Origin of the sequence: Taibaiella helva, assembly GCF_003545695.1 — a bacterium.
GTDB lineage: Bacteria > Bacteroidota > Bacteroidia > Chitinophagales > Chitinophagaceae > Taibaiella > Taibaiella helva.
This window is the reverse complement of record NZ_QUZZ01000007.1, coordinates 115,344-172,271: the sequence shown is the minus strand read 5'-3', so window position 1 is coordinate 172,271 and position 56,928 is coordinate 115,344. Positions and strand designations below refer to the sequence as shown.

Genomic DNA, 56,928 nt, shown 5'->3' with positions numbered 1-56,928 from the left:
AGGCACGCCGCAGCTGATCCTGATCGCCACCGGCTCGGAAATAACGCTGGCGTTGGGTGTACAGGAGCGCCTGCAACAGGAAGGCATTGCTGCAAGCGTAGTCAGCATGCCCTGCTGGGAGCTGTTTGAGCAACAGGATAAAGCCTATAAAGAAAAGGTGCTTCCCCCTGGCATTAAAAAGAGGCTGGCTATCGAAGCTGGCTCGCCGTTGGGCTGGCACCGTTATGTTACAGATGAAGGTGCGGTGCATGGTATGACGACCTTCGGTGAATCGGCCCCGGCAGCAGATCTGTTCAAAGAATTCGGTTTTACTGTAGATAACCTTTACGCCAAAGCCAGGGCTTTATTATAAGCTTATACCAATCATATGAAAATAGGGATCGCTGCCGATCATGGCGGCTATGCTTTAAAAGAGATCATCCGCAACCGGCTCGAAGCGCAGGGACACGAGCTCACCGACTTCGGCGCGCATGCGCTGGACCGGGACGATGACTACCCCGATTTTGTATTTCCCCTGGCTGACGCGGTCGCAGAAGCATCCGTTGAAAGGGGTATCGCCATCTGCGGCAGCGGTGTCGGCGCGGCGATAGCTGCCAATAAAATTGCCGGTGTGCGCGCAGCTTTGGTTGCAGAACACTTTTCGGCGCACCAGGGCGTGGAGGACGATGACCTTAACCTCCTTTGCCTCGGTGGCCGTGTTACCGGTGAAAGCGCGGCGCTCGAGCTGGTCGACACCTTTATCAAAGCACAGTTCAGCGGGGCGGAAAGACACCAGCGGCGGCTCGGAAAAATACGGCGCATCGAAAACAGCAATCCTGGTCTATGAACAAAGCAAAGGTAAAAACAGTATTCCTCGATATCGGCGGTGTATTACTCACCAATGGCTGGGGAAGCGATGCCAGGAAGGAAGCAGCGATGCGGTTCGGACTCGACTACGACGAGCTCAATATGTTGCACAATTTCGTGTTCAATGTTTTTGAGATCGGCAGCATTACGCTGGATCAATACCTCGACACCATTGTTTTTCATACCAGCAGGCCTTTTACAAAAGAAGCATTCAAAGATTTCTTATTTAAATGCTCGCAGCCTTTGCCGGAAATGCTATCCTGGCTGAAAGCATGGAAGAAGCATTGCGGCCTCCGTATTATTGCGGTCAATAACGAAGGCAAAGAGCTCAACGACTATCGTGTGGCTACTTTCGGGCTGCACGATTGCTTCGACGCCTTCGTCTCTTCCTGTGAAGTGCAGCTGCGCAAGCCCGACCCGAGAATATTTCAGCTGGCTATGGGTATCGCGATGACCACACCCGAACAATGTATTTATTTCGATGATCGCCCTATGCTGGTCAGGGCCGCGCAGCAGCTGCATATACGGGCTTATCATCATACCGACTTTGCTACAACCAGGGATATCCTGGAACAATTCAAACAAGAAAACAACGCATAATCATGTCTGCAGATCAATATGATTTTGGAATGATAGGCCTGGGCACCATGGGCCGCAACCTGCTCCTGAACATGGCCGACCATAGCGTAAAAGGCGCCGGCTATGACAAAGACGGCGATAAAGCCCGGTTGCTGGAGCAGGAAGCGAAAGGCGCTACAGTAAAGGGCTTTACCGACCTTCCTGCTTTTATCCATGGGCTCAGACAGCCCAGGGCCATAATGATGCTGGTACCGGCAGGGCGCATCGTCGACGAGGTGATCGCTGAGCTGCAGCCCCTGCTGTCCAAAGGCGATATCCTGATCGATGGCGGCAACTCCTACTTTAAAGATACCGAGCGCCGTGTGGCCGCGCTTGAAACGCAGGGCCTGCACTTCTTCGGCATGGGTATCTCAGGCGGCGAAGAAGGCGCACGCAGAGGCCCCAGCATGATGCCCGGCGGTGATAAGGAAGCCTACCGCGTAATGCAGCCTATACTGGAAGCCATTGCCGCAAAGGTCGATGGCAAGCCCTGTGTTACCTACATCGGTCCGGGCGCCGCAGGTCATTTTGTCAAAATGGTGCACAATGGTATTGAATACGGGCTGATGCAGCTGATTGCCGAAACCTATGCCTTTATGAAGCAGGGCCTGGGTATGGATAACGAGGCTATCGGCGCAGTATTCACCAGTTGGAACCGCGGACGGCTGCAATCCTTCCTGCTGGAGATCACGGCCGACATTTTCCGGTACAAGGAGAAAGACGCCACACACCTGTTGCTCGACGACATCAAAGACGAGGCAAAGGCCAAAGGCACCGGCAAGTGGACCTCTCAGATCGCGATGGACCTTGAAACGCCCATCCCAACCATCGACGCTGCCGTATCTATGAGAGACCTGAGCAAATACAAGGCCCTCAGGATCGAGCTATCCGAAACCTACCCCCATGATGCTGCACCCATTTCCGGCAACAAAGAGACGCTGCTCACGCAGCTGGAACAGGCTTTTTACGGTAGCATGGTGACGGCTTATACCCAAGGCCTGCACCTGCTGGCCAAAGGTTCCGCTGCTTTTCAATACGAGCTGGACCTGGCCGCTATTGCCCGCATATGGCGTGGCGGCTGTATTATCCGCTCGGCATTTCTAAACGATATCTACCAGGCCTTCACCATCAATAAAGAGCTGCCTATATTGCTGGCAGATGCTGCTATTGCCAGGCAGCTAACAGAAGTCCTTCCGGGATGGAGGGAGATATTGAGCCGGGCCATTGCCGCCGGTCTGCCTATGCCCGCTTATGCCGCATCCCTCAGCTATTTTGATAGTATCGGCAGCAGGAATATGCCTACCAACCTGATCCAGGCGCAGCGCGACTATTTCGGGGCCCATACTTATGAAAAGACCGGCAAAGAAGGCGTTTTTCATACCCAGTGGACCCAGGTATAGCCAAAGCCTTTTTCTCATGAGTTATCATCCCATGCTTTAATCAAATATCATTTCTATGAATGCCAGCCTGAAATGTGAGCCGGTTATTTTTATCATCTTCGGCGCCACCGGCGACCTGAACCAGCGCAAGCTCGCACCTGCGCTCTACAACCTGTACCTTGACGGCTGGCTGCCCGAACACTTTGCCATCATCGGCACCGGCCGTACGGAATTCAGCGATGAAGATTTTACAGCAAAGCTGCAGGAGGGCATCGACCAGTTTTCCCGCAGCGGCAAGACTAAAAAGGCTCAGTGGGAAGCCTTCAGCAAGCATCTTTCGTACCAGGTGGCCGACGCAAAAGACACCGGTAGCTATAAGCTATTCGGCGAGCGGATCGCGCAGCTGAATGCGGAATGGCAGGTAGAGGCCAATGTGATCTGCTACCTCGCCGTATCACCTTCTTTTTTCGAAACCATCGCCACCAATATACACAAAGCAGGCCTGGCCGATAACCGGGAGCGGACAAGGATCGTACTGGAAAAGCCTTTCGGTCATGACCTCGAAACCGCACAATCGCTGAACGGGCTGCTGCGCGGCATGTTCAGCGAACAGCAGATCTATCGCATCGACCATTACCTCGGTAAAGAAACGGTGCAGAACATTATGGCCTTCCGCTTCGCCAACAATATACTGGAACCTATATGGAACCGCAATTACATCGATCACGTTCAGATATCGGTCACGGAGCAATTGGGTGTGGAAGAGCGCGGCGACTATTACGATCATTCCGGCGCGCTGCGCGATATGATCCAGAACCACCTGCTGCAGCTGCTGTGCCTTGTCGCCATGGAGCCGCCGATCAGCTTCAACGCCGATGAAGTGCGCGACCGGAAAGTAGATGTCCTGCGCGCTATGCGGCCTTTTTCACCGGAGGATGTAAGGATGAACACCGTGCGCGGGCAGTATTCCGGCGGATGGATGCAGGGCACTGAAGTAGCGGGCTATCGCGAAGAGCCCAAAGTAGCGCCCGACTCCAATACCGAGACCTTTGCCGCCATTAAATGCTTTATCGACAACTGGCGCTGGCAGGATGTGCCTTTTTACGTGCGTTCGGGCAAACGAATGCACCAGACAGCCTCGGTAATTTCGATCCAGTTCAAAGATGTACCGCATAAGGTATTCCCTTCCGAAACGATAGAAAGCTGGCAGCAGAACCGGCTGGTGATCAATATCCAGCCGGAAATGAGCATCCGTTTGCAGCTGCAGGCCAAGCGCCCCGGCCTCGATATGCTGCTCAATACTGTGGATATGGTATTTGATTATGATGGCACCTATGCATCGCCTTCGCCCGAAGCCTATGAGACCTTATTGCTGGATACCATGCTGGGCGACCAGACCTTATTTATGCGGGGCGACCAGGTAGAGGCAGCCTGGGAGCTCATCATGCCCATCCTCAGCAGCTGGCAGGGACGCAAAAGCATCAACTTTCCCAATTATGCTGCCGATTCCTGGGGGCCGGAGGCAGCGGAAGCCCTTATCGCCCGCGACGGCTTTCACTGGTTTTCTTTACCCACGAAGGCTAAGCAGAAATAAGTACCTTTAGGAGAATTTAGCCCTGCCATGACCCTCAACATATTCGACACGCAACAGGAGGCGCTGGAAATGCTGGCCCGGTATTTTGTACAGCTGGCCAATGAGGCCATTGAAGACCGGGACCGCTTTACGGTAGCGCTTTCCGGCGGGCATACACCGGAGGCCCTGTATATTTTGCTCGCCGGTGATTACCGGCAGAAGGTGAGCGCCTGGAATAAAGTTTATTTCTTTTTCGGCGATGAACGTTATGTTCCGCATACCGATGCGGCCAGCAATTACCGCATGGCCAAAGCTACTTTGCTGGATCCGCTGAATATCCCTGCAGATCATATCTTCCCTGTCGATACGACCTTAACGCCGGAAGCCGCTGCCCTGGCCTACCAGCAGCAGATCGATGATTTCTTCCTCAGCCACGAGATCAGGATGGATCTGATCCTGCTTGGCCTGGGCGACAATGCCCATACGGCTTCCCTGTTCCCGTATACCGACGTATTGAACGAGACTGATGCCGGTGTCAGCGCTGTATGGACAGGCGACAGCGGCTGGCGCATTACCCTGAATGCCCCGCTCATCAACCAGGCCCGGAACATCGCCTTCCTCGTGTTCGGTGAAGAAAAAGCAGAAGCCATGCAGCATACCTTCAGCAAAGAAATCAACACGGCGCATTATCCTGCACAGCTGATCCGTAAGGAACGCATCGCCTGGTTTACTGATAAATCCGCTGCCGCACGCGTACAGCAAGGCTGACCGCTGCTCCTTGGCTACCTCCGCTACAATCGCTATCTTGCCGCCTTTCCTCTTATCGATACATGAGCACGCCGCTACTACAAGTGAACGGTATCAGCAAAAACATTGCCGGCACTTTCAGTTTACAGGATATTCATTTTACCCAGCAGCAAGGACAGGCCATCGGCATTGCCGGTGCCACCGGCTCGGGTAAGAGTACCCTGCTGAAAATCATCGGCGGATTGGAAGACGCTGATGAAGGCGAAGCCTTTTTTGAGGAAGCAAAAATAAAAGGGCCCTTATACCGGCTCATTCCCGGCCAGCCCGGCATCGGCTATCTTTCCCAGCACTATGAGCTGCGCAACCATTACCGGATGGAAGAGTTGCTGACCTACGCCGACAATTTACCGGAAGGCGAAGGCCGGCGCCTGCTGGAGCTCTGCCGGGTAAGCCACTTGCTCCGGAGAAAGACCAGCCAGCTTTCCGGCGGAGAGCGGCAACGCATCGCGCTCGCCAGGCTGCTGCTTACTGGTCCGCGCTTGCTTCTGCTCGACGAGCCCTTCTCCAATCTCGACCTCATTCACAAGCAGGTGCTCAAAGAAGTGCTGGAAAACCTGGGCAGAGAAAAGGGCCTGAGCTATATCATCGCTTCTCACGACCCCTCCGACCTGCTGCCCTGGGCTCACCGGCTCATCATCATGAAAGGAGGAAAGATCATACAGCAGGGCCCACCGGAAACAATATACAACCAGCCGGAAGAAGTGTACACGGCTGCACTGCTCGGCCCTTTCAACCTGCTGCCTGCAGCGATGGCACAAACGCTATCCGTGAATACGGTACCCGAAGGACGGCAGCTTTTCCTGCGGCCGGAGCAGCTGCAGCTGGCCGGGCCCAAAGCCAAAGGATTAAAGGCTATCGTACAGGCTAGCCGGTTCAAAGGCGCCTGGCATGAAATAACGGTGAAAGCAATGGAACAGGAAGTAAAAGTGTTTTCAAAGAACCCCATGACGCCGGGAGATGCCTGCACCTTGCAGCTGGCAGTAACGGAGTATTGGTATCTCTGATCAGAACAGCTTCAGCTGCTGTACCGCATCGGCAGGTGGCTTCGCTTTACCATGCACGGTACGGCCACCATATTTCCAGCTTTCCCGCCGTTCTTCCGCTATCCAGTCGTCAAAGCGGTCGTTGGGTGCAAAATGCTGTTCCAGCGCAGCGGTCGTTTTGCTCAGGCTCTTTAAAGCCTCCTGTCGTTCCGGCTCCCCGATCTTCGCTTTGCGGATACCCGTTTCCAGCAGGGCGATCGTTTCATCGTACACTTTTTCCGGTACAGGAAAAGGGTGACCATCTTTACCGCCGTGGGCAAAGGAGAATCGCGCCGGATCCCGGAAACGCACCGGCGCCCCATGGATCACTTCGCTCACCAGGGCCAGCGATTGTAGTGTACGTGGCCCCACACCCTGCAGCAGGAGCAGCGATTCAAAATCGGCAATGCCCTGCTCATGCGCCAGGGCCAGCACTGTACCCAGTCGTTTTGTATCTACATCTTTGCTGCGCACATCATGGTGCGCCGGCATTACGAGATGGGATAATTCTTTTAATGCTTTTTCGGGCGGCTCCTGTACAAAGGCCACCATAGCAGCTTTCGCATCGGCAGCCTCCTTGTCCGTCAGGTTGAGAATGGTACCCTGGTTCAGGCCGTAAATACCTTCATGCGGCGCTTCAGTGAAAGATTGTATGGAAGGCGAATGCCAGTGATAGCGTCGGGCCAGCCGGTTGCCGGTATTCATGCCTTGCTGCACAACAGCCCATTCGCCTTCACAGGTAAGCATGAAAGAATGCAGGTAAAGCTGGAAGCCGTCCTGCACGGCTGTATTGTCGACCTTGGCCGAAAGCTTGCTGGCCTGTACCAGTCCGGCAGTATCGAGGCCGGTCTTTTCGCCAATAGCGGTCAGCTCGGCCGGTGTTTGCAGGGAATATTTGCCGCGTCCGCCGCAGACATAAATGCCCAGCTCGGCGGAACGCTTGTTGAGCGCACCTTTCAGAGCGCCCATCACAGAAGTGGTAATGCCCGAAGAATGCCAGTCCATACCCAGCACACAACCCAGCGACTGGAACCAGAACGGATCGCTCAGCCGGCCCAGCAATGCGCTGCGGCCATATTCCATCACGATCGCTTCCGATATTGCCCCGCCCAGCCTGCTCATCCTCACGGCCAGCCACTGCGGCACCCGGCCGTAATGCAGCGGCATATCTGCATATCCACTCTTCGACATCCTGCAAATTACGGATTTTGCCGGTTACCTTTGCGCATGGATTATTTCAAAAGGCTTCGCGCCTTGCTGCAGCTGGAACAGGAAGAAGACCGCCAATCATACCTGAAGCTGACCGCCACGGCCTCTGCGGCCGAACGCCGCAACAACGGCATTACCTGGTACCCCATCGCCATACGCGATACCGAGCTGGGCCGCGGCGATTACCTCACCGTCGAAGTGGAACGAACCAGCCACCAGGAGATCGGCCACCAATTGCGCAGCGGCATGCCTGCCGTGCTCTTCTCCAACCACGATCCGCAGCAAGACCGGGAGGAAGGCATCATTACCTTTCTCAACGGCAACCGCCTGAAAATAGCCCTGCGCACCGATGAGCTGCCCGACTGGAGCCGTAGCGGCAAGCTGGGCATCGACCTGCTCTTCGACGACAACAGCTACGAGGAAATGGAGCAGGCGCTGAAGCAAGCCGAAGCCCTAGCAGATAATCCTAAGGAAGGTAAGCTGGTCCAGGTATTGACCGGGAAAAGACGGCCTGTATGGCCGGAGGGAATAACCATTCCTGCCAGCGACCAGCTGAATCCTTCGCAACAGGAGGCCCTTCAGAAGATCCTCACCGCCCAGGACCTGGCCATTGTACACGGGCCGCCGGGTACCGGCAAAACGACCACGCTGGTACAGGCGATCAAAGCCTTGTATGCCCGGGAACAGAAGCAAATACTTGTCGTAGCGCCCAGCAATGCCGCTGTGGACCTGCTGAGCGAGAAGCTGGCCGACGAGGGCCTGAAAGTATTGCGGGCCGGCAATCCTGCCCGTATCTTACCCCGGCTGCTCAGCCTAACGCTCGATAGCCAGGCCGCGGAAGACAGCCGCATGAAAGATATTAAGAAGCTGAAGAAGCAAGCCAATGCCTTCCGCGACATGGCACATAAATACAAGCGACAGTTTGGCAAGGCAGAGCGCGAGCAGCGCAGAGCCTTGTTTGATGAGGCCCGTAAGATCATGAAAGACGTAGAGCAGACCGAGCAATATATCTACGATAGCCTGATCGCCCGCGCACAGGTGATCACCGCGACGCTCGTAGGCGCCAATCATTACTCGATCCGCAACCTGCGCTACCATACTGTGGTGATCGACGAAGCCGGGCAAGCCCTGGAGCCCGCCTGCTGGATACCCATACTGAAAGCAGAAAAGCTCGTGATGGCCGGCGATCATTTCCAGCTGCCGCCCACGATCAAATCCATCGAAGCCGGGCGTCAGGGCCTTAACGAAACCCTGATGGAACGCTGTGTACAGCGCTATCCCGAATCGGTGACCATGCTTGACGAGCAGTACCGCATGCATGCCAGCATTATGGGCTACTCGGCGCAGGTCTTTTACAGCGACCGGCTCAAGGCGCATGCCTCGGTTGCCGGGCACTTGCTTGATGGCGATGCACTACCCCTGGCCTTTGTCGATACTGCTGGTTGCGGCTTTGAAGAGAAAGCAGAAGGCAGCAGTCTGTCTAACCCCGAGGAAGCCGCCTTCACGCTCAAGCACCTGTCTTTGCTCGTGGAGCAGCTGCATGCTTATTACACCATCGACCGGTTCCCCGCCATTGCTGTGATCGCACCGTACCGGCAGCAGATAGCGCAATTGCGGGAGCTGCTGCCGCATCATCCGGTGCTGGCAGCACTTGGCGATAAGCTCTCCATCAATACGGTAGACAGCTTCCAGGGGCAGGAGCGCGACATTGTATACATCAGCATGACCCGCAGCAATACCGACAACCTGATCGGCTTCCTGTCCGATACGCGGCGTATGAACGTAGCCATGACCCGCGCCCGCAAGAAGCTGGTGATGATCGGCGATAGCGCCACCCTGTCCGCCCTGCCCTTCTACAGCGATCTCATTGCCTATGCCGAGCAGAACGACGCCTACCAGAGTGCCTGGGAGTTTTCGGATCTGTAATAGTCTCGGCAAAGAAGATCGGGAGTCCTCACGCCACATACTGGGCAGTTTCGTTCAGGATGACAGTGTGTTGTTTACAGGTGAAGCAGCGCCAAAGCATAAAAACGCCATTATCATGCTAAGGTCTGCGCAACAACTAAAGTATCTCTTTTACCGCTGGCGTTCCGACCGGCCCCTTGCATATCTATGGCATATCAGCGCCACCCGGGTAACCGATAAAAATACAGGCGCAAAAATCCCGCAATGAGATAATCACTCACTGCGGGTGTGCATCAAATCTAAACAGGCTTAAAATTTCGGACAGGCAAAATTGTATTTCTTCCGGGTAATTTTATTGATAATACCGTTGTAGATCACAGAGATCTCATAAGCGCCCTGGCCGCTGGTCATATTCTGTGCGCTGGAAAGCGTTACATCATAGCTGAACCCGATCTTCATCCGCGACCACTCAAACCCGATATAAGGCGCAACGGCGTCGCCATACCGGTACCAGCCACCCAGGTAAAAGATAGTATTGCGGATATACTCGCTGTGCCCGGGATTCATCACAAAACCCACAGCGCCGCCCAGCACAAGCTCTGAAGCCGGACCCTGCTTCTGGTACATGGCACTGAGGTACATAACCGTATTTTCATTCATATCAAAAGAGCCGCCCAGGTGCGCTGAATAGCGGGAGTTGACCTTCAGGGAGGTGCCGCTGTTCAGGAAGCGTTCTTCGGGACGAGTGAAATGGTAATAGGCAAAACCGCCGTATAGGGTTGCTTTCTCTGCAACACGGCCGGAGTACATGAGACCGGCATTAAAATCGGGATAGGTAAGATCGGCGTTACCGAAATTCTCGGCGGATATGGCCGCCAGAGGGGCGCCCGGCATATTGGGATTGACCTGATCACCGAAGACCAGCTTATCGAACTGGATGCTCTTCTGCACCAAGTAGCCCTGGACACCCAATGAAAGCGTATGCTGCTTATCCGCACCGAAAGCCTTATGGTAAGCGACCGACAAACCGACGGTGGTATTCTGATAGCCACCTGTGCCTGATCTGTCGTACAGACCCAGCACGCCGATGCCCAGGGCATCACCTTCGGGCAGCTTTCCCCTGAGCACAGGCAAATCGAAAGCAATGGTGCCGCTCATATAAGGTTTATCGGAAACGGTGTACCATTGCGTGCGGAAGTTGGCGGAAGCACGCCAGTCATTCTGCGTCAGTCCTGTTTGTGCAGGATTGAGCGTTAAGGGCGAAGTAAAGTATTGGGTAAAGTGAACGTCCTGGGCCCAGGATCCTAAGGAAACAGCTGCAACGGCTGCAGCGGTAAGTAATGCTTTCTTCATGGCCTTCAGTTTTAGGATTAAGAATTCCGGATATAATTGCGCATCCATTGCACACAACAAAAGAGACAGTCTAAAAAAAATATATGTTGGGTAGTTTCTAATTGACAAAAAGCCCTCCGTACGGTGCCAAGGAAAGCACCGGATAAAATGGGCATTACCTTTAGCCGTTCAGATCGCTATCGCGTTCCGACCGGCAATGAGCATTCGATAAAGAAATTCAATCGTTAAGCTGATCGGGGGTGAAGTAGACCGTTTGGCTGCGGTTGAGATCGAGCCGCTCCAGGAGCTCCTTGTCGTTGTTGGGACTAAACTGGATGTAATATTTATAGACCACACCGTAGCTGTCCGTCAGATCGCGCAGACCGCTGTGGCTGAGGCGGGAAAACTCTTCTTCGGAAATACCCAGCAACGAAGCCATTCTGCGCTCGGTGTACCTGGGAGTGTAGGAGGAATTGGCGTGCATGGTCGGTTAAATTTTGGTTGGGTCTGTAAAAATACAACCCTCAAACAGGAAATCATAGTGCCTACCCGATTTTGTCGGAATTTTAGACCTTTCTTAAGTATGCCTTTTGCACTAGGCAGCAAAGCTCCTGATCTCCGTTAACAGGACGGCAATATCGAAAGGCTTGGCGACAAAGCCGTCAGGCGCCATTCCCATCCAGCTCATCGGCTGGTCCAGGGCTGACATCATCATTACGGGCACATGACAGGTGCGCGGATCCTCCTTGATCGAGCGGCAGATATCGGCGCCGTTCTCACGACCCAACAAAATATCCAGCAGCACCAGGTCGGGCCGCTCATCGATCACCGCGTCCAGCACAGCGCTGCCGGCAGACAGCAGCTGCACGGAAAAGCCTTTCAGCTCCAGCAATTCTTTCAGCATGGCGAGAAGCGCTTCGTTATCGTCTACAACCAGTATCTTTTTCATAGCAGTGGTTATCAGTACATTTATAATACAGAATGGGCCTGTCAACGATTCATAAGCTTCTGTTATAAATGGATTGCCTTTTTACAAAAGGAAACAGCTGCCCCGTGGCCATCCGGGGCAGCTGTAAACCAAAATAAATAACCTTGCTATCAGGAATGCATTCCGTTCTTCACCGATTGGTATTGGTCTTTCACATGATCCGTCATATGATCTGCATGTTGCTGCAGCCTGTCTTTGGCAGAACGGAATCGACCTTTTACGCCATCGGCAAGTCCTTTGGTCTTATCAGCGATGAGATGACGCGTCTCTTCACCAGACTGCGGCGCAAACAACAGGCTGATTATGGCGCCCACAGCAATGCCGCCCACAAGGGCCAATGCCACCGCTGCTGTTGAAGAATGAGCGGTTTTACCTCCTAATCTGCTCGAAATGGCTTTTCTGTAGTTCATGTTGCGTTGTTTTGGATATCAACAGGGCAGCCGGGACTTTAGTTGGTCCGCTAATGTTAAAATGTGGTCATTAACCCCGTTTTTCCGCTCCCACTGTCCGTTTTAAGAGGTTACAGGTTTTCGAAATGCTGCTTGAAATTCAGGATGTCTTTTTCGATCAGCTGCTCTACTTTGCGGTTGAACAGCTGCATGACGGCATTACCGGCCATACCCATCGGCGCTATATACGAAATGACCACCTGCACTTCGGTTGCTTTTTTGCCGGCATCGGTGAATGTTACCTTTCCTGCATTCTGTATGCTGCTGTCGGCAAGAGATTGCCAGGCAATAAGCTCCCCCGGCTCTTCTTTGACGATACGGGCATCCCATTCCAGGCTGAGCAGGTTGCCGGGAACCTTTACCTTCCAGCGGGAGTTCCACTCGTCTTTTGCCGTTACTGCCTCCAGGTGGGTCATAAAGGCCGGGAGGTTTTCCAGGTTGCGCCAGTAGGCATACACTTCCTTTCGGGGACGGTTGATGAGCATGTTGACACGAATGTTCAGGTTCTTGACCGGGTTGTCGATACGGGGCTTGTCCAGCGCTTCATATACAGGACAGTTGCCGGTATAGCCGCGGTACAGCAGGTAGCCTGCCCCCAGGGCACTCAGAATGCCCACATTTTTACCCGGGCGAAAGGCTCTCGCCAGCAACAGGCCACCGGAAAACAGCGACAGCAGGCGTTCGGCAAGGGGGACATTCAACTCAAGATTTCTTTTCATACGATTTACGGGCATGATCTCTTTCGGATTTAGATTCTGAAAGGATAAACAGTAAAAATGCCGGAATGTTCTTTAAAATAAGCGCTAAGCTTTGGAAGATAGCAAGCGGGCATTATCTTTGTCGCCGCAGCAAACCACGAGATGGAAGGACAATACAGAAAAGATATTTATCCCGGACTGGAAGTCGGTATCATACTGAAGAAAGACCAGCGCAGCGGTAAGATCACCTACGGTACGGTAAAGGATCTTCTTACTTCTTCGGCCTTTCATTCGCGTGGGATTAAAGTGAGGCTTACCGATGGCCAGATCGGCCGCGTGGCCGAAATACCGGAGCAGGAACATTAAATTTATTCAAACATAGCAGCCACTCAAATTTTTCCATGGCACTTTTAGCAAAACACCTGTACGTAAAGGATTCTACGATCCCCGGCGCAGGGCAAGGACTGTTTACAGATACCTTCATTCCCAAAGGCACACGCATTATCGAATACACCGGAAAGATCACCACCTGGGAAGAAGCCGATCACCAGGAGGGGCTCAATGTGTACATCTACTTCGTAAACGATGATCATGTGATTGATGCCGCCCGCCGCAAAAAGTCACTGGCGCGCTATGCCAACGATGCCCGCGGCATGAAGAAGATCAAGGGCATCAACAACAATTCGGAATATGTGGAAGAAGAGAACCGGGTATTCATCGATGCGACACGCAATATTGAAGCAGGCGCTGAGATCCTTGTCAGCTATGGTAAGGAGTACTGGGATGTGCTGAAGAAGAATTATGCCGATGCTGCCGCCGGCCGCTAGGCTACTGCTGCCCGAATTTTTTCACCTCAATCTTACGCTGCTTTACTTTTAGCCGGAAGCTCAGCCCGTCCACGATCTGCCCCGGCTTTACGCTGATGGGCTGCGCGGCAGCAATGCCTTCCGGCAATACTTCTATCTGCGCAGGCAGGTTGCTTATGGTCAGCGTGTAAGTCCCGGCGGGTACATAGAGCCTATAGCGGCCGGCATCGTCGGTGCGGGTTTCGAATGTTTTGCCCTCGCTGTTGGCTGCCGTTACCGTTTGCCCGGCCAGCTCGCGCTGTGTCGCATAGCTGAGCAGCTCGTCAAACTCGAAGCGGATGCTGCCCGATAAGGTCCCGGTCTGCTGTAACGGAATGTCGAGACGAGCCGTCTCTTTATCTTGCAGCACAATCAGCTGATCGACGCCATACCATCCCTTCTGTGTAGGAAAATAAACCTTGTAAGTACCCGGCGGCAGCTTGCTGTAGCTGATCCGGCCCTCTCCTGAGGTAGCCAGCAGCACCTTCCCGAATGAAGTCAGGTAGCCTGTAGCTGCCGTATCGCCGGCATCGTAGCGGCCGTTGGCATTGTTGTCGTGGAAGACAAACAGTTCTATTGAACCTCTGCGGTTAATGGTTTCTTTGTCCGATTGCGGCAACAGCTGGGTAAGGCCGAACTGCACATTACGATAGGAGGAGGAGGAAGCAAAAGTATTGTACTGCAGCATCGCGAACAGCCGCGTGCTGCGCAGCCCGAAATCGATACCGGCCGTATACAGTACGCTGCTCACGTAAAAATCCTTATAATAAGTAAGTCCTGCGTCGACCCTCAGCTTACGATCGAAGAAGCTGTAGCTGAGTGAAGGCGACAGGTTCAGGCGCAGGTCGTTCTGTCCTCCGTTCTGCTCCTGGAAGGCTTCAGCCAGGTAAAAGCTTCCTTTCTGGATATTGCCGGTAAACCGGAAAAAACGATAGCTATAGGAAAGATTGCCCCGGAATTGCCAGCGCTCGCCGGGCATGAAATTGAGCTTGTATTGCCCGGCATCGATGCGGAACATCAGGTGCTGCTTCGATCGCGTACCGGCATAGCTGCCGCCCAGGCTAAGCCTGCCGGCTTTCATTTCACCCCCGATCGGGTTAGGGCCCAGGTACCAGTTGCCTTGCTCCTGGTAATATTGCGCTGCCAGCGACAGGTTGAAGTTACCCAAAGAATGTGCCACATTAAATTCGGCGGTTGTGCCGCTGTTGCTGTTGCGGAACCCGATGCCGCTACTTTGAAAATAACGGGGGTTCAGATCGTTGTACATGAAACCCGCACCCAGCGTATAATCGCCGAGCCTCAGGCTCAGCCGTTCGTTGAAGGACAGGTTGCCCCGGCGCGTTCCGGGATAATAGCCGGAGGCATAGAGGTTGTCGCTGCTTACCGAAAGATTTTTGGTGAGGTTACCATTCAGGCTGACGCCGACCGACAACGATTGCTTGCTTTCGCGGTCTTCTCCGGAAGTCGTGCTGTTGGCTATGCCCGCTTTAGCTGCGGCAAATAGGAGATCGCTCAATTGCCAGGTAGCATCGTTGACCAGGAGCACGCTTTTGGCCTTTGTGTACTTATCCTCGTCATAAGTGACCATGGTATTGTTGCGCACGGCGCCCCGCTCGCGCTGAAAGCCGGCCCAGGCGGCCCTGCCGAAGCTGGAAGAGCCGTTGTTGTTATCGATGAGGTTGAAGGATTTATCCAGGTAGCCGGCATACAATTTATCCCGGCGCAGGGAGTCGGTATAATAATAGGCTTCGGCGCCACGACCGTTGTAGCTCATTTCTCCATTCTGGATCACGTTCCCTACCCTCACACCGAGCCGCCGGTATGCAAAGCCCAGCCAGGTATCGTTGAGCAGAAAAGGCATCGCCGGGTTTTTCCACTTGTACAGGTTGAGGCTGAAGGCCACATTACCCTCACTGATCGCATAATCGCCCCGCGCCTGCAGGAAGTAGGATTCATTCTCGGTAAAGGTGTTCTGTGTGCCCAGCGTTACAAAGTTGGCGCCGCGATCGCCGTAGCTGCTCAGCCGTTTGCTGCCGAAGGTCTTTTTGCTTTTAATGCTTTGTACGGAAGCCGATGAAATGCTGAAATAATCGCCGCCGGGATAAACACCATAAAGCGAAAGGTCCATGTATTCCAGGTTGACCATATCCCGGCTCACCTTACGGGAAAAGTAGAGGATGGTATCGTGAAAAGGCGGCACGATCACCTTTACCGATTTGTTCGTCTCATCATGCAGCTCGGGCGGATAGGCCAGCACTACATTGACTTCCTGGGCGATATTGCCACGGTTGCTCAGCAGCACCGGCACCTGCAGCACCCGACCTGCAGCAGGCAGCTGCAGGTCGGTCTGTGGCAGCGAGGCCCGCATCAGGCGGCTGCCTGCCAAACGCAGTTGTGCAGTAGCCTCACCCAGCTTGGTACGCCTTTCGTCGAACAGCTGCGCGCTGTAAGGTATATTACCGGCCAGGGTGGTAGCGCCGATGTATACTTTAGCGGATACATAAAGACTCTTTCCGGCCTCGACGACGATGGGCACATCCTGGCGGGTAGCGATACGCGCACCTTTGCCGCAGTAAAGATGCAGCATGCCTCTAAAGGGCGAGGCGCCCTTATTGTCGATGGCGATGGTCACATCTTTCAGCTCTTCGTTGCGTACCTCCTGTGCGCTGTCGGCAAGCCGCAGGCTTACGTTCAGCCCGTTCTGCGCATATCCCCGCACGGCAAAGCCGCCGAGCAATACGAGCACGAGCAGCACAGGCAGCCGGTAAATACAGGATAAACGCATCAGGTTAGCGGAAGAAGCGGTTAAAGCGGGTTCATGATAAAGGTGATCTGCGTCTCATAGCTGCCTTCAGCCACGTTCAGGAAAGCATCCTGGTTGGCATTGGCCTTGGTGCTGTAGTTGAGGTTGTAATTATTGACCACACCGGCCGATCCGTTATTCAGGATCAGGGTACGGGCGGTGGTCGACAGGCTTACCGGCGTATAGCTGCTCACAACCGAGGTATTGTATGGCGAAGCGGTAAGCCTGATCTCGGATACAGGGATTGCGGAAGCAGCGCCCCCTTTGGTAAAATAATCGGATAAAGTTTGTACGGTCACCTGGTATTTGCCATCGCTGGAGGAGACCTGCAGGCTGTTGTTCAGGGTATTTTCAACGCCCGTTGCATAGCTGCCGGCATCCTGTCCGAAGCTGAGCGTAACATTGCTGCCGCCATTCTGCAGCTGGATGCTGTTGGTGATCTGCGGTGTGCTGCTCTGGGGCAGATGCATCCAGGGCGGCCACAGCCCGATCTGGTGGTTGTAGTCCATCTGGCTCACCAGGTTGCCGGAAGCATTGTACAGGCGGAAGCGCATGACGAGAATATAATTGTCGCGGTGCAGCGACAGCAATTGCCGGCTGCCGCTGAGGATAAGGTCGTAGGATAAGGCAAAATAATCGCTGGCCACCATCTTATAATTCGACTTTTCGACCAGCGTGATCTCCGATGCGGAAAGTGGGATGGCAGAAGATACGGCGCCGATCTCGTTTACCGAATTCGCATTGCTCCAGGAATTCTGGGAAGCGCCGGGATTGAACTTAATGGAAAAATACTGGATCGGCCAATTGGGGCCCGGGCCGAATTGTGCCACATCGCCACTGCTGGTTTGCTGTGCGGCGAAGTAGGCGGTGAGCGGCTGAACGGTCAGCTTCCAGTTGGGGGTCGACGAACTGCCGCCATTGAACTGCACCCGCATATTATTGCTGAAAGCTGTTCCCCTCACCAGCAGCGCCGTATCGCCGATGGTCAGGTAGCTTTGCCCACCGGCCTGTATGGTCTGCGCCCGGAGGCCCGCTGCAGCGCCGGCCACCAGCAACAGGCTACAGAACAGCCCTTTAAAAAAAGAAAGATGCAAGCTCATATGGATCAATAATTAAACTCAAGTTCAGCCAGCTTCAGCGCTTCATTGTCGCCGAAGTTGACGATAGCGGTGGCTGTGTATTTCCCTTTATCGATCCCTTCCGGCAAGGCATTTTCAAAGAGTCTCTTATCGCCGGGAAGGGAATAGAATTCCTGGGCCGGTATCTGGTACTTTTTACCGGTTTCTTTATTCAGCAGGTCGTAGTGGATGGTACCGTTCAGCCATGCCGTCCCTGTATTGTCGACATAAAGCTTCAAGGCGCCGATTTTATCGCCATCCTTCTTCGTGGTAAAATTGGTGATCTCCATATCCGCTTTGCCGTCGGCCAGGTCGGTATAATAGATCTTGATACCCATGCGCACCGTTACCTTAATGGCAGCACCGTTCTGCGCCGTACCATCGCCGGGATTGAGCTGCGTGAGGTATAGCATGGCCGTGCGCACCGGGATACTTTTATCGGCAGCCATACCTTCGACGGAAATGCTCAGCTCCTTGCTCTCACCGGGCGCCAGGGTAAAATAAGAGCCGGGCAGCACCTTTACATGGCTGGCACAGGAGGTAGGGATCGAACCGGCATCGTAAGATATGTTGTTGCCCAGCGAATCATAGTTCCAGTCGTTCAGCGCCACCCCGATCTCGAGGGCTTTATCTTTGTTGGGATTGCTTACCGTAACCTTCTGCTCTTGCCTGGCTCCGGGTTTAAAGTATAGCCGCGTAGGCGATGCGGTAATGCCTGCCTGGGCTTGTGCATTGTAAGCTGCGCTCCACAACAGGATCACTGCGGCGAGCTTTCGGAAAACGGTATTGCTCATAATTCGGGCGGACAACGATAGCAGATAGCACCCGGTTGCCCTGGTTTAAGGAATGGATAAATGAGAAGCGTTCCTGCCGGATTCGTTTGCTATTCGGCTTCGATCGTATAGACCACCGTAGCGCTGTAAGTACCATTGTCCAGCATCGCGTAGCCTTCGCCGGAAGCATGATACAGCACATCGAATGAAGTCGCTATAGTGCCGTGTGTAGGTGACTTAATGATCGTACGCGCTTCACGGGGCGACAAGCTGACTTTGTTTGCAGTAGTCATTCCGGGCACCTGGGTGATCCCTCCTGTAGCCACGGGCGTAACTGCTATGGTTGAAGCCGGTATAACATGACCGCCGGGGCGTACCAGGTCGCTTTGTGCGCTTACTTTTACCACAAAACGGCCGGAGCTGAATACGTTGAGATGATTCCGTTCATTAATATCAACCCCATCCCTGAAATCCTCTTTCTGGGAAAAATGGAGATCCACCTGGCCCTGCGACTGGTTAACAGTAAGACTTTGTACCTGCGACAGGACTACATTCAAACGCACAGAGCCATTCTGAACCTGGGCAAACATTAAATGGGGCAGTGCAAAGAATACAAAGCTTACCATACAAAGTAAAAATCTTTTCATCTTTTAAGCAGGATTGGATGGTTTGGTATTGCCGGAAACCGCGATGGGCCCGTCATACACTAAAACTAACCATTCAAATGCAAAAAAAGATGGGATTGACCGATTATTTTTCTGTTTCAGCCGTCACTGCCGTTAAGACAACCAGCGGCCGAGATCCCCACCCGCTCATGCTCATCTATAAACAAATGAAAATAAAGCATACTATCGGAAAAGGACGATTCTTACAGGACGCTAAAACCTGTAAGAACCGGATATCCTGGATGGTATCATGAAAGAGCCTGATGGCGCATGATTTATTAAAGATCGGTAATGGTGTACACTACAGTGGCGGTAAAGGTACCGGTAGCAAGGCTGGCAACATCGGCAAAGTTGGCCAGGGTATAGGTTACATCGTACTTGGTTCCTGAAGTACCTGAGTTACCGTTGGAAGCAGTAGCAGGCGTAGCGATCAGGGTGTTGGCCGTATTGATCAGGTTCTGGCCTGTAGTGCTGAAAGTAGCGTTGGGTGCGGTAGAACCGGTAGTGATCTGGCGGGGGTTGGAAACAGCAAGGTAGATATTGCCTGCGGGGATGGAAGTAATACCGGTGGCGTTGTTGTTGGTGTTCTTCAGGGAAGTAACGTTGCCGGCCAGGGATACTTTTACTTTATAAGGACCGCTGGAAATAACATCGATAGTGCTTTTCACATCACCGGCTACACCTGTAGCGCCCGCAGCCGCAGTGAACTTCTGGGCATCATCCAGATTAATATTAACGGTAGAGCCGGAAGAAACGGTGATTGATTTTACATTACTTACCAGTACATTCAAAGTTGCATTGGCAGAAGAAGAAGGGCCTTGAGCGAAAGAAGCAACAGATCCGAAAGCGATAACAGCGGCAGCCAGAATGATTTTTTTCATTTTTTCTTAATTTTTAATGGTTTGATTTAAAATTGGTTTGGTAGATTACTTTGTTTGTTGTTGTTTGTTTGATAATGCAAAGATGCACCCGTTTCTACCCTTACCTGTAATCATTTTACCACCAAAAAAGGTGAAAAAGAGGAAAGTTTATCACCAAACTGGCTAGTTATCCGTTTTATTGATATTTACGGCTTTTTGGTGAAATAAAAAAGTTAAAAAATGGCTTTTTAGATTACCATTTTAATAAAAAAAAGTGACCTGATTGTAAAATCTCTGCCTTGGAAATGAAGGTATAGAACGGACCAGCAGGAAAAACGGGCCGTTCCGATCAGGGAACAGCCCGTTTTAATATAAAGTGGCGTAAAGCCATCTATGCGATCAGCCGGATGGCTTCCGGTTTCTTATCAGGCAACATTATCCTGCCGGCCCAGGCCGCCAATACAATGTTCAATACGGAAGTTCTTAGGCGAGATGCCGGTATGTTGCTGAAAGAATTTGACAAAGTTGGTGGGTTCCGTAAACCCAAGCGCGAAGCTGATCTCCTTTATCGACATCGGCTCAAACAACAGCGCGCGTTTCGCCTCCCGGAGCAGCTTTTCCTGCATGATCGCTTTGGGCGACCAGCCGACGCCTTTCTTGCAGATCTGGGCCAGCTGATCCTGGGTAATGTTCATCTTATCGGCATAGAACTGCAAAGAGCTCTGCTCTTTAAAATGAGTATTGAGCAGCTGCACAAACTGCACCACCTGGCTTTTCGCCAGCGGCTCTTTAATATCCAGCATACTGTTTTCCTGCTCCAGCTGCAGCTTATGCATATACAGGATTACACCCAGCAGGATATTGTGCAGGAAGTCGAACTTCAGCAGGGGATCGCTGCCGAGGCGATACTCCCATCCGAACATCGACAGCTGCGATTGTATATAATTGCTGCCGGTATCGTTACCTGCCAGCTGGAAGCAGGTACGACGGTTGGGACCAAAGATGGTTTTGTAAAGCAGCTGTTCGTAGAGATGCGTACGGCAGAGAAATTCTTCGGTAAAGAGGATCACGACACCTTGCACATACAATGTATTCTCAAGGTGCAGGTAGGCAAAAGGATTGACCAGGATCAATGTTCCCGCCTGTAACGGTACATATTCATTATCCACAAAGCAATGACCTTTACCTTGTTTGATGCTGATAAGCGTGTACACCCAACGGGACTCGGTAAGCCTGCGGGCTTCGGACCCGAACAATGCGGTATAGCGGTCTAAAGTCTGGAACCGGACAAGATGATCGGGCTCCAGCACTGGTGCTGGTTTTTGCATGTTGCTGATGCGAAATATGGTTATGAACAGATTGGTTGGTTTACGCCAAAGCCCTACCCTGGCGCAGTTTTCAAAATTATAAAGAAATGCAATACCACCGGCTGTGCCTTCATTTTTCTTTATGAATTTTAAGTTATTTCAGGCTGTTTCATAATCAGTTGTTATCTTTCAACTTTTTTCACACGATACCTGTTCTTTAGGTCCAGGAACATTTTTTATCGTACAGCAGCATGTCTTTTCCCAAAGTCAATTTTACCCACACGAAGGCCTACAGACGCTTGCAGGAGCACTTTTCCCAGGTAAGCCACCTGGAAATGAAACAGCTTTTTTCAGAAGACAGCAACCGGTCCCGGCAGTTCAGCCTGCAGCTCGGAGACCTTTATTTCGATTATTCCAAAAACAGGATCACTTCAGAAACCCTGTCGCTGCTGCTGGAGCTGGCCGGGGAATGCGGCCTGGAACGCGCCAGGGAAGCCTTGTTTGCAGCAGAACATATCAACGAAACAGAAGACAGGGCCGTACTGCACTTTGCTTTGCGCCAGCCTGCCCATGAACCGGTGCTGCTGGACAATCATGATGTGATGCCGGAAGTAGAAGCTGTGCGGCAGCAGATGAAGCGCTTCAGCGAAGCGGTCATCGGCGGCGGGCACAAAGGCTATACCGATAAAGCCATAACCGATGTGGTCAATATCGGTATCGGCGGTTCCGACCTCGGCCCCGTAATGGTAACCGAAGCTTTAAAACACTACCGTAACCACCTTAAGCTGCACTTTATTTCCAATGTAGACGGCACTCAGATCACGGAAACGCTGAAGCCGCTGAACCCCGAGACTACCCTGTTCCTCGTAGCCTCCAAGACCTTCACCACACAGGAGACCATGGCCAATGCCCATAGTGCGAGGGATTGGTTCCTGGCCGGTGGCGCGAAAGAAAAAGATATTGCGCATCACTTTGCAGCATTGTCCACCAATGAAAAAGGGGTGCGGGAGTTCGGCATCGACCCGGCCAATATGTTTGTGTTCTGGGATTGGGTTGGCGGCAGGTATTCGCTGTGGAGCGCTATCGGTCTCTCTATCTGCCTGTCTATTGGCTTCGCCCGCTTTGAACAGCTGCTGGCCGGCGCCCATGCCGCCGATCAGCACTTCCGCCATACGCCGTTCCATGAAAATATACCGGTGATCCAGGCCTTGCTGGGTATCTGGTACAACAACTTCTTCGGCGCGCAAACCCATGCCCTGCTACCTTATGATCAGTATATGCACCGCTTCCCGGCTTATTTTCAGCAGGCCGATATGGAAAGCAACGGCAAATACATTTCACGCTCGGGAGAAAAAGTGAGCTACACTACCGGTCCGGTGCTCTGGGGCGAACCCGGCACCAACGGCCAGCATGCCTTTTACCAGCTGATCCACCAGGGTACCCGGCTGATTCCCTGCGATTTTATCGCGCCGGCCCGCTCGCACAATCCCCTGGGCAAGCACCACGAAATGCTGCTGTCCAATTTCTTTGCCCAGACAGAAGCGCTGATGAAGGGCAAAACGGAAGCGGAAGCCCGCGAAGAGCTGGCCAAAGCCGGCATGGAAGAGCCCAGGCTGTCAAAGCTGCTGCCGCATAAGGTATTTGAAGGCAACCGCCCGACCAACTCGTTCCTTCTTAAAGAGATCAATCCCTTTAACCTGGGTATGCTGATCGCCTGCTACGAGCATAAGATCTTTGTCCAGGGTGTGATCTGGAATGTTTTCAGCTTCGATCAATGGGGCGTTGAGCTGGGCAAGCAAATGGCTAATTCCATTCTGCCCGAGCTCGAAGGTGATGCTCATGTAGAAACGCACGATTGCTCTACAAATATGCTGATCCGTAAATATAAGGAATGGAAGTAGCGGCGCTGCGCCTATGTAGGATGGCGCAGCGGGAAATCAGCAAAACATTCCGGAAGAGGCGTATAACCGGCTTTATGATGTAGTCGTCCATGCCCTCTGAAGCTTATGTACTCCGGTCGTCTTCATGACGGGGTACTGCTATGGCCAGCATGCCTTTCGGCGCCTGCCGGCTGTAACGGTAATGCTCTGTTTCATAGTGATCTGCTTTCTGTCCCATAGCCAGGTAGCCGTTGAGAATTTCCAGCAGCAGGTCCAGGCGGGCCGGTTCATAGGTTGCAGCCGCGCCTTCTACACTTACGTAACGGTCCTCTTCGGACAAAGGAACGATATAGAATTCCCGTTCCCGGGCTGCAACAGGGGTAATAACACTGTAGTCAAACATATACCGGATTTTTTTGACGTTATTCAGCCCATAAGGTGCAGCCAGTAATTGATCTCTTCCTTCGTTTTGCCCAGTTTCTGCCGCAGCCGCTCCAACAGGGCTTCTTCTTTTCCCGCTTCATAGATCAGGTCTTCTTCTTTCAACTGTGGATACTCATCCAGCAGGCGTTTACGGATCTCTTCCCAGGATAATTTCTGATCAGGCTTTTCCATACAGGGATGCATTTTGGTTTCCTTACAAATAACCTAACTTGCCTCAAATTGTTGACGAAAACCGCTTATTCTATGGCACAGCACCCGCTACCGTTCCGCGACCCGGAGGTTCAGGCCTTCCTGGCAGGCAAGCCGGCCTATAGTCTCGCCCTGCTGGATCAGTTCCTGGAGGCCTTTCAAACCGTGGGGCCGGTAACGCTGCATGCTGCCAAAACCATGGTCGGGATCAGCAACGGCCGGAGCCGTATTGCCTGGATCACGCAGCTGGGCAAGCAATTCCTGCATGTGGTCCTTCCCTTCGCCACGGCCTATGAAGACAATTTCTGCTTTCAGAAGATCGCGCAGGTGCCCGGCCAGCAGCAATACAATCATCATTTACGGATTGTACAGGCAGAAGATATTAATGAAGAGGTGCTCCGTTTCCTGCGCCTCGCTTACGGGAACAAGGATTAACAGTGCTAATAAAGGCTGCGGGCTACACTATAGGTTTGCGTATGCGCCGCGACAATCGTACGGATGGCAGGTGAATAACCGCCGCCCATGCTACATTGCAGGGGTATGCCTGCATTTCGTGCCGCCGACAGCACCAGCTCATCCCTGCGCCGGCAACCCGCCATAGTGCAAGCCATGCGGCCCATTTTATCAGAGGCCAGGATATCCACACCGGCCTGATAAAAAATAAACCCGGGCTTTACCGTGTCCAGCAATACCGGTAAGGTTTCTTCCAGCAAGGCAAGATAGCGCTCATCACCAGTGCCGTCGTCCAGGCCGATATCCCAATCGCTTCGCTCTTTATGAAAAGGATAATTGTGCTGCGCATGCATGGAAAAGGTAAATACCTGGGGTCCTTGCCGGAAAATATGAGCCGTTCCATTACCCTGGTGCACATCAAGGTCTATGATCAGTACCTGGCCGGCATAGCCCCGATCCAGCAGGTATTGCGCCGCAACAGCCTGATCGTTCAGCATGCAGAAACCTTCACCGAAATCGCAACCGGCATGATGTGTTCCACCCGCAATATTAAAAGCGATACCGCTATCGAGGGCCTTCAGCGCCCCTTCCAGCGTTCCGTTCACCAGCCGCAGCTCCCGTTCTACCAGCAAGGGCGATTGAACAAAGCCGATGCGCCTTGCTTCTTTTGCATCGAGATTGCCGCTGATAAAGCGGTCTACATAAGCTTTTTGATGAACAGCATACACAGGCTCCAGGTCTGCCGGCTCGGGTGCAAACAGATCGCTTTCGGCGATGATACCTTCCCTGAGCAATTGCTGCGGCAACAGCTCATATTTTTCCATAGGAAAACGATGCCCGGGAGGAACCGGGTGTACATAGACAGGATGGAAAGCTACGGGAAACATAAATACAAGGTGCAGTCTGATGGCCGAAGGGCACAATATTAACACAAAAGGCGGAAACGGCTTCCGCTGTATCGCGGTACACAGGCTAAGCCGCCTATAGGCAGTTCCATCCGGCAAAGCCTGATAAAAGCTTACTTTTGCCGCCTATGTCTTTATTTACCGTAACTGCGCCCATTACCATTACCTGTCATAAGCGGCTTTCCGAATACCTGGAGCGGGAGGTCGAAGCGCTCGGCTTCCGTGTCGGAGAGCGCTTTATTACCGGCGTAAGGCTCAGGGGTACGCTGAACGATTGTATAAAGCTCAACCTTAACCTCCGCTGTGCCAGCCAGGTACTGTTCCGTATCGACCAGTTCGAAGCCCGGCATCCTGACGATATCTATGAAAATGTACTGGAAACAGCATGGGAAGACCTGCTGCCTGAAGGCGGCTACTTTTCCGTTACCAGCAATGTATTGCACGAAACGATCAACAATAACCTGTACGCTAACCTGCGCGTGAAAGACGCGATTGTCGACCGGCTGCGTTCTATTTGGGGTGAACGCCCCGAGACCGGCCCGGAGCTTAAGGGCGCGGTGATCCATCTCTTCTGGAAGGGTGACGAAGCAGAGATCTTCCTCGATACCTCGGGCGAATCGCTGGGCCGCCACGGCTACCGGAAGATCCCCGGCCGCGCGCCGATGCTCGAAGCCCTGGCTGCGGCAACTATCATGGCTACCGTATGGGACGGCAGCAATCCCTTTGTCAACCCGATGTGCGGCTCCGGAACACTGGCTATAGAAGCGGCGCTGATCGCTACGGACACACGGCCCGGCCTGTTCCGGCTCAACTATGCCTTCATGCACCTCCGGGATTATGAGGAGACCCGCTACCAGGAAGAACGCGGGCTGCTGGAAACCAGGATCAGGGAAGTGCCCGGATTACGCATTGTGGCCACCGACTACAGCGAAGTGGCCATCAGCAATGCCCGCAAAAATGCCCGTGCCGCAGGCGTAGAAGAGCTGATCACCTTCGGCATATGCGATTTTGCCGAGACGGAAGTACCGGAAGGCCACGGTGTGATGATGATGAACCCCGAGTACGGCGAACGGCTGGGCGAGCTGGATGCGCTGGAGCAGACCTATGCCCGTATCGGCGACTTCATGAAGCAGCGCTGCAAAGGCTATCACGGCTATATATTTACCGGCAATATGGCGCTGGCCAAAAAGATAGGCCTCAAGGCCAGGAGACGCATCGAATTTTACAACGCGACTATCGACTGCCGCCTGCTGGAATATGAGCTGTATGCCGGCAGTCGTGAAGAAGCCGGCCGCTGACCGATTAATGTGGTATCTTTGCTTCACTTTTTAAGGTATATTTCCCCCTATGACATTTGCCGATCTGAACCTGACCGCGCCTTTGCTGAAAGCGCTGGACGAAATGGGCCTTACCGTGCCGACAACTATCCAGGAGCGCGCCTTTCCCGTGATCATGTCGGGCAGGGATGTTTGCGGTATTGCGCAAACCGGTACGGGCAAGACCTTTGCCTATCTCCTGCCCTGCCTGCGCCAGCTGCAATTCGCCAAGGACCGTTTTCCGCAGATGCTGGTGCTGGTACCCACCCGCGAGCTGGTGGTGCAGGTGGTGGAAGCCGCGCGTAAGCTCGGCGCCCACCGCAGCCTGGTGGCGGTGGGTGTCTATGGCGGCGTGAACATGAAACCGCAGGCCGAAGCTATTATGAATGGCCTGGACATCCTGGTGGCAACGCCCGGAAGACTTTACGACCTGATCCTGAGCGGCGCCTTAAAGACGAAGAACATCAAAAAGCTGGTGATCGACGAAGTGGACGAGATGCTCAACCTGGGTTTCCGGCCGCAGCTGCGCAACATTATGGAGGTGCTGCCCGAGCGCCGGCAAAACCTGATGTTCTCCGCCACCCTTACAGAGGATGTAGAGCAGCTGCTCGACACTTACTTTAACCAACCGGAAAGAGTCGAGGCAGCCCCCGCCGGAACGCCGCTGGCCAATATCGACCAGTCGGCTTATATCGTACCTAATTTTTATACCAAAGTCAACCTGCTCGATCTCCTGCTGCAGCAAAACGAAAGCATGTCGAAGGTGCTGGTATTTGCCGCCACAAAAAAAATGGCAGATCAGCTGTATGAGGCCCTTTCTGAAAAATATGAAGGCAAGGTCGGCGTTATCCACTCCAACAAAGAGCAGAACTTTCGCTTCAATACGGTAAATGCCTTCAAGGACGGCACTTTCCGCTTCATCATCGCGACCGATATCGTGGCCCGCGGTATCGACATCGCAGAGGTAAGCCATGTGATCAACTTCGATCTTCCCGAAGCGCCCGAAAACTATATTCACCGCATAGGACGTACGGGCCGCGCCGACAGAAAAGGGATCGCCATCAGCTTTATTACCGAAAAAGAAACGCCTTACCGGGAAAGCATCGAAGCGTTGATGCACTATACCATCCCCGAACAGCCGCTGCCGGACGGCCTGGTGATCTCAACCGAGCTTACGGAAGATGAGCAGCCGAAGGTCTTTCATAAAGAGATCCAGCTTAAAATCCCTAAACGGGAAGATGTAGGTCCTGCTTTCCACGAAAAGTCGGCGAAGAACCAGAAGACCAACAAGAAGGTCAGCCACAAGGACAAGATGATGGCCAAGTATGGTAAGCCCAAGACCCGCGGCGCCAAGAAGAAACGTTAGGGCATGCCCTCCTCTTCCGCATCCAGCTTCAGTTTGCGGAAAAATGTTTGCTGGTCCAGCTCCCGCACTGCGCCGGGCGACAGGTCGCCCAGCGCCATATCCTCAATAGACACACGGATCAGCCTTTTGCAGGGGTGTCCTATTGCCGCCACCATCTTACGCACCTGGTGGAATTTACCTTCGGTCAGCGTGATCAGCAGCCAGGAATGTGGTACCTCGCGGTAATGGGGCCACAGGTCGGGCAGATGCGCAGGTTGCTCCGCAAAGGCTACCGCTACCGGGCGTGCCGTATAATATTCGTCAACACCAACGCGGATGGGCACACCTTGCCGCAGCTGCTCCAGCTTTTCAGGACTCACGACCCGGCGTACCTGTACCAGGTAGCTGCGCCGGTGCGGCTCGCGGCCCTGGAACAATAAACGCGTGATCCGCTTATCGGTGGTCAGCAGCAGCAACCCTTCCGAATGGCTGTCCAACCGTCCTATGGCATGTGTCCCTTCCGGGAAATCGAAGCCCAGATCGCCCAGCAGCCGTACCTTATCGGGACTAACAAACTGAGAAACCATATCATAGGGTTTATGAACCATGAAGTAACGCAAGGCAGCAGACATCGGGAAAACTATAAGGCTTGCAATTTCCGTCAATTTGAATTAAGATGCGTTCACTTCAGCTATATTTGTAACATAACGTTCTGCTCAACCCCAGCCTATGAAAGCATTGCTGACCGCTATCCTGCTCCTGCTGCTCCCGTACCCCGGCCTGCTGGCCCAGGACAATGAAGCTGCCAAAGCCGCTGCCGCATCGTCGCCGGAGCATATTTATCGCTTCCTGGCGCGATATGAAGGTACCTGGACGGTAGAGGTAAGCGAATGGAGCCAGGCTGAAGCCGATCCCGAAAAATATACGCTCACTGCGGTGCTCAACATGGTGCTGGGCGATCGTTTCCTGCAATGGTCGCAGACAGGCGTAGGCCCCAGAGGCGCTTTCGAGGAATGGGCGACCCTTGGCTATGACGAGCCGGGCGACCGCTTTAGCCTGGTCTGGCTCAGTTCGGCAGGTACGGCAAACGAGACGGCACAAGGCTCCTGGACCGAAGCGGGAAGATCGGCCAGCCTAAGCCCGGTATGCGATGCGGCCGGCGGGCATCGCTACATCATCAGGTTTATGGATAAGGACAACTTCCAGGTGGAACAATATCAACAGGGCGCAGGGGAAGCCTTTAAAACCCGCGAATATCATTACAGCCGCCAATAGCGCTGCAGGCTGGTCGGGATGCGTAGCAGCCTGAACGGCGACTGGATGCGGATATTCCCTGGCAGCCCTGGTTTTGCTCCTATGGGGCAAGGCTATATTGGCTTATTATGATGCTGCAAACGTTCGGCTCCTGCGGAGCTATAATAGCGAGATAAAGATACAGCGAGCTGCAAATTTTGCCGCCCTGTGGCACTGAGCGTAAGCCGCGACTGCATGCCGCCAGGTATACGGTCCGGAGATTCAAAAATAAAAAAATGCCGGCGGGGAGACCGGCATTTTTCTCTGGTTGACTATTTAGCGTATCATGATACAGACGCTACCTTAAAGCAAGACGGAAGATACGAGCCCTCCGTTTGCTATGAAAAGCTAATTTTTCCAAACATTCTTCTTTTACTCGATGATATCTACCCTTACGTTATCGAAGGGCGTATCAGGACAGCAGCAGGGCTTTACCATTACGGTAAATATCGAAGCCTATCCGTAAGGGCCATTTATATTCTATCTGGATACGATACCAGGTTTCCTGCTCTCCCTCTGTTACCGTAAACTCATGCATGCTGCCGAATATGCTGGTATTGCGGGACACCAGCCGTCCGTCGTAGTAGATCTTCTCTTCGCCCAGCCAGGAATTGGTGATATCCAGGCGGTGCCGGTCTTCTGTGAAATAGGTCAGGTAACGCATAATGGCTTTTTTAGAATCAGCGCAGGTTAACGGATCACGAATTCCTGCATCACATGGTCGCCTATACGGAAGCGATAGGCGCCGTTACCCAGCTTTCCGGTGGGAATACGGAAGGTTTTCCCCGACCGGATGGTGCCGGTGAGCACCACGCGCCCGCGGCCATCGACAATGCTATAGCTGCTGCCGATGGCACCGGGATCGGCCGCAATGCCGATCGTTGGGTTCAATACCCGATCGTATACCAGCAAGGGTGCAGTGGTAGCCGCCGGCCGCACAGATGATGCAGCGTTGGCTTTGCTGCAATTCGTCATCACGAAGGCGGTCAGCAGCAGCAGGGCGAAAAAGATGGTGTTGCGAAAATTTTTCATTTTTCCTATTCTTAGGGTAAGCATGGTAATAAGGTTATAGGGGCAGTGGCCATCCGATCTGTGCTTAGGGTAAAAAGGGGCGGTATCGTTTATTTGTTGTGATTGTTATGCAAACATACTGCGGTATGCTGCGCCGGAACAGACAAATTAGACGTGCGCCGGTAATTTTTCGACAAAGCCGCGCCGTGAAAGAATTTTCGTTTTGTCGAAAGAAAGGCGATGTTTGTCGAAAATTAACCAATAAGGGGCGAATTGCCGGAGCAAATAGCTGCCGGCAGCGTAGTTTTGGATACCGCATTCACCCCTGTCATCCTATATCTTTTCATTTTGGCTTTATTCGACATCAATAAAAAGCTCAAGGCAGAGCTGCGCCTGCAGCGGGAAACGATCTTCGGTAACAAGCGGTACCTGTTTCACGTTGCCGCCTGGCTCATTTCACTCTGGTACCTCTGCTTCAACGTGTTTGAGGATTTCAGTCTCGGGTTCCATGCGAGTCAGGCCAATAACAGCAGTGTTACCATTAGGATCGGCAACCAGGACGCACAGGATCCTCCGGGCTTGCTGGTGGCCGTCATCGGCTCCCTGCTGGGGTCCGTTATGGTGTACTTTTTCCTGCTGTACGTAATTCCTTATGCCCGGTACAAAAAGCAGCGGCGGTATATCTGGATCGGGCTTATCCTTAACCTCCTGCTCTGGTTTTTCATTGTTGCCGCTGCCGGCGCTTATGTCGGTCTCAACTACGGATTGAACAAAGCCAGCCGGGAAATAAAGGACAGCGGCATGATCCTGACCATTTTCGGCTTTGCTACGATCTCAGGCGTCACCGCCATGTTCTTTTTCTCCCTTTATTATTTTATGGATCTCTATGACCAGCAAAAGGGACTCAACCGCTACCGCGAAGTCCTGTCGGACAAGCTAAAGGCAGAAACAGACTTCCTGAAAACACAGATCAACCCGCACTTCCTGTTCAACACGCTCAACAATATCTATTCGCTTACCCTCAGCCATTCGGACGACGCCACACTCATTACGCGCCAGCTGAAGGAGCTGATGATCTATATGCTGGAAGAATGCAAGAAAGATGCTGTCTCGCTAAGCGGCGAGATCGCTTTTCTGAAAAATTATATCAACCTCGAAAAAGTACGGAACAAGCAGGAGCAGGTGGATATACAGTTTATGATAACGGGTGATCCCGGGGACAAAGAGATTGCGCCCCTGCTCCTGGTCAACTTTATCGAAAATGCCTTCAAGCATGGCGTCAAAGCAGGGATCAGCCATGCTTTCGTGCACATTAAGCTGCTGATCATGGACAATACCCTGTCGCTGGAAATGATCAACAGCAAGCCTCCGGCGGGCCAGCAGGATCAAAGCCGTGCGATCAAAGAGCATAGCGGTATCGGTATCCGCAACGTACGGCGCCGGCTCGATATTCTTTATCCCGACCGGCATAAGCTGCGCCTGAGCGAGTCGCCCAAGGACTATAGTGTTTACCTCAACCTGGAACTCTGACGCATGAGCATTCATAACTATATTGAAAGGGAGCTGATCCGGAAAAACCGGGGCATCTATTTCCGGCGCGGCCGTTGGCTGATCCATGTGCTGTTCATCCTCATCTTCTGGTTTGCCAATATGATCGAAATGATCGAAAGCCTGTCGCAAATAACCCTCGCAAAAGCATTGCTGGTAATCGCGCTGACAACACCTTTTCTTATCTTCTTCTACATTTACTGTCTCTACCTCATTCCCTACTGCTTTAAGCTGAACCGTTACCGCCGGTTCTGGACCATCCTGCTGCTGATGGCCGCAACCTTCCCGCTGCTGGACCTGGTACTGAAAACCTGGGCGCATCCCCGTCTTCCGGCGCTCAGCACGATCTACGATACGCACCATCCTGTTGTTTCGCTCTCCCGTAGCTATTTCAGCTTTATCAACGGCTTTATCGGCTTTGCCTGCCTGCTGTATTTTATGGAGCTGCTCGAAGGCATCTCTACCCATAAGGAAACAGCGGTTAACCAGGACCAGAAGCTGGCTACAGAGCTGCACCTGCTGAAAACCCGCATGAACCCTACCTTTATGGTACGCTCGCTCGACGGCATCATCGGACTGACCGAGCAGCAGGATGAGCATGCGCCCGAATCTGTAGTCGGCTTTTCCGATGTGCTGCGTTATCGCCTGTACCGTAGCAAGGAGCGGCTGGTGACCCTGGAAGAGGAGCTGGCACAGCTAAGCAATCTGATGCGGCTGCACAATGTACTGCCGGGACAGGAGAATACCTGTAGTCTTGAAACAGAAGGCGATATCACCAATGCCCGTATTGTACCGCTGTCATTGATCAATATTGCCGAACCTCTGCTGTCTACCTTCCGGCCGGGAGGCAGCTGGTCGCTGCTGATGTACCTGCTGCTGGAAGAAAAAGAGATACAGGTCGCCGTAGAGCTCAGCACTGACGGAGAAGACCAGGTGACTGCCGAAACGCAAAGAATTCACGAGGATTTGCAACGTTTGTTGTATTCAGGACTTAACTTTACGGTTGAGAAAGAACAAAATACTTTCAGCCTTCGTACATGTATACCGATCTTCCGAAACTCAATTGCCTCATCGTAGATGATGAGCCACTGGCGCAGGAGGTGCTGGCGGCCCACATCGCCAGGATTCCTTCGCTCAACCTGGTGCAGCAGAGCAGCAATGCCATGGAAGCTTTCGAAGCCCTGCATAAGAATACGATCGATCTTATTTTTCTCGACATCAATATGCCTGTGGTAAGCGGGCTCAATTTCCTGCGTTCGCTGAAAGACCCGCCGGCTGTGATCCTGACGACAGCCTATACCGAATATGCGCTTGAAGGCTACGAGCTCGATGTGGTTGACTATCTGCTGAAGCCTGTTCCCTTCGACCGCTTTCTGAAGGCGGTAAAAAAAGCAGCGGCCCAGCTGAGCCATAACGGCAAAACAATACCGCCGATACCGGAAGACACTAGTTTGCCCCTGGGCCAGCCCCACAGCCCGGTGCAGGTCAATACCCAGGAAAAGAATTATTTCTTCATCAAAGCCGATGGCAAGCTGATCAAGGTGAACTATGCTGATATCCGCTATATCGAAGGCATGAAAGACTACCTGAAGATCCACACCACGACGCAGACCATCGTGACGCACCATACCATGAAGGCAATGGAAGAGCAATTGCCTTCCAACCGTTTTATGCGGGTACACAAGTCATATATCATTGCGCTGAATGCGATCAAGGCCATCGAAGGCAATATTATCCACCTGGACATGGACAAGGCGGAAATTCCACTGGGCAACAGCTTCCGCGATGCCCTGCTGGCTGTGGTATCGACGACATAACCGATCCTATATACTTCCGGTATTCCCCAAACCTTCGTACAGGTTAATGATAGTTTCTACATTCTTACTCATGTCGATGGCAGTTCCTTACTGCAAGCTTTGAAAATAACAAAGTTGGCTACAGATTGTTTCCTACCTGGTTCAATCATAATGACAGTATTCTAATTCAAGGCGTTTTAACGAACCTTGATATTCTCTTTCACATTTAAACCAATCAGTATAAAAGAGTAAGGGATCAAGCGGAAAAATTGGGGGAATTACAGGAAGTGTGCGGAATGTTGTTATGAGCACTTCAATCATTACGAAACAGCAAGGTAACACAGCCCAAACCAGTACCGCTTATGCTCAGGCCTTCCCGATCCTATAGGACAGGAAGGTGATTTGCAGATGATCCTATACTTATACGCGCTATAGGGCTCCTACGGAGCCAAACGTTTGTAGCGCCAGTACGAACAAACATAAATTGCTCCGTAGGAGCAAAACCAGCATTACGTAGGAAGATACATATCCAGCCGCCGTTCAGGCCGTTGCACGTCCCGACCGGCATCAACACAACGGCCACCCATGCATCCGGGTGGCCGTTGTGTTACTGTATTCGGAGAAACAATTAATATCCGTAAACTTTCTTCATCCGGGCATCGCGGCCATAAACGTCTTCAAGATAACGCAACTGGTTCCCCGTGCTGTCGGAAGCAACGGTGAGGTAAACAATGTATACCGGCAGGTTCCGTTTTAACTGCTCAAAGCGCGTGCGCCGGGTCTGGATAATAGAATCTATCTTCTCCGGTGTAAACCTGCGGTCTTCCAATATCGCTTCTGCCAATAGTTTAGGGTTCTGTACGCGCACACAGCCGGAGCTGAGCGCCCTCATCCTGGAGCTGAAATTTTCGCGGTGCGGCGTGTCGTGCAGGTAGATATCCCATTTGTTGGGCAGGTTGAATTTGACCTCGCCGAGAGAGTTGTGCGCACCCGGAGGCTGGCGGTAAGAAAAGCGGCGGTAATTCGATCCGTTTACAGAAGCGGTAACATCACGACCCTGGGCATCATAAGCCCGCAGGCCTTTGCGGGCCAGGTAACCTGCTCCCGAGCGGCCCACACCGGGGCCTACATCGTTACGCAGGATGGTAGGCGGTACTCCCCAGGGCGGGTTGAAGACCACGTTGGCCATAGGCGCCCAGAGCGTTGGTGTCTGCCGGGCGCGCTTGCCTACCACTACCCTGCTATGGAACTTCACCTCGTTGTCGCGGTAATAGTTCACTTCCATCAAGGGAATATTAACCCATACATGCTCAGCGCCGGCCTGGCGCGGCAGGGAGCGCAGGCGGTCCATATTGAGCTGCAGGTTGTGGATATAGTCGTCGGGACTGCGCTTCAGGCTGGAATAGGTGGCGCTGTCCAGCTTACCGGTGATCCGCAGCTGGCGGTAATATTGGTAAGCGGCCAGGCGGCGGCCGGTCTCATTTAAGGTATCGTTACCGGGGAAGGTTATGCCAGCCAGCTCCTTATCCAGCACCTGGGCCAGGTTACTATCCGGCGTGCCGAAAGCAAGGCTCTTTTTGGCAGCCAGGTATGTACTGTCTTCTTTCAGCCGGGACCATTGCACTACAGCCTTTTTCATTTGCAGGTATTCATTGATGTCCGGACGGAAACTATCCAGCGTGGGGAATTCATCGCTGCTCTTCAGCGCACGCGCCAGGTAAGCTGCGCCGTTAAAAGCAGTATCGTTACGGGCATACCATAGTGAGTCGCCGCGATGGATCTCTTTGCCGCCGAGCAGCAGATCCCTGGCGGCCTGCAGCCAGGCAGTGGTAAAGGCTTTATCCCAGGCCACAATGCTGTCCACGGGAAAAGAGCCTTCCTTTTTATTTTTTAGCCATGTCAATGCCTGTTCGATATAGCCAACCTTATAATTACCGGGCTCCAGTCCTTCGTCCCACAGCTGGTTCAGTTGCCGGGACAATTCTTCGGCACCTTTCTTCAGGCCTTGCTCATTGAACCAAAGCGGCTCGTTCTTACCCAGGTGGTAGGCATAGCTGACGTTGAGCTCATTTTCCTTCAGCAACCGGGCATGAAAGGCGGAATCATCAGACGGCAAGGGTGTCAGGCCGGCGCTCAGCTGCCGGGCAAAGGCTTCCTTATCGACGAAATCTGAAGAAAAAAGACTGCCGATACCGCCGTGATCGCCATTTTCAGAAGAAGAGCAGGAAAATAAAAGCGCAGAAAGGAACAATACGGAAAGAATCCGGGACAGGGGTTTACAACTTCGAACTTTCATAGGAGTGGGGGCAATACGGTTGATCCGGAGACAAATATCCAGCCATTTTCGAACATTCAATACACTCGTTTAAAAAAGGGGGATTTTTCCCGGAAAATGACCGGCTTTTCCCTAAAAATGATCGATTGGCTTTAGCTTTGTTGTTCCTTGACGCGGGCAAAGGGAAAAAATGTTGTTTTAGCTTCCGGCCGCGTCTGAGGCGTATTTCCTTTTACAGCAAAATCACCGCAATAATAATGCCAAAATTCATTGCACCCCGCCCTATGATCTTCAACGGGAAACTCAGGGAAGTTATTAACCTGGCAAAGATCAGCTCCTTTACCTATATGCAGGCTACAGACAACAATTACGGGTATATCCGCTTCTGCTTTGATAAAGGTAATGATCACCTGTGGGCCTATGCCGACGACCGCGGTCTGATGGATGATGTGCGCAAAATATACCAGCTCCTGGAGCTGGAAGGCGAGCCGGGCTAAACAGGAAGAAGGCTATTCCCTGCTGCCGCCTTTTCGATTGTCCTCCGGGTGGTCGGGTTTACCATTATTGCCCGGCTGAGGCTGACGATGGTCGTTCACATGGCGCAGCAGCTCATTCAGCTTTTCGATCAGTATTTTCTTTTTTCGCAGCAGCTCGGTGATCTGCTTTGTTATAGATTTCCTCCTCCATGGTATGTTTTTCAATGCATAGGGTATACGTGAAGCACAACAATCCCCGGTTTAAAGGAGTTGCTTTTTACCTGTACTATTTTTATTACCTAAAGAAAAGTTAACAGGATTTCTAACTTATGGGAGAACCGCTACCAAAGGACAAGATTAATCAATATAGCGGCATGCTGCAAGCCCATTTTACAGGAGGTACATTGGTGGGGTACTACAAAAGCAATTGGAAACAAGCACATTACTGGAAAAGACGCTTAATATTTCTTTACACCTGCCTGATTTATGAATGGAAAGCTGACGAAAGCGGGTAACCGGCTCCGAAAGCAGCGGAACAAATGGTTGCCGCCGGAATTCCTTTCCGGTAAAGGTTTACGCATTGCTCAGAATTTAAAATTGTAAGTAATGCTGGGAATAATGGGGAAGATGGAAACCTGTTTTACCTTAACGCTGGCGCCATTGATGAGGTTGCCGTTGGTCGAAACATAAAGAATGTAAGGATTGAAGCGGTTGTACACGTTATAGATGGAGAAGGCCCAGCTTCCTTTCCATCGTTTGGCCGGCTTATCGCCTTTGGGGGTATAGATCACGGAGAGGTCGAGGCGATGATACGGGAAGATGCGGTATTGGTTTAGCTTGCTGTAGTCCTGGATCAGCGACTGTCCTATAAAATAGTAACCGGTAGGCAGGGTGATCGCATTGCCGCTACCAAAGACAAAGACGCCGGAGAGCGTCCAGCGCTTATTGAACTCATAGCTGCCCACCAGCGACAGGTCGTGCCTCCGGTCATACTTGGCAGGGAAACGCTCTCCATCGTTCAGATCAGGAAAAACCCGGTTGGTCCAGGACAAAGTGTAGCCGATCCAGCCCGTAAACTTTCCTTTCGTCTTGTTGATAAAGAGCTCGGCCCCGTAAGCCCTGCCCTTTCCGAATACGAAGTCCAGCTCCGGATCGCGGAAGGAAGTAGGTGTATATCCTGAGCGGTATTCGATCTGGTTCTGCATATCCTTGTAATAAACCTCTATAGAGGTTTCCAGGGCGTTGTCGAAAAAGTTGCGGAAGATGCCCAGAGAGTATTGCCAGGATTTCTGGGGCTGCACGATAGCCGTGCTGGGCACCCAGATATCGGTAGGCAAGGTGGTGCCGTTGTTCGATACCAGGTGGATGTACTGAAAGCTGCGGCTGACGCTGGCTTTAACGGAGGTAAGAGGATTGATGGCAAAGCGCAGGTTCAGCCGGGGCTCCCAGCCCCCATACCCTTTTATCAGCTTGCCGGGAGCATAGCTGGTGCTGTCGAGATGGTTACCATTATCGTCGAGATCATAAGCGGTATAGGGCCCCACCTGCCCGAAGTAGGAATAGCGGATACCGGCGTTCACCTTAAGCCATGGGGCCGGGTCAAATTCATCGAGCAGGTAAATCCCCGCTTCATGCGCATATTTCTTCAGCGCATTGTCGGGTGAGAATTCGGTCTCTCCGCTCCGCCCCGATACCTGGTTAGGCGTAAACCGGTGATAAGTATAGTTCAGCCCGAACTTGAAGTGATGGTTGAAAGCAGTGTAGTAGTCAAAATCTATCTTACCATTCCAGTCACGGATACCGGAATGGAAGCGCACGTCGAAGTCGTTCTGCGAGCCGTTGAACTCGAATTGGTAATCGTTATATACCAATGTCGTATTGACAAAGAGCTTATCGTTGAACTGGTGGTTCCACCGCAAGGTACCGGTAGCATTGCCCCAGGGAATATGCGCTTTGAAGGTGCCTTCGCTGCTGTTGAAGCGAAACACATCTCTGCCGAAATAGCCGCTGAGGTAGAGCCGGTCACGGGTACCCAGGATATAATTGGCTTTCAGGTTGAGGTCGTAAAAGTAATAGCCCGAGCCTTTGGTCTCACCTTTCAGGAAAGGCTGTGCTATCAGGTCCACATAAGTCCTGCGGCCCGACAGCATAAAAGATCCTTTATCCTTGACGATAGGCCCTTCGAGTGTAAGCCTGGAAGCAATGAGGCCCAGTCCGCCCTCGGCATGGTATTCCTTCATATTGCCATCCTTCATCGATACATCCAGCACCGACGACAGCCGCCCGCCGTAGTTGGCGGGCATACCGCCCTTGATCAGTGTTGTATTCCTGATGGCATCGGAGTTGAAGATGGAAAAGAACCCGAACAGGTGACCTGTATTGTAGACCACTGCATCGTCGAGCAGCACCAGGTTCTGATCGGGACCACCGCCCCGCACATAAAAGCCGGAATTGCCCTCTCCTGCCGATTGCACGCCGGGCAGCAGCTGGATCGCTTTCAGGATGTCAGATTCGCCAAAGATCACCGGCAGCTTTTTGATCTGCTCGGTGCTGAGGCTGATAGTGCCCATCTGGGTACCCCGGACATGCTCATCTTTTCTTTCATCGCTGACCACAACTTCGGCAATTTCTTTTCCCCCGGGCTGCAGCTCTATATTCAGCGTCTTGTTCTCGATAAGGTTTATCGTTTGCGTCCGGGTATCATAACCCATGTAGGTTACCGATATCGAATAGCTGCCCGCTGGGATGCTGATAGAATAAAAGCCGTAGGCATTGGCGGTAACACCGGTCTGGGTCTCTTTAATATAGACGGCAGCGCCGATCAGGTTCTCTCCCGATAAAGCATCCTTTATATAGCCGCTCAGCGACACTTTCTTCTGCGCTGAAGCCCAGGTAATGCCTGTAAAGAGGAAACATAAAGTGATCAGTATTGCGCGCATGCCGGTCGATGTGGGCTACAAATGTAGGTTCTGGCACCGACACCCTATTGTTTTTAACAAGCATCCGCATAGATTTAACGGAGTCGCCCCTCACCGGAAGTCCATAGCGGGCGAGGCCTTCTGTCCGCAAAGGTGCGCAAACATGATATTTAGTTTATGATTAACTTTACTGCTGTATGCGTTTCTTCATCTTCTTTCTCGCGCTGGCCTGCTGCCTGGCCTGGATCCTGCTGCTGAACCGGCCGCTGGGCTCGGTTCCTGCCCTGGGCAAGCTGCTTGATCCCGTAAAAGGTTTCTGGGCCAATGCCGAACCGGTGGCGCAAACCGCCCCACCCGCACTGCCCTGGAAAGCCTCGGGACCATTAAGCGTCAGCCTCGACGAAAGGCTGGTGCCGCATATCCGGGCGGCCAGCGATGAAGACCTGTACAAAGCCCAGGGCTTTCTGCATGCTTATTATCGCCTGTGGCAAATGGATATGCAGACCCGTGCCGCTGCCGGAAGGATCAGCGAAGTAGCAGGTGAGAAGGCATTTGATTTTGACCGCAGGCAACGCCGCAAAGGCATGGTGTGGGCGGCTGAGAACTCGCTGAAGACAATGGAAGCCGATCCCGTCACCAAAAAGATCCTCAATGCCTATACCGCAGGTGTGAACCTGTACATCAGCCGGCTGCGCTACCAGGATTATCCCATCGAGTACAAGCTGATGGGCTTTGCCCCCGAATCCTGGACCAACCTGAAATGTGCGTTGCTGCTGAAGTATATGGCCGACGACCTTACCGGCAACATCGACGATATTGCCATGAGCTACCTGCACGATGCGCTGCCTGCCGCTGAGCTCAACAATCTCTTTCCCGAAAAAATAAAGGACAGCAAAACTGTGATCCCTGCAGGCACCGCCTTTGCTCCGGCTTCGCTTGCCGTACCGGCTGTGCCCGCCGGCCAGCTCTTTAGCCGCTTCGATACGGCACGCACGAAAGGCGATACAGCGCGCAATGCGGCCGCCATCATCAAAAGCGCTTCCGGTATCGGCTCCAATAACTGGGCGCTGAGCGGGGCGCGTACCTCCGACAGCGCAGCGATACTCTGCAATGATCCGCATCTTGGGCTCAACCTGCCTTCCATATGGTACGAGGTCCAGCTGACGGCGCCCGGCATCAATTGCTACGGTGTATCCATTCCGGGCGCACCGGGCATTATCATCGGGTTCAACGACAGCATCAGCTGGGGTGTGACCAACAATTACCGTGATGTCAAGGATTATTACGAGATCAAAAGCACCGATCCGCGCCTGTATGTTTTCGATGGCAAAGAAATCCCTTTCAACGAGCGCCGCGAAGCCATCTATATCAAAGGAAAGGACAACCCTTTTATCGATACCGTACGCTTTACTGTTCACGGTCCGGTCATCTATGACGAACACTTTCCTGAGCCTTCGGGCAGCGGCAAGATGCTGGCGGTAACCTGGATGGCACACCGAGGAACCAACGAGCTGCTGTCGGTATACCTGTACAACCGGGCCCGCAACTATGAAGAATTTGTAGCCGGCATACAGCATTTCGAATGCCCGGCCCAGAATTTTATTTATACCGACAGGCGGGGCAATATCGCCCTCTGGGGACAGGGACGCTTTATCAACAAGTGGAAAGACCAGGGTAAATATGTAATGCGCGGAGACATATCGGCGACGCTCTGGGGCGACACCATACCCATGCGGGAAAATCCTCATGTGCTCAATCCGCCGCAGGGTTACCTGGCCAGCGCCAACCAGGCAGTAACCGACGACAGCTATCCCTACTGGTACAACGGCGATTTTGCAGAGTTCAGAAGCTGGGAGATTAATCACTTCCTGGACGACGACAGCCTGAAGCAGGATGCCGGCAGGATGATGGCATTGCAGAACAACAGCTGGAGCTATCTGTCCTATATGCTTTCGGGCCTGATGAAACCACCGACCAGCCTCAGGGATGCAGGCCCTTCGCCCGGTTATCACAACGAGCTGGGCGCCGAAAGTGTCGAAGCTACTTTCTTCCAGCTTTGGTATGCTTTCCTGTACAACAACATCTGGAAAGACGAGTTCCGTAGTTTTCCCGACAAGCTCTACCCTTCTTCGGAAAGGACGATGCAATTGCTGCTCTCCGATTCCGTTTCAAAATATTACGATGACATAACAACGCCGGAAAAGGAAGGTCTTAAAGAAATGCTGGCACTTAGCTATAAGCAAACGCTGGACAGCATCAAAAGTTTGGAGAACAGCGGAGGAGCTGCCTGGTACCGCGTGAAAAACACATCGGTCACCCATTTGGCGCGGCTGCCTGCGTTCAGCTTTGAGCAGCTGAAAACGGGAGGCTGGGGCAATACCATTAATGCGATGAAACATGACCACGGCCCCAGCTGGCGCATGATCGTCAAGATGAGGCCGGACGGGATAGAAGCCTACGGTGTTTACCCGGGAGGACAATCGGGCAACCCCGGGAGCAAGTATTATGCCAGCTTTCTCGACTATTGGGTAGCCGGCAAATATTACCCGATAACCTTTACATCCAGGTGATCTGTCGCTTCCTGATCCGGAAGAATTTGATCCTGTTCACCAGCCGTCGTAATTTGCCGGCAAATTGCTGATCCATTTCATGCGCGAAGGACAATTTATCAAACAGAATAAGGAACGCTGGGACAGCTACCAGCAGGAGACCGAAGACCCCGACGAGCTGGCGAAACGCTTCACCTACCTGGTCGACGACCTGGGCTATGCCAAGACGCATTATCCCTTCAGCAAAACGGTCAAATATATCAACAGCATTGCTGCCGGCATTTACCTTTCCATCTATAAGAACAAGAAAGAAAAAAGCAACCGGCTCTTCCTGTTCTTCGGCACCGAGCTACCCCTGATCCTGTATCGCAACCGGAAAGTGCTGCTCTTCGCCTTTCTCTTTTTTATGGCCTTCGTGGCTATGGGCGCCTTTTCTTCCTGGCAGGACCCGACCTTTATCCGCAGCATACTGGGCGATAGTTACGTGAATATGACGGAAGAGAACATCGCCAAAGGCGATCCCTTCGGCGTCTATAAATCCCAGAACGAGCTGATCATGTTCCTGACCATTGCCTGGAACAATATTAAAGTGGTGCTGATGAGCTTTACCCTGGGCATCTTCTGCTCCTTAGGCACGCTCTACGTGCTCTTCAGCAACGGCCTGATGCTGGGCTCCTTTGAGCAGATGTTCTTTGCGCACAATCTCGGCTTCCGGTCGATACTCGTCGTCTTTGTCCATGGTACGCTCGAGATCTCCGCGATCATTCTCGGGGGCGGCGCCGGCATGGTCATGGGCAATTCCATCCTGTTTCCCCGTACCTATTCCCGTATCGTATCGTTCAAGCGGGGCGCCAGGGACGGCATCAAGATCATGGTATCGCTGATTCCTATACTATGTGTTGCCGCCTTCTTTGAGGGCTATGTTACCCGACATACCGGTATGCCGGTTGCTTTAAGCCTGCTGATCCTTTTGGCTTCGCTGGCCTTTATCGTCTGGTACTATATCCTGTATCCCCGCAAAGTGTACCGGCGCGGCCTGTCCGGACCGGCAACAGAAAAGAAATAAACAAATCCTGTCGCGTTTATTACATTTGCAGCCTGTTGCCCCAGGGGCAAGATTGTTCACTAATTCACGATCATGACGGCAAACGTTAGCTATCCTTACCCGGTCCATCGCCAGAAAATATTACATGACGCTGTAGAAATTGCTTATGTGGATGAAGGTAAGGGAGATACGACTATTCTTTTCGTGCATGGGCTGGGCCATTCCCTGCTGGGATGGAGCCGGAATATCGAATACCTGAGCCAATACCATCGCTGTATTGCCATCGACCTGCCGGGCAACGGTCTTTCTTCTACAGGCGAATATCCTTACAGCATGCATTTTTTCGCAGAAGCGATCTGCGATTTCGTCCAAAAGAAAAAGCTGAAGAACCTTTACCTTGCCGGCCACTCTATGGGCGGACAAATATGCCTTACGTTTGCCCAACTGCATCCCGACATGCTGAAAGGGCTGATCCTGTGCGCACCGGCAGGCTTCGAGACCTTTAATGAATGGGAAAAGAGCCTGTACCGCAATACCATGTACTTTGTCGACCTGGTAAGCAATGAAGAGAACAGCCTGCGCAAAGCGATACAGAACAGCTTCTACATCATGCCCGATAATGCGCCGGCCTTCACGCAGCAGCTGGTAGACCTGATGAAGCTGCAGGACCGCTCGCACTACCGCTATATGATCGACCGCTGCATCAATGCCATGCTCGACGAGCCGGTATTCGATCAGCTGGGCGATATCGCGCTACCGGTGCTTATCCTTTTCGGAGAACGGGATAACCTGATCCCCAACCGGTTTATCCATCCCATCTCGACCAAAAAGCTGGCGGAGTCGACTGCCGTACATTTCCAGCAGGCGGAAGTGCACCTTATTTCACAATGCGGCCATTTCCTGCAATGGGAAAAAGCGCAGCAGGTCAATGGCTATATCCGCAGCTTTATGCAATAGACGGTTTCACCGTATGACATAAAACAGCTTCCTGTTCCACAACCGACTTTATTATCTTCGCAGCAGCGGGGCAACAATGCTTTGCCCTTCGGCTATTGCTATCTTCTCAATTCATTAAACGGTTTATGATAAAAAAGACATTACTGTATCTTTCCTTTCCACTGGTGGCTTTTACCGCCTGTAACGGCGGCGGCACCGGTAACAAAGACACGCAGCGCAATGCTGTCGCCGACGATCCGGTCAATGCCGGCTTTAAAAGCTACTGCAGCCAGTTTGAAGAAGCGTTGTGGGCGCAGGAACCCGAATGGGCTACGCAAATGGGCTATCACAAGTACGATGCGAAGCTCACTATTCCCGATGAGGCCACAAAAAAGGCCAGCCTGGCATTCTACACGGCACAGCTGGATCGCCTTAAAGCCTTTGACCCGGCCCGGCTTACGCCTTCGCACCAGACGGACTACCGGATGATCGAAAATTACCTGCTGTCACGGCAGTGGAGCCTTCAGACCCTGAAAGAGGGAGAATGGAATCCCTCTGCTTATAATGTTACCGGTCTTATCGCTTTTATGCTGTCGGAAAATTACGCGCCGCTGAAAAGCAGGCTCACCGATTGCTACAGCAGGATACAGCAGATACCCGCTTATTACGAAGCGGCAAAGCAACAGCTCAGGAATCCGGTTGCCGAGCTGAAGCAGCTGGGTATCGATCAGAACGAGGGCGGCCTCTATGTGCTGGAAAAAGACTTTATCGATTCCCTGGCAAAGGCTGACTTTACACCGCAGGAAAAGGACAACATGCGCCAGTCGGCGCTAAAGGCTGCCGCCGCTGTAAAAGCGTATACCGCTCACCTGAAAAGCTGGAAAAACTATACACCGCGTGATTTCCGCCTGGGCAAAGCCTTATACGAAGACAAGTTCAGATACGAGATCCAGTCTTCGCTTACCGCAGAACAGACTTATGCTGCAGCCGTGGCCCGCAAGCACTACCTGCATGGAGAGATGGCCCGTATCAGCCGTGAGCTCTGGCCAAAATATTTCGGCAGCACAACAGCCCCTGCCGATATCCTGGAGCTGATCGGCAAAATGATCGACACCCTTTCGGCCAATCATGTAAAGCCCGATGAATTCCAGGCCGCCATCGAAAAGCAGATCCCCCAGCTGATCCGCTTCATCCGGGAAAAGAACCTGCTGGATATCGACTCGACCAAACCGCTGGTGATCCGCAAAGAGCCCGCTTATATGGCCGGTGTCGCCGGCGCCTCCATCAGCGCGCCCGGGCCCTACGACAAGGGCGGCAATACTTATTACAACGTAGGAAGCCTGGCCGGATGGCCCGCCGCCAAAGCGGAAAGCTACCTGAGAGAATACAACCACTACATCCTCCAGATACTGAACATCCATGAGGCCATACCGGGGCACTATACCCAGCTGGTATATGCCAACCGCTCGCCCAGCATCATCAAATCGATCTTCGGCAACGGCGCTATGATAGAAGGATGGGCCGTGTATACAGAACAAATGATGCTCGAAAACGGCTATGGCAACAATGAGCCCGAAATGTGGCTGATGTGGTATAAATGGCATCTGCGCACCGTATGCAATACCATCCTGGACTATAGCGTGCATGCCGGGCAGATGAGCAAAGAAGAAGCCCTGCACCTGCTGACCAAAGAAGCCTTTCAGCAGCAGGCCGAAGCGGAAGGCAAATGGAAACGGGTAAGCGTGACCAATGTGCAGCTTACCAGCTATTACAGCGGCTACCAGGCGATCTACAATTTAAGGGAAGCGATGAAGCAGCGCCTGGGCAACAAATTTGACCTGCGCGCCTTCCACGAGCAATTCCTGAGCTATGGCAGCGCACCGGTGAAATACATCAGCGAGCTGATGCTGCAGCAATAGCATACCGCTTACTTATAAAAGACAAGGGACTGTCCGGCTTGCGGACAGTCCCTTGTCTTTTTGTCCCTGCCCTTGCCTGCTGATATGGTTAACGGGCATCTTCATCCCTGATCCATTTTATGATTAAAAAAATTATATCCTCAGGCTCATAAACAATATTCCATCGTTCCTCAAAAACCTATCCCAAAAGTGAGCTGCAGCAAGCATCTTTACGGGAAGCGCCATCAGGAAGCTTTGACATACCAAACATTGAATACTACCGGGAAGGAGGCCGGCCGGAACGCCATTACGAAAAGCATTGGCCATGCTATCGATGAATGCACGGAGCAGATTTCGCTCCATATCTCTTCATTTAAATCCTTTTTCTGATGCATCAACCTTTAAAAAAATTATTCTTAACCCTATCGCTACCCTTCCTCGCCGCTCCGGTGACCACACTCCGGGCACAATCACTCGTTTCACCCTCGGCACAGGAATTCATCTACAACGGCAACGATCCCTTCGAAACAGCCACCTCTACCACCAACTATTCCTTATCCAATATACCGACGGGGTTTGGCAATATAGACCTGTACCTGTCGGATGGCGGCAGTCCTGTCATAAGACAATTTATTTTCCAGTTCAGCCATCCCGGCGATCCTTCTGCCATTGTCTACAGGGGCTCATTCCGCTATATGGATGTTGTAGACATGCAGGTGGGCGCCGTATGGAATTCGTACACCGGCAACATGAATCTCCTGGTGGCTTATTCCCTGGGACATGACCATTACCTGGACATTTACGATCTCACCATGTCCACGACCGACCCCGTGGTCCTGAAGTCATCGATGCAGCTCTCCAACAACACGGCCGACTACGGGCGTATCCGTATGGATTGCCATAAGCAGTATGGTGTCGCCATTGTATGGGAACATAAAGGGATAGGACTGCAGACCATGACAGGGCACGGCGGCGCCTGGGGCCAGATCATCACCCTGGCCGGCACAGAATCGGCTACAGGACCTGATGTTGCGTTCAGCCACAGCAGCGGGGACCTGAATGTGCATTATGCCTATTACGATCAGAAACTCGGCGCTATTGTAGAATCGGTAGCAGACTGGAACACTTTAATGGCCGCACCGGCCGGTGTTGCCTTCCTGCCCGCTATTGAAGACATCAACACTATCGGCGGGCCACCCAGCTCAAGGATCATACTGGATTGTCCCGATCATCATACGCGGGAAAACTGGGCCTATACTTACAGCGACAACAGCAATGTATGGGTACGCCTGATCGACTACAATTCCACCGCAACCCCCACTACCGTGAGCGTTAACTCAGGTGTATTGGGCAATACACCTACGCTTTCCCAGCACCAGGTATTTTCACCTGCGCTGTACTATGGCGCCGGCACCGTCGACGGACGGAGCGGACAGATTATGGTAGGCTGGTATGCTACAGACCTGAGCGGCTTTAATGGCTATATCGCCCTGGAAATGACGGAGGACGGAACGACCTTATTGAGCAAGCCGGACTATCTTGCGCTTCCCGATGCGTACACGCCCCAGTTGTATCCTTATTACAGCTATCCTTACCAGCCCGATCTGCTGGCGATCAAACCGGGTATTGCCTTCAGCAGGAACAGCGAACATGCCAATTTCGTATACACCACCTATTATGATGCGGATGCCCAGACCCTGCAGGGACGGTTCCATCATGCCTTCCATAAATGGAACGACGCTGCCTTCAAAGGCCAGGCGCCGGTAGCGCTGCATCCGGAATGCGGCAACAGCCTTAAGGCTACCGCCAGCGAAGCCGGGGTCAATTCGTACCCCAATCCATTCCGCGATAGGATCACGACAAATCTTTTCCTTAAGGAAGACGGCCAGCTGCTGCAAAGCCTGTCAGACATCACCGGCCGCCAGCTATGGCAATACCAGGCAGCAGGTAAAAAGGGCAGCTGCCAGATCAGCACAGACAACCTCGCTCAGCTCGCGCCGGGAACGTATATACTGACGACTTCCCTGAATGGCCAAAGGATCGGCACCCAAAAAGTAACCAAACAATAATAATCTTTCCGAAGGCATTGTATAAAGGTCACATTGCTGCCGGAGGTACACAAAGAAAAGCCCCGGACCTGCACAGGTCCGGGGTTTCCTTTCTATATGTTTTCTCTCTCCGCTGATCCGCTCAGGATCTGCGGCTGTAGTTCGGGGCTTCTTTCGTGATCACGATATCGTGGGGATGGCTCTCGGCCATGCTCGCCGCTGTGATGCGGATAAACTGGGCATCGTCCTGCAGGGTCTTGATGTCTTTTGCACCGCAATAGCCCATACCGGCACGCAGACCGCCAACAAACTGCTGTACCACTTCCTTCAGGCTGCCTTTATAAGGTACGCGGCCTACAATGCCTTCAGGTACCAGCTTCTTGATATCGTCCTCGGCATCCTGGAAGTAACGGTCTTTCGAACCTTCCTGCATGGCATCGATAGAGCCCATACCCCGGTAAGATTTGAACTTACGCCCTTCGTAGATAATGGTATCGCCGGGGCTTTCTTCGGTACCGGCAAAGATCGAGCCGGCCATAATTGCGCTGGCGCCAGCTACCAGGGCCTTTACCAGGTCGCCGGTATAGCGGATGCCGCCGTCGGCAATTACAGGGATGCCTTTGGCCTTCAGCGCCTGGCTGGCTTCCATAATGGCGGTCAGCTGCGGTGCACCAGCGCCGGTCACTACACGTGTGGTACAGATGGAACCCGGTCCCACACCTACTTTCACGGCATCGGCGCCGGCGGCGGCCAATGCTTTTGCCCCGGCAGCCGTGGCCACGTTACCGGCAATGATGGGGAGGGTCTTAAAGTTTTTACGGACCAGCTTCACCGTGTCGATCACCCCTTTGGAATGTCCGTGGGCGCTGTCCATGGTGATTACGTCCACGCCCGACTGCACCAGGGCTTCAACGCGGGTCAGCACATCGGCGGTAATGCCTACAGCGGCGCCGGCAAGCAAACGGCCATAGCCGTCTTTACCCGCATTGGGATGACTTTTGTACTGGAGGATATCGCGGAAAGTGATCAAGCCGATCAGCTTGCCGGTGCGGTCGACCACGGGCAGCTTCTCTATCTTATGTTGCTGTAATATTTTTTCGGCTTTCACCAGGTCGGTACCCTGCGGCGCCGTAACCAGGTTTTCGGAGGTCATGACTTCCGACACTTTGCGCTTCAGGTTCTTTTCAAAGCGCAGATCGCGGTTGGTAAGGATACCGGCGATCTTATGCCCTGCAGCTACGATAGGAATACCGCCAATCTTGTTCTCCTTCATCAGCTTCAGCGCTTCCGCTACCGTGGCATCGGGCGCTAAGGTGATGGGGTCCAGGATCAGGCCGCTTTCCGAACGCTTTACGCGGCGCACCTGCTCCGCCTGTTGCTGGATCGTCATGTTCTTATGCAACATGCCGATACCGCCTTCTCGTGCCAGGGCGATCGCAAGCTCCATTTCCGTTACCGTGTCCATAGCGGCTGACAGCAGCGGAATGTTCAGTTTAATGTCCTTAGTCAGTTGGGTTGAAATGTTGACTTCGCGGGGAAGTACTTCGGAGTAAGCAGGGGCGAGAAGCACATCGTCAAAAGTGAGTCCTTCGCCATAGAACTTAGATTTTGCAGCCATGTGCAAAGGTATAGCAACAATTTCAAATTTTCAAAATGCTGAAAAATATTTTTTGGCCGGCTATCATTTTTCCTGATCGGCACTTATCATTTTTTTCAGCAAAGGCATACGGGCAGCGGCTTTCCGGGCACAGGCTATGCCTTCCGTTTGTACACCGTCTCGGTCGCTTTCGTTTCTGTTCCTCCGGGACTGATGTTATAGGCCGTAATCACAAGGGTATCTTCCCCTTCAAGTTCCAGGTCGGTACGCCAGCCCCATTCCTGGCGCTCTTCGGCAAATACCTGGTAAGCGCCGTATACCGAAAATTTACCGTCTTCGGTTTGCCGCTGCGCGTACATAATACCGGTACCCATATGAAAGCTGTCGACCCAGGCGGCCTGGAAGCTGCCCGTATTCAGGTCGTAGCCGTAGAGCACAATACCCTGCAGGGGCTTCCCGGCAAAGCTGCCTTCGTATTCATGCAGCAGGAAGCGGCCGCCCAGCACCGGCCGTATCGTGCCTTTCACCGGAGACTCGTCGGCTACCACACCGGGTTCAAACCAGGTGCGGGCAATACCTTCCCAGGCTCCGGCCATACGGTTCAGCTGATAGTGTATCCCCTCTTCAAGAGATGTATCGAATTTCACCGTCATACCATCGGTTTGTTACTCCCGAAAGGTAGGCAATTACAGGCAATCGGCCTGGTGCGGGGCGTAATAATTTATTTTGGACTGAGACGCGCAAAAGGTTGGCTATTCAGGTTTTTGAACTATTTTTACCCGATTTTTTTTCAGTAACCCAATGGCCCGATTACAATTACAACGACCCATAGCTTTCTTTGATCTGGAAACAACCGGCGTAGATGCTGCAAAAGACCGGATCGTGGAAATAGCGGTGGTCAAGCTTCTGCCCGACGGCGGCCGTATGTCGTGGATGAGAAGACTGAATCCCGAAATGCCCATTCCCCCGGATTCTTCTGCAATACACGGTATCTATGACGAGGACGTTAAGGATGCGCCAACCTTCAAAGAGATCGCGCACGAGCTGAAGCAATTCCTGCACCAATGTGATCTCGGCGGATACAACTCCAACAAATTCGACATACCGGCATTGGCGGAAGAGTTCCTGCGCGCAGGTCTTCCCGTCGATTTCAAGTCGCGCAAGCTGATCGATGTGCAGCAGATCTTCTTCAAAAAAGAAGCCCGTACCCTCAGCGCCGCTTACGCCTTCTACTGCAACCGGGAGCTTGAAAACGCCCACAACGCCGAAGCGGATGTGCTGGCCACGATAGATGTGCTGGAAGCCCAGCTGGACAAGTATTCCGACCTGGTCAATGATGTGAACGAGCTGCACAACTTCACCGGCGGAGACGATTTTGTCGATTATGCACGCAGGATGATATTGAAGAACGGCGTACCGGTTTTCAATTTCGGCAAACATAAAGGCATTCCCGTTGAGGAAGTATTCCGTAAGGAGCCGCAGTATTACGATTGGATGATGCAGGCCGACTTTGCCCTGCACACCAAGCAAATGATCTCGGAGATACTGAACAACATGCTCCTTAAAAAAATGAAATAGTACCGTGCCACCCTGCAGTAATCATAACTATTTAACCCCGGACGTTTGGACAAGCTAGTCATCATACCCACTTATAATGAAAAGGAAAACATTGAAAACATCCTGCGTAAGGTGTTTTCCCTGGAAGGTCGTTTTCATGTGCTGGTAGTTGACGATGGCTCGCCCGATGGCACAGCGGGTATTGTCAAGCATCTGCAGCAGGAATTCAGCGAGCAATTGCATATTGCTGAACGCAGCGGCAAGCAGGGCCTGGGCACTGCTTATATTTTCGGCTTCAAATGGGCCTTGCAAAAAGGCTACCGTTATATCTTCGAAATGGATGCCGACTTTTCGCATAACCCTGACGATCTGCTGCGCCTGTACGAAGCCTGCCGCACCAGGGCCGATGTGGCTGTCGGCTCGCGCTATGTTTCCGGCGGTAAGATCCGGAACTGGCCTTTCGACCGGATATTTATCTCCTTCGGCGCTTCCGTATACGTTCGCCTGATCACCTGGATGCCGGTGAAGGACTGTACCGCAGGCTTTGTCTGCTATAAGCGTGAAGTGCTCGAAAAGATTCCCCTGGACAAGGTCCGCTTCATCGGCTATGCCTTCCAGATCGAAATGAAATACCGTGCCTGGAAGCTCGGCTTCAGGATCAAAGAGGTGCCCATCACCTTTGTAGACCGTAAGGAGGGCGTATCGAAAATGTCGAAGGGGATCGTCAAAGAAGCGATCTTCGGCGTATGGAAAATGCGTCGCTTCATCAAAGGCCACGATGTCCTGTAGCGCCTTATATAAAATGGTAATGTGGTCAAAAGATAAGATTCAGGTTAGTTGTTTTATACTTCGGGAGATCTTTGTCACTGCTTCCTCTATCTGTGAAAAGGTATGAATAGCCATAATAGATAGCCGGATAAGGGATTCATCTGAAGGCACTGCAGGCGAAACAACAGGATTTACAAAAACACCTTGATCCAAAAGGATCTTCGTAAGCAGGAAGGTTTTTGCGTTATCCCTGATATATATGGGCAATATGGGGCTTACCGTATTGCCGATGTCGAGGCCGGCTTCCAATAAAAGCTTCCTGGCGTATGCTGTGTTCTGCCATAACCGCTCCATGTGTCCGGGCTCATTCTCCATAAGGTCCAGCGCTGCAAGCGTACTGGCTACAGCGGCCGGTGTCATGCTGGCGCTAAATAAAAGCGAACGCGCATGATGCTTCAGGTAATCTATAACTGCAGCATCTCCGGCTACAAAACCACCTAAAGAAGCAAACGATTTGCTAAAGGTCCCCATGATCAGATCTACCTTTTCGGTCAGGCCAAAATGTGCAGCTGTTCCGGCGCCCTTTTTACCAAAAACACCCAGGCTGTGCGCGTCGTCTATAAAAATATTGGCGCCATATTTATCTGCCAGAGCAACGATCTCCGGAAGCTTCGCCATATCGCCCTCCATAGAGAAGACACCGTCTACAGCAATTAGCTTTATGGCTTCGTCAGGCAGCTTCTTTAATTTCTTTTCCAGATCAGTCATATCATTATGACCAAACTTCAGCACATTTGCGAACGAAAGCCTTCCGCCGTCAATGATAGACGCATGGTTGGACTCATCAAGCAAAAGATAATCTTTTCTCCCTACAATAGAGGACAGCACGCCCAGATTTACCTGAAACCCGGTGCTGAACAAAAGAGCCGCTTGCTTGCCGGTAAACCTGGCCAACCGCTCTTCCAGCATTACATGAATATCCAGCGTACCATTCAGGAAACGGGAGCCGGCACATCCGGTGCCATATTTACGAATAGCGTTTACCGCTGCTTCTTTAACTTTGGGATGGTTGGTTAGCCCGAGGTAAGAATTGGACCCAAACATTAAGATGCGTTTCCCGTCGATCACTACTTCCGTATCCTGCTCCGATGAAATAACCCGGAAATAGGGATACAGGCCCAGCTTCCTCACTTGATCCGCATCGGTAAACCGTGCTACCTTTTCTTCTAATGCTTTTTGCATGCAATGTTTTTATCTGGCTATCCTGATATAGGAAACATTGATCGGGCTTGCTCGCTGAGCCTGCCGGAGCAATCCCGCAGCTGTCCCTTCGCCAAGCTCAGGGAACAGCGGTGCATTGTTTTCCATAAACCGGGATAGTCGCTTTTTTTTGATATTCACTCTTCTTAGGCTTCGCCTCCGGATCCCATAAGTTCTTCCAACGTAACATCCAGGATCCCGGCAATCTTTTCCTGCCTTTCTTTGCTGATATTGATCATCCCGTTCTCCATCTTGCTGTAGTTAGCAAGGCTTGTACCCAGCGCCAACGCGATATATTTCTGGGTATAATTACGGTGAAGGCGGATCCGCTTAATGTTTTGAGCTAGGGACATTGCATTTTTTTTAATAGTGATCCTGGTCATTCCCGATCCGGCATCTTAATCAACGGGGCGCGAGGCGTTCCTTGTAAAATACCGAAGACAACAAATGGCCATTGTCTTTTTGAAGAGGCGCCACTTTAAACAACCAGCCTTCCTGTTCCGGTTCCTTCACGATCAAATCCCACAAACCTTTTTCAACAATAGGATTCACTTCTAGTAACATGCCCGCAACAGGCGCAAACACAGGAATTGTATATTCCCGATAATGAAGGTTAAGCAATATCGCTCCCTCTTCTATTGCGTCGCCGGGCTTATAACCAAACAGCGCAATATTGTCTATCCCGGGAATCCCGGTCAGCTTGAATCTGCCGATACCAGTAAAAGCTGCAGTTCCGGTAAACAATATCCAATCGTGCTCTTTTGTATAAAATAGCTGGTTTGAAATTATCGTCATATTTATATAAATGCTGTTACTTTTATTGAACGTCATAAGGCAGACTGTAACGTTATCTCAGCTTAGTTCCCTCATAGTCCTGCAGTATTTCACGGGTCCTTTTAATTGCCTGCTCAAATGTGTCTGTAATATTGGCTTTACCTATTTTAAATTGTATCCTCGACTTTTTCAGCTCTTCTCTGACCTGACCGCTGATTACCTCTGACAATATAAGCTTGGTGCCTTTTTTACGGGCATCTTCGCTCACGCCTTTCAGCACCCTTATGCCCGTTGCATCGATTATCGGCACATTTCCCATGCGCAGGATCAATACCATTGCAGGTTTTGTGATGATGCCCATCGCATCCTGGAATTTGTAGGCTGCCCCGAAGAACAGGGGGCCGTTGATCTCAAAAACATTGACCGCTTCCGGAAGGGAATACCTTCCCGTTACATCACTTTTTTCATTTTCCCTGTCGTAGCTTACTTCGCGAACAGAACTTATTTTCATGATATTACGCATAAACAGGAAAGCTGCCAGCACCATACCGATTTCGATAGCCACGGTCAAATCTACCAGCACGGTCAATAAAAAGGTGATCAGCAAAATAGCAGCATCACTTCCGGAGCCTTTCAGGACAGAAGCGAAACTCCCCATTTCGCTCATATTGTAGGCTACCATGACCAGGATCCCGGCAAGGGTAGCCATAGGAATGAGCGCTGCCCAGCGACCTACAAAAAACATAATGATCAATAGGGTAAGCGCGTGGGTAATACCGGCAATGGGTGTTCTGCCGCCGTTTTTAATATTGGTAGCAGTACGGGCAATGGCCCCGGTTGCGGGTATGCCGCCAAATACGGAAGAAAATATATTAGCCGCGCCCTGGGCAATCAGCTCAGTATTGGAGCGGTGCTTCCCGCCGGTCATACCGTCTGCAACAACGGCGGAGAGAAGCGATTCTATACCTCCCAGCAGCGCGATGGTAAAAGCTGGTCCGATAAGCTGCCGGATTACTTCCCAATTCAGGTTGGGCAGAGATGGCCGTGGCAGCGAAGAGGGTATTGCTCCGAAGCGGCTGCCAATGGTTTCCACAGGCAGCCGGAACAGTTGTACCACAATTGTAGTACCGATTATTGCGATCAGCGAGCCCGGCACCCTCTGCGTTATCCGGGGCCAGAACGCTACAATGAGCAAAGTGGTAAGCGCAATTATCGTAGCGGGAATATTGATAAAGGAAAGATGCTGAAAATAGGCCGACCATTTATGTATAAAATCTGCAGGTACGGCGCCCATTTCCAGGCCAAAAAAATCTTTCATCTGGGAAGAAAAAATGAGGACTGCGATCCCGGTAGTAAATCCTACGATCAGGGGATAGGGTACGAACTTAATAACGCTTCCCAACCTGGCGATGCCCATACCGATAAGGAGTATTCCTGCCATAAACGTGGCAATGATCAGCGCACTGACCCCGAACTGCTGAACAATGCCATATACGATTACAATAAAAGCCCCGGTAGGCCCTCCAATCTGTACGCGGCTCCCGCCTAATGCCGAGATAACAAACCCGGCAATGATCGCGGTAAATATTCCTTTTTCGGGAGAAACACCCGATGCAATCGCGAAGGCTATAGCCAAAGGAAGGGCGACGATACCGACAATGATCCCGGCTACCAGGTCATTGAGCAAAAGGTCCTTGTTGTACCCCTTAAGGGTGTCCAGGATCTTGGGGCGGAACATGATTTTTATAGCTTTCATGATCGTCTTTTTATCCAGAAATTCAGGTTTCCTCCTTCCAGGGTATCCACAAGGTCATAGTTGAGCGGCACTTCCTCGTACAGGGAATGATAGGTGGCTATCCTTGTCCCTATGGGCATGGAGCGAAGCCCGTTGTGCAGGTGACGGACATAATAGCGATAGCGCTCTGCGGAATATTCGATATCATGGTCTATCCGGCCTTCTTCCTCGAGGTTTTCATAGAAGGAATTGAAGAAGTAAAAGTGGTCAAACCGGCTAAGGTCCAGCTGTGTAAAGTTTCCCTGTAAAAAGGAAACATTGGTTATCCCGATTTTCTTTTGGGCCCGCCTGGCTTCTTCCAGTATATATCCCCGTTGCTCAATACCGTAGAAGTAATGCTGTGGCGCAAAACAGGCAGCTGCCAGGCAGAATTTGCCGGCGCCGCTCCCGATATCCAGTATCCTGGAAGGAGGTCCCGAGGTCAGAAAATCTGTAGTCAGCCTCGCCACCCGAAGTGGTGTCCAGTGCTGCGCAGACCATGCTTGTATCAAAGGGGGATAAATACTATCGAAGGCAAAGTCTGTTGCCAGAAACGCCTTTCCCCGGTTAACCCCGCTATCCATGTATCGTTCCCTGACCTTTTTTTCTTAACGCTGTATATTGGTGTAGCTGCAGCAATCCTTCTCTTTTATAAGGCGCATTAGGACTGATCTTGACAATCCAGGTGCTTTCGGGAGCACCGTTTAAGATCAGGGATGGGTTATCGAGCAGCTTTTTGTTGACGTCGATAATTTTGCCATCGACCGGCATATAAACCTCGACAGCGCTGCGGTTGTGATAAAATGTAGCGATGACCGCTCCCCTTTCCAGATTGGATAAGACGTCGCAGAATGTCGCCCCCTGGATACCATTTGTCCCGGATAGCTTAATTTTGCATATACCGACAAAGGCATTATGGCCGTTGTACTCGATCCATTCGTTCTCGGCTGTATAATACATGACAATTGGATAACTTAATGATAAGCTGCAAAAGGCAAAATTATCGGGGAGCCGGATGGTAATTTTTACATTTCATCACCTTTAAAAGTGATAAGGATCAATTTTTAGCATCTAAATATTATTTATGCAATGAGCTTAAGAGGGATCTTCCCGATCGATAAATGGGATTTTAAATCTGATTCCATTTTCACCAGCTTCCCGGCCGAAGATTATGAAAAAATGACCCGCCATGCGCGGGAGGAAAAGTATAAGAAGGGGCAGACCATTTTCAGGGAAGGGGCAATTCCTTCAGGGATCTATTATATCCTTGAAGGAAAAGTAAAAAAATATAAAGTAGATAATTTCGAGAAAGAGCAGATCATATATGTGGCTAATGCAGGAGAGCTTATCGGGTATCATGCCGTTCTGTCGGCAGAACGTTATCCCGATTCCGCAACCGCGCTGGAAGAATGCATCGTACTTTTTATTCCCAAAGAAGATTTTTTAAGCATGCTGGAGCAATCTGCCATGCTCTCAACAAGATTGCTTAAGATGCTCAGTCATGAGTTTACAGTGCTTTCCAACAGCATTACCATATTTGCCCAGAGGCCGGTAAGGGAACGCATGGCTATAACCTTGATCGTTCTCAGGGAAAAATTCAAAAAAGGAACTCGGGAAGGCGAGCCCATTACCATAAACCTCAGCCGGGGCGACATTGCGAACATGGCGGGCACTAC

At 52.2% G+C, this 56,928-nt stretch carries 56 protein-coding genes (2 of these 56 running past the window's edge); 27 read left to right on the top strand and 29 right to left on the bottom strand.

Annotated features, from left to right (window positions below; genetic code table 11):
- The 7 genes from tkt to DZC79_RS12705 form a co-directional block, all read left to right on the top strand.
- Positions 1-352, top strand: partial view of a transketolase gene (tkt, locus tag DZC79_RS12735; RefSeq protein ID WP_118951974.1) — the 3' portion only. It extends 1,655 nt beyond the left edge of the window; only the last 352 of its 2,007 coding nucleotides appear in the window; its start codon lies beyond the left edge, outside the window; it ends in the stop codon at positions 350-352.
- 15 nt (positions 353-367) lie between these two features.
- The gene (locus DZC79_RS12730; RefSeq protein ID WP_118951973.1) at positions 368-826 is read left to right on the top strand and encodes an RpiB/LacA/LacB family sugar-phosphate isomerase; all 459 of its coding nucleotides are present in this window, start codon (positions 368-370) and stop codon (positions 824-826) included.
- The gene (locus DZC79_RS12725; RefSeq protein ID WP_118951972.1) at positions 823-1,446 is read left to right on the top strand and encodes an HAD family hydrolase; all 624 of its coding nucleotides are present in this window, start codon (positions 823-825) and stop codon (positions 1,444-1,446) included. Before DZC79_RS12730 ends, DZC79_RS12725 begins: the two co-directional genes overlap by 4 nt.
- A 2-nt stretch (positions 1,447-1,448) precedes the next feature.
- On the top strand, positions 1,449-2,864 hold the full coding sequence (gndA, locus tag DZC79_RS12720; RefSeq protein WP_118951971.1) for an NADP-dependent phosphogluconate dehydrogenase: 1,416 nt from the start codon (positions 1,449-1,451) through the stop codon (positions 2,862-2,864).
- Positions 2,865-2,919: 55 nt separating this feature from the next.
- The gene (gene zwf, locus DZC79_RS12715) at positions 2,920-4,437 is read left to right on the top strand and encodes a glucose-6-phosphate dehydrogenase (protein ID WP_118951970.1); all 1,518 of its coding nucleotides are present in this window, start codon (positions 2,920-2,922) and stop codon (positions 4,435-4,437) included.
- Positions 4,438-4,464: 27 nt separating this feature from the next.
- Positions 4,465-5,184 carry a 6-phosphogluconolactonase gene (gene pgl / locus DZC79_RS12710; protein WP_118951969.1) on the top strand — a complete coding sequence of 240 codons (720 nt, stop codon included), beginning with the start codon at positions 4,465-4,467 and terminating at the stop codon, positions 5,182-5,184.
- A 62-nt stretch (positions 5,185-5,246) separates the two neighbouring features.
- Entirely contained in the window at positions 5,247-6,227 is a 981-nt protein-coding gene (locus DZC79_RS12705) for an ABC transporter ATP-binding protein (protein ID WP_118951968.1), read from the top strand.
- Here DZC79_RS12705 and DZC79_RS12700 read toward each other — a convergent pair whose 3' ends face one another.
- Entirely contained in the window at positions 6,228-7,436 is a 1,209-nt protein-coding gene (locus DZC79_RS12700; RefSeq protein WP_118951967.1) for a DUF763 domain-containing protein, read from the bottom strand.
- A 36-nt stretch (positions 7,437-7,472) separates the two neighbouring features.
- Between DZC79_RS12700 and DZC79_RS12695 the strand changes: the two genes are divergently transcribed.
- On the top strand, positions 7,473-9,380 hold the full coding sequence (locus tag DZC79_RS12695) for an AAA domain-containing protein (RefSeq protein ID WP_118951966.1): 1,908 nt from the start codon (positions 7,473-7,475) through the stop codon (positions 9,378-9,380).
- Between the two features lie 288 nt (positions 9,381-9,668).
- Here DZC79_RS12695 and DZC79_RS12690 read toward each other — a convergent pair whose 3' ends face one another.
- The 5 genes from DZC79_RS12690 to DZC79_RS12670 form a co-directional block, all read right to left on the bottom strand.
- Positions 9,669-10,712 carry a PorP/SprF family type IX secretion system membrane protein gene (locus tag DZC79_RS12690; RefSeq protein WP_157977108.1) on the bottom strand — a complete coding sequence of 348 codons (1,044 nt, stop codon included), beginning with the start codon at positions 10,710-10,712 and terminating at the stop codon, positions 9,669-9,671.
- 217 nt (positions 10,713-10,929) lie between these two features.
- The gene (locus DZC79_RS12685) at positions 10,930-11,175 is read right to left on the bottom strand and encodes a hypothetical protein (protein ID WP_118951964.1); all 246 of its coding nucleotides are present in this window, start codon (positions 11,173-11,175) and stop codon (positions 10,930-10,932) included.
- Between the two features lie 111 nt (positions 11,176-11,286).
- The gene (locus DZC79_RS12680; protein ID WP_118951963.1) at positions 11,287-11,640 is read right to left on the bottom strand and encodes a response regulator transcription factor; all 354 of its coding nucleotides are present in this window, start codon (positions 11,638-11,640) and stop codon (positions 11,287-11,289) included.
- A 149-nt stretch (positions 11,641-11,789) separates the two neighbouring features.
- Positions 11,790-12,089: a YtxH domain-containing protein gene (locus DZC79_RS12675; RefSeq protein WP_118951962.1), complete on the bottom strand. Its 300-nt coding sequence runs from the start codon at positions 12,087-12,089 to the stop codon at positions 11,790-11,792.
- Positions 12,090-12,199: 110 nt separating this feature from the next.
- Positions 12,200-12,847 carry an SRPBCC family protein gene (locus DZC79_RS12670; RefSeq protein WP_198666872.1) on the bottom strand — a complete coding sequence of 216 codons (648 nt, stop codon included), beginning with the start codon at positions 12,845-12,847 and terminating at the stop codon, positions 12,200-12,202.
- A gap of 141 nt (positions 12,848-12,988) precedes the next feature.
- Here DZC79_RS12670 and DZC79_RS12665 point away from each other — a divergent pair, with 141 nt between their 5' ends.
- Both DZC79_RS12665 and DZC79_RS12660 read left to right on the top strand, forming a co-directional pair.
- Complete coding sequence (locus DZC79_RS12665; RefSeq protein ID WP_118951960.1) at positions 12,989-13,192, top strand: YwbE family protein; 204 nt, start codon at positions 12,989-12,991, stop codon at positions 13,190-13,192.
- 35 nt (positions 13,193-13,227) lie between these two features.
- Positions 13,228-13,653: an SET domain-containing protein gene (locus DZC79_RS12660; protein WP_118951959.1), complete on the top strand. Its 426-nt coding sequence runs from the start codon at positions 13,228-13,230 to the stop codon at positions 13,651-13,653.
- 1 nt (position 13,654) lies between these two features.
- Here the strand turns inward: DZC79_RS12660 and DZC79_RS12655 are convergent, their stop codons facing one another.
- From DZC79_RS12655 to DZC79_RS12625, 6 genes are all read right to left on the bottom strand, one after another.
- Positions 13,655-16,456, bottom strand: a complete 2,802-nt coding sequence (locus tag DZC79_RS12655; protein WP_118951958.1) for a hypothetical protein — start codon at positions 16,454-16,456, stop codon at positions 13,655-13,657.
- 20 nt (positions 16,457-16,476) lie between these two features.
- Positions 16,477-17,574, bottom strand: coding sequence for a hypothetical protein (locus DZC79_RS12650; protein ID WP_118951957.1), 1,098 nt, complete (start codon positions 17,572-17,574; stop codon positions 16,477-16,479).
- Positions 17,575-17,579: 5 nt separating this feature from the next.
- Positions 17,580-18,386 carry a fimbrial biogenesis chaperone gene (locus DZC79_RS12645; RefSeq protein ID WP_118951956.1) on the bottom strand — a complete coding sequence of 269 codons (807 nt, stop codon included), beginning with the start codon at positions 18,384-18,386 and terminating at the stop codon, positions 17,580-17,582.
- Positions 18,387-18,475: 89 nt separating this feature from the next.
- On the bottom strand, positions 18,476-19,012 hold the full coding sequence (locus tag DZC79_RS12640) for a hypothetical protein (RefSeq protein ID WP_157977107.1): 537 nt from the start codon (positions 19,010-19,012) through the stop codon (positions 18,476-18,478).
- A 296-nt stretch (positions 19,013-19,308) separates the two neighbouring features.
- Positions 19,309-19,911, bottom strand: a complete 603-nt coding sequence (locus DZC79_RS12630; protein WP_118951953.1) for a hypothetical protein — start codon at positions 19,909-19,911, stop codon at positions 19,309-19,311.
- Positions 19,912-20,315: 404 nt separating this feature from the next.
- Positions 20,316-21,218, bottom strand: a complete 903-nt coding sequence (locus tag DZC79_RS12625) for a helix-turn-helix domain-containing protein (RefSeq protein ID WP_118951952.1) — start codon at positions 21,216-21,218, stop codon at positions 20,316-20,318.
- 230 nt (positions 21,219-21,448) lie between these two features.
- Here DZC79_RS12625 and pgi point away from each other — a divergent pair, with 230 nt between their 5' ends.
- Complete coding sequence (gene pgi, locus DZC79_RS12620) at positions 21,449-23,098, top strand: glucose-6-phosphate isomerase (protein WP_118951951.1); 1,650 nt, start codon at positions 21,449-21,451, stop codon at positions 23,096-23,098.
- 103 nt (positions 23,099-23,201) lie between these two features.
- Here the strand turns inward: pgi and DZC79_RS12615 are convergent, their stop codons facing one another.
- Both DZC79_RS12615 and DZC79_RS12610 read right to left on the bottom strand, forming a co-directional pair.
- The gene (locus DZC79_RS12615; protein ID WP_118951950.1) at positions 23,202-23,480 is read right to left on the bottom strand and encodes a hypothetical protein; all 279 of its coding nucleotides are present in this window, start codon (positions 23,478-23,480) and stop codon (positions 23,202-23,204) included.
- Positions 23,481-23,503: 23 nt separating this feature from the next.
- Positions 23,504-23,692, bottom strand: a complete 189-nt coding sequence (locus tag DZC79_RS12610) for a general stress protein CsbD (RefSeq protein WP_157977106.1) — start codon at positions 23,690-23,692, stop codon at positions 23,504-23,506.
- 72 nt (positions 23,693-23,764) lie between these two features.
- On the opposite strand from DZC79_RS12610, the gene DZC79_RS12605 reads away from it, so the two are divergent.
- A complete protein-coding gene (locus DZC79_RS12605; RefSeq protein ID WP_118952101.1) occupies positions 23,765-24,145 on the top strand; it encodes a DUF5655 domain-containing protein in 381 nt (126 codons plus the stop codon).
- Between the two features lie 5 nt (positions 24,146-24,150).
- On the opposite strand, the gene DZC79_RS12600 is transcribed toward DZC79_RS12605, so the two are convergent.
- Positions 24,151-25,050, bottom strand: coding sequence for a histone deacetylase family protein (locus tag DZC79_RS12600; RefSeq protein WP_118952100.1), 900 nt, complete (start codon positions 25,048-25,050; stop codon positions 24,151-24,153).
- A gap of 146 nt (positions 25,051-25,196) precedes the next feature.
- On the opposite strand from DZC79_RS12600, the gene DZC79_RS12595 reads away from it, so the two are divergent.
- Together DZC79_RS12595 and DZC79_RS12590 are read left to right on the top strand one after the other, a co-directional pair.
- Positions 25,197-26,366 (top strand): THUMP domain-containing class I SAM-dependent RNA methyltransferase, encoded by a 1,170-nt coding sequence (locus DZC79_RS12595; RefSeq protein ID WP_118951948.1) that lies wholly within the window; start codon positions 25,197-25,199, stop codon positions 26,364-26,366.
- Positions 26,367-26,415: 49 nt separating this feature from the next.
- Positions 26,416-27,750, top strand: a complete 1,335-nt coding sequence (locus tag DZC79_RS12590) for a DEAD/DEAH box helicase (protein WP_118951947.1) — start codon at positions 26,416-26,418, stop codon at positions 27,748-27,750.
- Here the strand turns inward: DZC79_RS12590 and DZC79_RS12585 are convergent.
- Positions 27,747-28,337 (bottom strand): pseudouridine synthase, encoded by a 591-nt coding sequence (locus DZC79_RS12585; protein ID WP_262607308.1) that lies wholly within the window; start codon positions 28,335-28,337, stop codon positions 27,747-27,749. The genes DZC79_RS12590 and DZC79_RS12585 overlap by 4 nt on opposite strands.
- A 121-nt stretch (positions 28,338-28,458) precedes the next feature.
- Here DZC79_RS12585 and DZC79_RS12580 point away from each other — a divergent pair, with 121 nt between their 5' ends.
- Positions 28,459-29,004, top strand: a complete 546-nt coding sequence (locus DZC79_RS12580; protein WP_118951945.1) for a DUF1579 family protein — start codon at positions 28,459-28,461, stop codon at positions 29,002-29,004.
- Between the two features lie 430 nt (positions 29,005-29,434).
- On the opposite strand, the gene DZC79_RS12575 is transcribed toward DZC79_RS12580, so the two are convergent.
- Together DZC79_RS12575 and DZC79_RS12570 are read right to left on the bottom strand one after the other, a co-directional pair.
- Positions 29,435-29,686, bottom strand: coding sequence for a hypothetical protein (locus tag DZC79_RS12575; protein WP_118951944.1), 252 nt, complete (start codon positions 29,684-29,686; stop codon positions 29,435-29,437).
- Positions 29,687-29,712: 26 nt separating this feature from the next.
- Entirely contained in the window at positions 29,713-30,054 is a 342-nt protein-coding gene (locus DZC79_RS12570; protein ID WP_118951943.1) for a hypothetical protein, read from the bottom strand.
- A 327-nt stretch (positions 30,055-30,381) separates the two neighbouring features.
- On the opposite strand from DZC79_RS12570, the gene DZC79_RS12565 reads away from it, so the two are divergent.
- From DZC79_RS12565 to DZC79_RS12555, 3 genes are read left to right on the top strand one after another with little or no spacing between them, the layout of a single operon-like run.
- Positions 30,382-31,563 (top strand): sensor histidine kinase, encoded by a 1,182-nt coding sequence (locus DZC79_RS12565; protein WP_118951942.1) that lies wholly within the window; start codon positions 30,382-30,384, stop codon positions 31,561-31,563.
- 3 nt (positions 31,564-31,566) lie between these two features.
- Positions 31,567-32,658, top strand: coding sequence for a histidine kinase (locus DZC79_RS12560; RefSeq protein WP_118951941.1), 1,092 nt, complete (start codon positions 31,567-31,569; stop codon positions 32,656-32,658).
- Positions 32,619-33,398, top strand: coding sequence for a LytR/AlgR family response regulator transcription factor (locus tag DZC79_RS12555; protein ID WP_118951940.1), 780 nt, complete (start codon positions 32,619-32,621; stop codon positions 33,396-33,398). The genes DZC79_RS12560 and DZC79_RS12555 overlap by 40 nt, the downstream gene beginning before the upstream one ends.
- Positions 33,399-34,005: 607 nt before the next feature.
- Here the strand turns inward: DZC79_RS12555 and DZC79_RS12550 are convergent.
- Positions 34,006-35,673, bottom strand: a complete 1,668-nt coding sequence (locus DZC79_RS12550; RefSeq protein WP_118951939.1) for a L,D-transpeptidase family protein — start codon at positions 35,671-35,673, stop codon at positions 34,006-34,008.
- Positions 35,674-35,909: 236 nt separating this feature from the next.
- Here DZC79_RS12550 and DZC79_RS12545 point away from each other — a divergent pair, with 236 nt between their 5' ends.
- Positions 35,910-36,149, top strand: a complete 240-nt coding sequence (locus DZC79_RS12545; protein ID WP_118951938.1) for a hypothetical protein — start codon at positions 35,910-35,912, stop codon at positions 36,147-36,149.
- Positions 36,150-36,161: 12 nt separating this feature from the next.
- Here DZC79_RS12545 and DZC79_RS12540 read toward each other — a convergent pair whose 3' ends face one another.
- Positions 36,162-36,353 (bottom strand): hypothetical protein, encoded by a 192-nt coding sequence (locus DZC79_RS12540; RefSeq protein WP_118951937.1) that lies wholly within the window; start codon positions 36,351-36,353, stop codon positions 36,162-36,164.
- Between the two features lie 359 nt (positions 36,354-36,712).
- On the bottom strand, positions 36,713-39,067 hold the full coding sequence (locus DZC79_RS12530) for a TonB-dependent receptor (RefSeq protein ID WP_118951935.1): 2,355 nt from the start codon (positions 39,065-39,067) through the stop codon (positions 36,713-36,715).
- 176 nt (positions 39,068-39,243) lie between these two features.
- Here DZC79_RS12530 and DZC79_RS12525 point away from each other — a divergent pair, with 176 nt between their 5' ends.
- From DZC79_RS12525 to DZC79_RS12505, 5 genes are all read left to right on the top strand, one after another.
- Complete coding sequence (locus DZC79_RS12525) at positions 39,244-41,616, top strand: penicillin acylase family protein (protein WP_118951934.1); 2,373 nt, start codon at positions 39,244-39,246, stop codon at positions 41,614-41,616.
- Positions 41,617-41,695: 79 nt separating this feature from the next.
- Complete coding sequence (locus DZC79_RS12520) at positions 41,696-42,661, top strand: stage II sporulation protein M (RefSeq protein ID WP_118951933.1); 966 nt, start codon at positions 41,696-41,698, stop codon at positions 42,659-42,661.
- Between the two features lie 72 nt (positions 42,662-42,733).
- A complete protein-coding gene (locus DZC79_RS12515; RefSeq protein ID WP_118951932.1) occupies positions 42,734-43,597 on the top strand; it encodes an alpha/beta fold hydrolase in 864 nt (287 codons plus the stop codon).
- 125 nt (positions 43,598-43,722) lie between these two features.
- The gene (locus tag DZC79_RS12510) at positions 43,723-45,495 is read left to right on the top strand and encodes a DUF885 domain-containing protein (RefSeq protein ID WP_118951931.1); all 1,773 of its coding nucleotides are present in this window, start codon (positions 43,723-43,725) and stop codon (positions 45,493-45,495) included.
- Between the two features lie 368 nt (positions 45,496-45,863).
- Complete coding sequence (locus DZC79_RS12505; RefSeq protein WP_118951930.1) at positions 45,864-47,543, top strand: T9SS type A sorting domain-containing protein; 1,680 nt, start codon at positions 45,864-45,866, stop codon at positions 47,541-47,543.
- A gap of 121 nt (positions 47,544-47,664) precedes the next feature.
- On the opposite strand, the gene guaB is transcribed toward DZC79_RS12505, so the two are convergent.
- Both guaB and DZC79_RS12495 read right to left on the bottom strand, forming a co-directional pair.
- Positions 47,665-49,140, bottom strand: coding sequence for an IMP dehydrogenase (gene guaB, locus DZC79_RS12500; protein WP_118951929.1), 1,476 nt, complete (start codon positions 49,138-49,140; stop codon positions 47,665-47,667).
- A gap of 134 nt (positions 49,141-49,274) precedes the next feature.
- A complete protein-coding gene (locus DZC79_RS12495; RefSeq protein WP_118951928.1) occupies positions 49,275-49,772 on the bottom strand; it encodes a DUF1579 domain-containing protein in 498 nt (165 codons plus the stop codon).
- A gap of 148 nt (positions 49,773-49,920) precedes the next feature.
- Here DZC79_RS12495 and DZC79_RS12490 point away from each other — a divergent pair, with 148 nt between their 5' ends.
- Positions 49,921-50,697 (top strand): 3'-5' exonuclease, encoded by a 777-nt coding sequence (locus DZC79_RS12490; protein WP_118951927.1) that lies wholly within the window; start codon positions 49,921-49,923, stop codon positions 50,695-50,697.
- Between the two features lie 45 nt (positions 50,698-50,742).
- The gene (locus tag DZC79_RS12485; protein ID WP_118951926.1) at positions 50,743-51,465 is read left to right on the top strand and encodes a polyprenol monophosphomannose synthase; all 723 of its coding nucleotides are present in this window, start codon (positions 50,743-50,745) and stop codon (positions 51,463-51,465) included.
- Positions 51,466-51,504: 39 nt separating this feature from the next.
- Here DZC79_RS12485 and spt read toward each other — a convergent pair whose 3' ends face one another.
- The 6 genes from spt to DZC79_RS12455 form a co-directional block, all read right to left on the bottom strand.
- Positions 51,505-52,686 (bottom strand): serine palmitoyltransferase, encoded by a 1,182-nt coding sequence (gene spt / locus DZC79_RS12480; protein WP_118951925.1) that lies wholly within the window; start codon positions 52,684-52,686, stop codon positions 51,505-51,507.
- Between the two features lie 164 nt (positions 52,687-52,850).
- Positions 52,851-53,057: a helix-turn-helix domain-containing protein gene (locus tag DZC79_RS12475; protein ID WP_157977105.1), complete on the bottom strand. Its 207-nt coding sequence runs from the start codon at positions 53,055-53,057 to the stop codon at positions 52,851-52,853.
- A gap of 49 nt (positions 53,058-53,106) precedes the next feature.
- Positions 53,107-53,535, bottom strand: a complete 429-nt coding sequence (locus DZC79_RS12470) for a glycine cleavage system protein H (RefSeq protein ID WP_118951923.1) — start codon at positions 53,533-53,535, stop codon at positions 53,107-53,109.
- 16 nt (positions 53,536-53,551) lie between these two features.
- A complete protein-coding gene (locus DZC79_RS12465) occupies positions 53,552-55,234 on the bottom strand; it encodes a SulP family inorganic anion transporter (protein WP_232831825.1) in 1,683 nt (560 codons plus the stop codon).
- Positions 55,231-55,764, bottom strand: a complete 534-nt coding sequence (locus tag DZC79_RS12460; RefSeq protein WP_157977104.1) for a class I SAM-dependent methyltransferase — start codon at positions 55,762-55,764, stop codon at positions 55,231-55,233. The genes DZC79_RS12465 and DZC79_RS12460 overlap by 4 nt, the downstream gene beginning before the upstream one ends.
- Positions 55,765-55,828: 64 nt before the next feature.
- Positions 55,829-56,212, bottom strand: coding sequence for a glycine cleavage system protein H (locus DZC79_RS12455; RefSeq protein ID WP_118951921.1), 384 nt, complete (start codon positions 56,210-56,212; stop codon positions 55,829-55,831).
- A 129-nt stretch (positions 56,213-56,341) separates the two neighbouring features.
- Between DZC79_RS12455 and DZC79_RS12450 the strand changes: the two genes are divergently transcribed.
- A protein-coding gene (locus DZC79_RS12450; protein WP_118951920.1) for a Crp/Fnr family transcriptional regulator crosses the window boundary here: on the top strand, positions 56,342-56,928 show its 5' portion. It continues 121 nt past the right edge of the window; the window shows 587 of its 708 coding nt (coding positions 1-587); the start codon lies at positions 56,342-56,344; the stop codon falls past the right edge of the window.

Bases quoted from the DNA above. Each gene is read 5' to 3' on its own strand.
- DZC79_RS12730 (WP_118951973.1), top strand. From the start codon at position 368: ATGAAAATAGGGATCGCTGCCGATCATGGCGGCTATGCTTTAAAAGAG.
- DZC79_RS12725 (WP_118951972.1), top strand. From the start codon at position 823: ATGAACAAAGCAAAGGTAAAAACAGTATTCCTCGATATCGGCGGTGTA.
- gndA (WP_118951971.1), top strand. From the start codon at position 1,449: ATGTCTGCAGATCAATATGATTTTGGAATGATAGGCCTGGGCACCATG.
- zwf (WP_118951970.1), top strand. From the start codon at position 2,920: ATGAATGCCAGCCTGAAATGTGAGCCGGTTATTTTTATCATCTTCGGC.
- pgl (WP_118951969.1), top strand. From the start codon at position 4,465: ATGACCCTCAACATATTCGACACGCAACAGGAGGCGCTGGAAATGCTG.
- DZC79_RS12705 (WP_118951968.1), top strand. From the start codon at position 5,247: ATGAGCACGCCGCTACTACAAGTGAACGGTATCAGCAAAAACATTGCC.
- DZC79_RS12700 (WP_118951967.1), bottom strand. From the start codon at position 7,436: ATGTCGAAGAGTGGATATGCAGATATGCCGCTGCATTACGGCCGGGTG.
- DZC79_RS12695 (WP_118951966.1), top strand. From the start codon at position 7,473: ATGGATTATTTCAAAAGGCTTCGCGCCTTGCTGCAGCTGGAACAGGAA.
- DZC79_RS12690 (WP_157977108.1), bottom strand. From the start codon at position 10,712: ATGAAGAAAGCATTACTTACCGCTGCAGCCGTTGCAGCTGTTTCCTTA.
- DZC79_RS12685 (WP_118951964.1), bottom strand. From the start codon at position 11,175: ATGCACGCCAATTCCTCCTACACTCCCAGGTACACCGAGCGCAGAATG.
- DZC79_RS12680 (WP_118951963.1), bottom strand. From the start codon at position 11,640: ATGAAAAAGATACTGGTTGTAGACGATAACGAAGCGCTTCTCGCCATG.
- DZC79_RS12675 (WP_118951962.1), bottom strand. From the start codon at position 12,089: ATGAACTACAGAAAAGCCATTTCGAGCAGATTAGGAGGTAAAACCGCT.
- DZC79_RS12670 (WP_198666872.1), bottom strand. From the start codon at position 12,847: ATGAAAAGAAATCTTGAGTTGAATGTCCCCCTTGCCGAACGCCTGCTG.
- DZC79_RS12665 (WP_118951960.1), top strand. From the start codon at position 12,989: ATGGAAGGACAATACAGAAAAGATATTTATCCCGGACTGGAAGTCGGT.
- DZC79_RS12660 (WP_118951959.1), top strand. From the start codon at position 13,228: ATGGCACTTTTAGCAAAACACCTGTACGTAAAGGATTCTACGATCCCC.
- DZC79_RS12655 (WP_118951958.1), bottom strand. From the start codon at position 16,456: ATGCGTTTATCCTGTATTTACCGGCTGCCTGTGCTGCTCGTGCTCGTA.
- DZC79_RS12650 (WP_118951957.1), bottom strand. From the start codon at position 17,574: ATGAGCTTGCATCTTTCTTTTTTTAAAGGGCTGTTCTGTAGCCTGTTG.
- DZC79_RS12645 (WP_118951956.1), bottom strand. From the start codon at position 18,386: ATGAGCAATACCGTTTTCCGAAAGCTCGCCGCAGTGATCCTGTTGTGG.
- DZC79_RS12640 (WP_157977107.1), bottom strand. From the start codon at position 19,012: ATGAAAAGATTTTTACTTTGTATGGTAAGCTTTGTATTCTTTGCACTG.
- DZC79_RS12630 (WP_118951953.1), bottom strand. From the start codon at position 19,911: ATGAAAAAAATCATTCTGGCTGCCGCTGTTATCGCTTTCGGATCTGTT.
- DZC79_RS12625 (WP_118951952.1), bottom strand. From the start codon at position 21,218: ATGCAAAAACCAGCACCAGTGCTGGAGCCCGATCATCTTGTCCGGTTC.
- pgi (WP_118951951.1), top strand. From the start codon at position 21,449: ATGTCTTTTCCCAAAGTCAATTTTACCCACACGAAGGCCTACAGACGC.
- DZC79_RS12615 (WP_118951950.1), bottom strand. From the start codon at position 23,480: ATGTTTGACTACAGTGTTATTACCCCTGTTGCAGCCCGGGAACGGGAA.
- DZC79_RS12610 (WP_157977106.1), bottom strand. From the start codon at position 23,692: ATGGAAAAGCCTGATCAGAAATTATCCTGGGAAGAGATCCGTAAACGC.
- DZC79_RS12605 (WP_118952101.1), top strand. From the start codon at position 23,765: ATGGCACAGCACCCGCTACCGTTCCGCGACCCGGAGGTTCAGGCCTTC.
- DZC79_RS12600 (WP_118952100.1), bottom strand. From the start codon at position 25,050: ATGTTTCCCGTAGCTTTCCATCCTGTCTATGTACACCCGGTTCCTCCC.
- DZC79_RS12595 (WP_118951948.1), top strand. From the start codon at position 25,197: ATGTCTTTATTTACCGTAACTGCGCCCATTACCATTACCTGTCATAAG.
- DZC79_RS12590 (WP_118951947.1), top strand. From the start codon at position 26,416: ATGACATTTGCCGATCTGAACCTGACCGCGCCTTTGCTGAAAGCGCTG.
- DZC79_RS12585 (WP_262607308.1), bottom strand. From the start codon at position 28,337: ATGGTTCATAAACCCTATGATATGGTTTCTCAGTTTGTTAGTCCCGAT.
- DZC79_RS12580 (WP_118951945.1), top strand. From the start codon at position 28,459: ATGAAAGCATTGCTGACCGCTATCCTGCTCCTGCTGCTCCCGTACCCC.
- DZC79_RS12575 (WP_118951944.1), bottom strand. From the start codon at position 29,686: ATGCGTTACCTGACCTATTTCACAGAAGACCGGCACCGCCTGGATATC.
- DZC79_RS12570 (WP_118951943.1), bottom strand. From the start codon at position 30,054: ATGAAAAATTTTCGCAACACCATCTTTTTCGCCCTGCTGCTGCTGACC.
- DZC79_RS12560 (WP_118951941.1), top strand. From the start codon at position 31,567: ATGAGCATTCATAACTATATTGAAAGGGAGCTGATCCGGAAAAACCGG.
- DZC79_RS12555 (WP_118951940.1), top strand. From the start codon at position 32,619: ATGTATACCGATCTTCCGAAACTCAATTGCCTCATCGTAGATGATGAG.
- DZC79_RS12550 (WP_118951939.1), bottom strand. From the start codon at position 35,673: ATGAAAGTTCGAAGTTGTAAACCCCTGTCCCGGATTCTTTCCGTATTG.
- DZC79_RS12545 (WP_118951938.1), top strand. From the start codon at position 35,910: ATGCCAAAATTCATTGCACCCCGCCCTATGATCTTCAACGGGAAACTC.
- DZC79_RS12530 (WP_118951935.1), bottom strand. From the start codon at position 39,067: ATGCGCGCAATACTGATCACTTTATGTTTCCTCTTTACAGGCATTACC.
- DZC79_RS12525 (WP_118951934.1), top strand. From the start codon at position 39,244: ATGCGTTTCTTCATCTTCTTTCTCGCGCTGGCCTGCTGCCTGGCCTGG.
- DZC79_RS12520 (WP_118951933.1), top strand. From the start codon at position 41,696: ATGCGCGAAGGACAATTTATCAAACAGAATAAGGAACGCTGGGACAGC.
- DZC79_RS12515 (WP_118951932.1), top strand. From the start codon at position 42,734: ATGACGGCAAACGTTAGCTATCCTTACCCGGTCCATCGCCAGAAAATA.
- DZC79_RS12510 (WP_118951931.1), top strand. From the start codon at position 43,723: ATGATAAAAAAGACATTACTGTATCTTTCCTTTCCACTGGTGGCTTTT.
- DZC79_RS12505 (WP_118951930.1), top strand. From the start codon at position 45,864: ATGCATCAACCTTTAAAAAAATTATTCTTAACCCTATCGCTACCCTTC.
- guaB (WP_118951929.1), bottom strand. From the start codon at position 49,140: ATGGCTGCAAAATCTAAGTTCTATGGCGAAGGACTCACTTTTGACGAT.
- DZC79_RS12495 (WP_118951928.1), bottom strand. From the start codon at position 49,772: ATGACGGTGAAATTCGATACATCTCTTGAAGAGGGGATACACTATCAG.
- DZC79_RS12490 (WP_118951927.1), top strand. From the start codon at position 49,921: ATGGCCCGATTACAATTACAACGACCCATAGCTTTCTTTGATCTGGAA.
- spt (WP_118951925.1), bottom strand. From the start codon at position 52,686: ATGCAAAAAGCATTAGAAGAAAAGGTAGCACGGTTTACCGATGCGGAT.
- DZC79_RS12475 (WP_157977105.1), bottom strand. From the start codon at position 53,057: ATGTCCCTAGCTCAAAACATTAAGCGGATCCGCCTTCACCGTAATTAT.
- DZC79_RS12470 (WP_118951923.1), bottom strand. From the start codon at position 53,535: ATGACGTTCAATAAAAGTAACAGCATTTATATAAATATGACGATAATT.
- DZC79_RS12465 (WP_232831825.1), bottom strand. From the start codon at position 55,234: ATGAAAGCTATAAAAATCATGTTCCGCCCCAAGATCCTGGACACCCTT.
- DZC79_RS12455 (WP_118951921.1), bottom strand. From the start codon at position 56,212: ATGTATTATACAGCCGAGAACGAATGGATCGAGTACAACGGCCATAAT.